This window comes from Micromonospora sp. PRAS1 (assembly GCF_059553435.1).
This window is the reverse complement of the sequence record NZ_JCANNB010000008.1, coordinates 173,015-214,605: the sequence shown is the minus strand read 5'-3', so window position 1 is coordinate 214,605 and position 41,591 is coordinate 173,015. Positions and strand designations below refer to the sequence as shown.

The following is a 41,591-nucleotide window of genomic DNA, read 5'->3' as shown; positions in this document are numbered from 1 at the left end:
GCGCAGCGCCCGCCCAAGCTGTCTCCTGGGGACTGTCGATCCCATGTCGTCGGCCATCCGCCACCCCTCTCCGTGTTGCGTTTTGTTACATCACGACGCCATTGCTGAAACGCGCGACCGCCCTCAGCCGCAATTGATCGGGGAAGAGGGATCGCGCATTGACGATTACGCGTCCGACCATACAAGACAGTTCCGACAGCCTCCACCGCCGCGCAATTCCCACGCTCGCAGCAGCGGCCAGGAACCGGACCTTGGAAACGTTCCGTTAAAGACGAACGCCAAATTTCCAAGATCTGACGTTGGCTCCGGTTATCCGGGCTGGCGACGGCTGAGGATCACCACGTAGCGGCAGGGGCGGTCGGTGACGTTGCGGTAGGAGCAGGGGGCCGGTTCGCCGAGTTCCAGGCAGTCACCGGCACTCAGCTCGTGCTCGACGTCGCCCTCCTGGAAGCGCAGGCGGCCCTGCAACACCCAGATCTGGTGGTCGGCCAGCGCGTACGAGTCGGCCGGGTAGGAAACCTCCGCGCCGGCCGGAAGTTCCACTTCGACCAGTTGGACCGAGCCGCCTGCGGGTGACACCGAGCGACGCCGGTAGCCCGTCTTCGGATCGACCCAGACGGGCTGATCGGCGCTGCGGGACAGCCGAGGGGCCTGCTCCTCGGCACGGGCGAACAACTCGGAGAGGGTGAGGCCGAGCGCCGCGCTGAGCCGGCCGAGGAGGACTGCGGTCGGTTGCGCCGTACCGCGTTCGACCTTGGCGATCATGGCCCGTGACACGCCGGAGCGCTCGGCCAGGGCGTTTACCGACAGTCCCCGGGCGGCGCGGGCGGCGCGGAGGGCGGCGGCGAGCTCGGCGGTCAGGCGGTCCGACATGGGTGACACTATAGTCAGCTATAGAGCTAACATAGTGACATGCCGCTGAGGATCCGCGATGCCGGGCCGGGTGACGCCGCCGCCTGCGCGGCCATCTACCGGCCGTACGTGCTGGACACCACAGTCACCTTCGAGACCGAGCCGCCGACAGTCGCCGAGATGGCCGGGCGGATCGAGGAGGCGAGCCGTACGCACGCCTGGCTGGTGGCCGAGCTGGACGGGTCCGTCATCGGCTACGCGTACGCCCGGCCCTTCGCCGCCCGGCCGGCGTACCGCTGGTCCTGCGAGGTGAGCGTCTACCTGGAGGCCGGGCGGCGCCGCACCGGCGCGGGCCGGGCGCTGTACCAGACACTGCTGCCCCGGCTGGTCGAGCGCGGCTACCGGGTGGCGGTGGCGAAGACGACCCTGCCCAACGACGCGAGCCTGGGGCTGCACGCGGCGCTCGGATTCCAACCGGTCGGGGTGCACCGGCGCATCGGCTGGAAGCACGGCGCCTGGCGCGACGTCGCCATCACACAGCTCGCCCTGGTCCCCGGCGACGGGCCACCAGAACCCATGGTCATCCGCGACGGGCCACCAGAACCCCTGGTCATCCACGACGGGCCGCCGGAGGCGAGCTGAATTGGCTACCCTCCCGGGTCAGGGAGGCGGGCCATGTCCAGCACACAGTTGTACGACACCATCGGAGCCAGCTACACCGTGACGCGGCGCACCGAGCCGCGGATCGCCGCGCAGCTCTGGGCCGCGCTCGGCGACGCGCGGACGGTGGTGAACGTCGGGGCAGGCACCGGTTCCTACGAGCCCACCGACCGGGCGGTCACGGCAGTGGAACCATCGGCGCTGATGCGGGCGCAGCGCCCCGCAGAGGCCGCGCCCTGCGTGGCCGCCGCCGCGGCGCACCTTCCCTTCGAGGACCAGTGTTTCGACGCGGCGATGGCCTTCGCCACCCTCCACCACTGGCCGGACCCGATCGCGGGCCTGCTCGAGCTGCGCCGGGTCGCCCGCCGGGTGGTGGTGTTCACCCACGACACAGGTGACAGCGCATGGCTTGACCGGTTCTGGCTCACCCGCGACTACCTGCCCGAAGTCGCAGACCTCCTGGTCGACCGGCCCTCGCTGGACGAGCTGGCCGACGCCATCGGCGCCCGCCAGGAGCCGGTGCCCGTCCCGTGGGACTGCGTCGACGGCTTCTTCGAGGCGTACTGGCGCCGGCCCGAGGCGTACCTGGACGAGGAGGTCCGGCGCGGGACGTCGGTCTGGGCCAGGGTCGGGCCCGACGTCGAGCAGCGGGCCGTGCAGAGCCTCCGCGCCGACCTCGCCTCGGGTCGGTGGGCGGCACGCAACGCTGAGCTCCTCGATCTCGACGCGGCCGAACTCGGTCTTCGCCTGCTAATCGCCTGACGCGGCGAAGCGTAGGGCGGCGGGCAGCGCGTCCTGGTGCAGCACGACAAGGGTGTCGACAGCCCGGGTCAGTACGACGTACAGCCGGTTCATCCCGCGCGGCTCGGCGGCCACGATCTCGGCCGGCTCCACCACTATGACGTGGTCGTACTCCAGGCCCTTGACCAGGCTGGCCGGCACGACCGCGACGTCCGGCAGGTCGATGAGCAAGGCGCGGTCGTCGGCGGCGATGACGGCGACGGTCGCGTCCCGTGGTGCCTGCCCGAGCGCGTCGCGGAGCGCGGCGGGCAGGTCGTCGACCTGCCGCACGGAGAGCGTGCCGCCGGGCCGATACGACCGGGTGGGTGCGATCCCGGGGGCGAGGGCCTGTGCCGCGTACTCGGCGATGACCTGCGGTACCCGGTATCCGGTGTGCAGCTCCAGGGTGCGGATCTCGCGCTTGCCGATCCGGGCGAGCAGTTGCGGCCAGGACTGCGCTGCCAGCGGATGGGTGGCCTGCCCGAGGTCACCGACGACGGTCATCGAGGCGTACTCGACGCGACGGGCGATCATCCGGCATTCCATCGGGGAGAGGTCCTGGGCTTCGTCGAGGATGACGTGCAGGTACGGCTCGTCGGTGACCGGGTCGTCGTCGGGTTCCTCGACGGGCAGCGGTTCGGCCAGCAGCGGCACGTAGCCCTCCTCGCCGTGCGGGTCGAAGCCGTCGGTCCAGCCGACGACGTGGTGTCCCTCCCGGAGGATGACCGCCTCGGCCCAGCGTTGCGCCGCACCTATCGCGTCGTTGTCGATACCCGGCCCGGCCAGCGCGAACGGGGTGGCGAGGTTGGGGGCGTACAGCTCCCAGCCCTGCTGTAGCCCGCAGCTGAGCACGAAGGTCGCCACCGTCCGGGTGCCGGTGGTCAGCTCGCGCAGCTGCCACTCCGGTTCCGGTGCGCGCGGCGCGGCGGGTGGCTCGCCGAGCAGCCCGGCCAGTTCGTCCAGGAGCGGCACGTCGTCGACGGACCACTCCGAGCGGCTCCGGTACGTCGCGGCCAGCGTCTCGGCGGCCTCGGAGTCCAGACCGACCACCCGGTCGTCGTCGCCGAGCCAGCCGAGCACCTCGGTCGGGGTCAGCGGGGGCCACCACGCCCGCCGGAAGGCGTGCAGCTCGTTGCGATCGCCGACCTCCTCGGCGAACAGCTCCCGATCGAGGTGCCTACCCGCCACCTGCTGCCACAGCGCCGCCACAAGTACCGCAGCGGCGGTCGGGCCGGCGGCGTTGGGCTTCGTGCCGTCCACCTCGCAGCGGGCGCGTACCCGGCGGCGGGCCGCCGCCAGCTCCTCCGCGTCGAGCGTGAGCACCTGGCCCGCGTACACAAGTCGCAGCCGGCGTGGTGCGGTCGGCGGCGTCTGCCAGCTCAGCTCGACCAGCACGTCCCGCATGCGGTCGTCGCCCTTGATCCGCGCCACCGGCGCGCGGTCGCGGCGGGTGGCGGTGACCCCCTCCACCAGCTCACCGAGGGCCCGCAGGTGCACGCTCTCCTCACCGAGCGAGGGCAGCACCCGGCTGATGTAGCGGGTGAAGACCGTCGAGGGGCCGACCACCAGGATCCGGCCGTCGGTGAACCGCCCCCGGTTGGTGTAGAGCAGGTACGCGGCCCGGTGCAGCGCGACCTGGGTCTTGCCGGTGCCCGGCCCGCCGCTGATCAGGGTGACGCCCCGGGCCGGCGCCCGGATGGCCTCGTCCTGTTCGCGCTGGATGGTGCTGACGATGTCGCGCATGTGCGGCCCACGGGAGCGACGTAGCGCGGACAGCAGGGCACCCTCGCCCAGCACGCGCAGGTCACCGGCCCGGTCCGGGGTGAGCACGTCGTCGTCGAGGTCGACGACCTGCTGACCACGGCAGATGATGACCCGGCGGCGGACCACACCGAGCGGCTCACCCGGCGTCGCCCGGTAGAACGCCGAAGCGGCCGGCGCCCGCCAGTCGACCAGCAGCGGTTCCAGACCGTCGCGTACGCCCAGCCGGCCGATGTGGAAGCTCTCGCCGTCGTCGAAGTCGAGTCGCCCGAAGACGATGCCCTCCGCCTCGACGTCCAGCGCCCGCAGCCGCACGGCGGCCCGGTGCACCATCGCGTCCCGCTCCACCAGACCGGTGGCCGGGCCGCCGGTCGCCCGCCGGTGGCCCTCACCGGCGAGGTCGTTGGCCCGGGCCCGCATCCCCTCCAGCAACTCGTAGACCCGGTCCACGACCCGCTGCTCGGCAGCGATCTCCCGGCCCCTGACGTCAGACACGATGGCCCCCCGCAACGCACGGCTTGACTGTCCGGCGAAGCGTATGACCAGTTCAAGGGCGGATAAATCAGTCTTCGCGACGATCCGAAGGCCGGTTTCGCCCCCTACAATGAAAGTGGCAGGGGGCGCGGATCACTTCTCGTCGGGGCGTTCCTCCGGTGCGACGCTCTGCGGTGGCACCGCGACCACCTGAGTCTGGCCCAGCCCGCTGCGGGTGCCGGGCAGCTCCGGGCCCGACCGGATGGTTCGGGGCCGACGATCGACGGTTTCGGTCGGAAAATGCAGCGGGCCGGTCATGAAATCGCTACCCCCATATCGATACGCGCGGTAATCACGCGGTTCCTCAATGCGAGAACCCTAGGGCAGCCACGATTGATGTGGCCAGATGCAAATGGATAACCGAAATGGACGACTGGCGGGATTGCCGACGCGGTTCCCGCCGGGCATGATCGGTTCCGTCTACCAATCTCGGTGCCGGCGCCGGATCGGCCCGCGGCGCGGCTGGTAGGCGGTGTGGCTGTTCGGCTCAGTCGCCGGGCAGCCAGGTCTGCCAGATCTCCGGGTTGGCGTCCAGCCACTTCTTGGCCGCCTCGTCATGGGACAACTTGTCGACCGTGAGATAACGGGCCACCTCGTTCTGGTCGGCGTTGGTCCACTGAAAGTTCTTGATGAGCTCGGCGGCCGGGCTGCCCGACTCGGCGAACTTCCGGTTGGCGATCTTGTCGAGGTCGTACGGCTGGTAGTCGCAGGCAACCTTCTCCGGCTTTGCGTCGCAGCCGGGGGTGTAGGGCGGCAGTTCGATGTGCACCAGGTCGACCTCGGCCAGGAACCACTGCGGCGCGTAGAAATAGCCGATCACGGGCTGCCGGTTCCGCTCCCCCTCCCGGAATGCCTCGATCAGTTTGTCCTCGCTGCCAGTGGTGTGAACCGTGTAGTTCAGCTTCAGATTGCGGATCAGCGCCCGGTCGTTTGTCTCGTAGGAGGGGTCCCCGTTGAGCAGCACACCCTTACCGCCGGAGGTCAGGGTACGGAACAGGTAGGCGTAGTCGTTCAGGTTCTTCCAGTTGGTGATGTCCGGGTACTGCTCGGCCAGCCACGGCGGGACGTACCAGCCGACGACCCCCTTGTTGCCGGTCATGCCGTGCTCGACGGCCGCCCGCTCCTCGTCGATGTAACGCTTCTTCAGCGCCTCGCGGCCCCAGTTCTCCAGGATGACGTCAGTTGTGCCGGCGGCGACCTCCGCCCAGGCGTCCTCCGCCGTGAGGTCCTTGACCACCACCGTGCAGCCGAGCCGGTTCTTGGCCAGGTGGCCCACCACCGCGACGTTCGCCTCGTAGCCGATCCATGGCAGGTTGGCGATGGTCAGGGTGCCGCACTCCGTGCGTTCGGGCGGGCCCGGTGCCGCGACCCGGGGCTGGATCTCGGCCGCGCAGCCGGCCAGCGCCAGGACGGCCGTGGTGGCGAGGGCGAGCGCCCTGGTCCAGCCTGTCGTCTGCATCGCTGCTGTCTCCTCTTTCTCGTTGCGCCCCGGCCGCCCGGCACCGGCGGAAACCGGCCTGCTTCCGGTCACCGGCCCACGCCGGCCCGGGCGAGGCGTTGCGCCAGGACCACCTCGGTCAGCGCGAGTAGCACCTGCTTGACCGACTCCCGCTGACGCGCATCGCACTCCACCAACACCACTTCGTCCGCGACGCCGAGGGCCTCGCGCACCTCGGCCAGCGCGAACCGGCGAGTCTCGTCGAAGTTGTTCACGGCCAGCAGAAACGGAATCTGGTGGTCCTCGAAGTAGTCGATGGCGGGAAAGCAGTCCTCGATCCGCCGGGTGTCGATCAGGACGACCGCACCCAGGGCACCCGCCACGAGGTCGTCCCAGAGGAAGGCGAACCGATCCTGGCCGGGCGTGCCGAAGAGGTACAGCAGCAGGGACTCGTCGAGACTGATCCGACCGAAGTCCAGGGCCACGGTGGTGGTCGTCTTCCCGGCGACCACCGAGGTGTCGTCGACCCCCACCGAGACCTCGGTCAGATCGGCCTCGGTGACCAACGGCTCGATCTCCGACACCGCACCGACGAAGGTGGTCTTGCCGACTCCGAAACCTCCGCTCACCACGATCTTCACCGCGGTGGGCAGGGGCGGCTGACTAGAGAGCGCGGACACGGTCCCTGATCCTCTCGATCATGGCGACGGAAAGCTCGCCCTGTTCCTCGCGGCGCAGATAGCCCTCGGTGAGCAGGTCTGCCACGAGTACCCGGGTGACGCCGAGCGGTACCCGCAGCGCCACCGCCAGGTCGGCCACGGTGCGGGGCCGCTGGCACAACTCGACGATCCGGCGGGCCTCGAATCGCAGCGGTGCGGAGAGCGCCGCCGGCCGGGCGGAGAGCAGGGTCTCCACCCGCAGCCCGTCCTGGACCGGTCGGGTGCGCCCGCCGGTGAGCAGGAAGGGACGTACCGCCGCCTCGTCCGAGGGCTCCGGCGCGGACCACGGCTGCGCCTCCGGAGCGGGGTCGGCCGGCGCCGGGACTGCGGTCCAGTACGGGATCATCCGCGGATCGGGCAGCCGCGGTCCGACGCTCACCGCGGCAGGACCCGTCTCGACTCGGAGATCAACGCCGGGGTCAGCATGGTGCCGAACCGGTCGGCGAGCAGCGAGATCTCGTACCCGACCAGGCCCAGGTCGCAGTCGCCGTCGGCGAGCACCCCCAGACAACTACCGTCGCTGATCGCCGACACCAGCAGGAAGCCCCGCCTCATCTCGATCATGATGAGCTTGAGCCCGTCGAAGTCGTACTTGCGGGAGGCGGTCCGAGCCAGGCTGGCCATGCTGGACACGATGGCGGCGAGCTGGTCCCCGGCGCCCCGGTTCAGACCGGCCGAGACGGCGATGAGCAACCCGTCGGAGGAGACGGCGACCGCGTCCCGGACTCCGTCCGTCTGCCGGACGAAGTTCGCCAGCAGCCAGTTGAGTTGGTGCGGATCGCTCTGGATGTCAACCTTCACGTGCCCCCCAAGGCTCGATCGTGGTGTCGTCGCCGGACCCGGTCACCGGTGCCGACCGCTCGACCTGGCCACGTAGCGTTCCGGCCCGCAGCGCGGTCAACCGGTTCCGGATCTCCATCGGTGAGTCGTCCATCGCCGCAGCGCGCTGGGCGGGTGCGGCCGGGCCGGCAGTGCGCGCGGGCGTACTCTCCCGACGGTCGCGGGGCAGGCGCTTGCGCAGCCCGTTGGTGGTCCGCTCCGCCACCGGCTCGGGCGAGGCCAACTCGCCGACGATGATGGGTGAGCCGCCGGTGGGCTGGGCCCGGGCGGTGGGCGCCGACGGCGCGCCGTGGTCGCCCTCCGGTGCGCCGACGCCGGTACGCGTGCCGACCTCGGCCATCCCGACCGCCGGCATCGGGCGGACCGCGGTCGCCGGGGCCAGGCCGGACGGCGTCGCCTGCGGCTCGGCGGCGACCCGGGAGGTGACGGAGCCGGCGGTGATGGCGACCGGCGCGGTCCCTGCCTCACCCGGTCCGTCGCCCGACTCGATCGCATCCGGACCGGTGAGCACTGTGGACGGCAGGAGCACCCGGGCGGTCACCCCGGTGACCGGGGAGGGTGCCAGCTGCACGTCGATGCCCAGATCCTGGGCGAGCTGACCGACCACGTGGTGTCCGAGGTAGCGGGTGGGGGCCGAGACGTAGTCGACCTCACCGCGCAGCCGGGCGTTGGCCTGGGCCAGATCCTCGGGAGACATCCCGATGCCGCCGTCGGTGACGGCGATGAGATAGCCGTCCCCGGTACGCCGGCCCTGAATCTCCACGTCGGCGTCGGGCGGGGAGAAGGTCAGTCCGTTCTCGACCAGTTCGGCGAGCATGTGGGCCACCGCGCTGACGTTGGCGCCAACCACCCAGGCGTCGTCGATGCGGCGGATCTGCACCCGCCGGTACTCCTCGACCTCGGAGATCGCTGCCCGGATCACATCGGCGATCGGCAGCGGCCGGGTCCACTGTCGAGGTCCGCCGGCACCCACCAGGACCAGCAGGCTCTCCGCGTTGCGGCGCATGCGGGTGGCGAGGTGGTCCAGTTCGAAGAGGTTTGCCAGCCCGGCCGGGTCGGTCTCCTCCCGTTCGAGCTTGGTGATGAAGCTGAGCTGGCGCCGCAGCAGGTTCTGGTTACGCCGGCCGAGGTTGGCCAGGGACTCACTGGTACTACGGCGCAGCACCGCCTGTTCGGTGGCGAGGCGGAAGGCCACCGCCTGTACCTGGTCGAGCGCGCCGGCCACCGAGCGAACCTCGGTGCTGGACCGCGCCGGCACCTGGACCGGGGCCGGTGCCTGCGGTTCGCTCTCGCCGGTGCCGTCCTGCAACTGACGCACGGCGACCGGAAGCCGGTTGGCCGCGAGGTCGTGCGCCTCGGCGGCGAGCATCGCCAGTGGCCGGGTGATCGACCGGGCCGCTACCACCAGCAGGGCGATCGCCCCGGCGAGGAAGAGCGTCACCATCGCGCCGAGCACGAGGAGACGCTGGGTGGACTCGGCCTGCCGTTCCGCGGCCCGCGCCTCGATCTCCGCGCCAAGGTACTCCTGCATCTGGCGCATGCCGTCCAGCACCGTGGTGAGGGCCGACCACCAGGCCTGCGGGTTCACCTGCATCCGGCGGCCGTCGAAGGCGTCCAGGGCGACCTGTTCGAAATAGCCGGCCACCCGGGCCGCACCGGTGTCCAGCACCCAGTCGTTTGCCGCCTTCTGGCTCGCCGTGGCGTACTCATCGAAGTCGGCGAGGGCGGCGTCCCGGGCCGCGCGGAACTCGGCGAACTGGAGGAACTCGCCCTCGGCGAAGCCGCCTGCGGAGAAGACTCCGTTGAGGAACGCCCGCTGCTGGGCGGTGCTCTCCTTGATCCGGCTCAACGCGGCGAGGGTGGCCACGTGTCGGTGCAGCTCGTGATCCTCCGATTGGTCAAGGTCGTAGTCGAGGCGGTTCAGCGCGGCGATCCGCTCGGTGAAGAACTCGAAGGTCGCGGCCCGTGCGGCGCTGCCGCTGTCGGTGGCGGCGCGGACCACGGCGAGGCCGTCGAGTTCCCGTAGGGCGGCGCCCACCCGGTCAGCCACCGGCCCGCCTGCGGCGATCGCCTGCTCGACCGCCTGGCGCCGCTGGTCCACCCGCTCGCGGGCGGGTGCGATCTCGTTGCGGAACCCTTCGTTGCCACCGAGCAGCGCGGCGCTGATGCCCCGCTCGACCTGCAACTCATCGGTCAGGTCCTGCACCACGAGGACGAGCGCCACCGCCTCGCTGGCCTTCCGGACGGCCTGGTACGACGACACCTCGACGACTGTCACGTAGCCGAGCAGCAGCAGTACGGCCGCCACCGGAAGGGCGATGATCGCGACAAGGCGACTGCGGATGCTTCCGCCGTCCCGTGTCACCACAGGCTCCTCGGTGCCCCGAACGGGCAGTGGTCAGCTGGCAGGCTGCATCCGCCGCGATCCTGTGTGGACACACGCTCTCCAATCACCACAGGAGCGCGTGCGCCGGTGTGGTGGCATCAGGGGAATTGATCACAGCAATATCGCGGCATACCTGACCTCTCACAACCCTCGGGCGGAATCCTGATGGGCTCGGGACTCGGGTTCTGCCCTTTCGGGCAGCGCCGTTAAGCCACATGGATGGTCAGCTCTGGGTCCATTGCGTAGCACCACTCACCCGGCCACCCGGGGGCTTGGAACCGCTCCCGGCCCCCGGCACCGCGCAGTGTCCGGGGTTAGCGGGTCGAGCCGGCACCGGCGGTGTCCGGGGGCGGCGGGTCAGGCCGGCACCGGGGTCTGGGCGTGGACGTGGAAGCGCAGCGAACGGGCATCGGTGAAGCACTCCCGCATGGGCCGGACGAGATCGCGGTGTTCGGGGCTGCGCTCCCACGCCTCGAAGTCGGCCAGGCTCGCCCACTCGCTGGTGATCAGCCACTGTTCCGGATCGGTCGACGAGCGGCACACCTGGTCGACCAGGTGACCCGGTACGCCGTCGGCGACCAGGTGCCGGACCGCCTCGTACGCCCGCAGGAAGTCGTCGGTGCGTTCCGCCGGCACCCGGACCAGGAAGACCACCCGTCCTCGCGTCATCGTCAGTCCTCTCCGGCCGGTGCCGCCCCACGCAGCACCAGCGCGCTGTTGAATCCGTCGAAGCCCCGCGCGCAGACCAGCGCCACCCGGGTACGCGGGCGTCGGCGTTCGCGGAGGAAATCCAGTTCACAACCGTCGGCGACCCGGTCCGGGCCGGCCGACGCGGGCAGCGTGTCGTGCCGGTAGGCGAGCAGGGCGGTGGCCACGTCCAGCGCCGACCCGCCCTGGTGTGCCCGCCCGGTCAACGCCTTGTGGGTGCTCACCGGCGCCGCGTCGCCGAATACCGCCCGCAGCGCGGTGGCCTCGGCACGGTCGTAGCGCAGCGCCCCGAGAGCGTCGGGCACCACCAGGTCCACCTCGGCCGGTTCGGCGTCGGCCCGGCCCAGCGCCAGCCGCATCGCCCGGGCGTACTGGTGGGGGTCGCCGGCCGAGGTGGACGAGGTGTGCGCCGCGTCGTGGGTGGCACCCCAGCCGGCCACCTCGCCGTAGCTGCGGGCGCCCCGGGCCGCCGCGTGGCCATACTCCTCGACCACGAAGACCGCACCACCCTCGGCCGGCAGGTAACCGCAGGCACCGACGTCGAACGGGCGGTAGGCCCGCTCCGGGTCGGTGGCCTCGCTGAGCAGCCCGGAGCGCGCCTGGCAGGCAAGCGCGTACGGGCTCAGCGGGCACTCGGTCGCCCCGGCCAGCACCACGGACGCGCCGCGCCGGATGGTGCGTACCGCGTGGGCGAGGCTGTCCAGGCCACCGGCCGACTCGGCCACCAGCACCCCGCACGGTCCCTTCGCCTGGTGCCGGATGGAGAGCTGACCGACGCTGGCCGCGTAGAACCAGGCGATCGACTGGTACGCCCCGACGGTACGCGCCGGAGACGACCAGAGCCGTTGCAGTTCCCGCTGGCCGAAGAGGTTGCCGCCGGAGGAACTGGCCAGTGTGACCGCCCAGCCGTACGGGTCGGTCGCCTGCTCGGGCAGGCCGGCGTCGGCCAGCGCCAACCGGGTGGCCGCGAAGCCGAGATGGGTCCAGCGGTCGGTCTGCACCAGGGCCCGGTTGTCGGTGTACCGGGCCGGGTCGAAGTCCGCCACCTCGCCGCCGAGCCGGGTCGGATAACCGCTGGCATCGAAGAGGGTGATCGGGCCGGTACGCCGCTGGCCGGAGAGCACGGTACGCCAGTGCCGCTCGGCACCCACCCCGCTGGGCGCGACCACGCCGATCCCGGTAACCACCGCCCGCCGCCGCTGCTCGGTCACGCCGACACCTCGCGGGCTAGCCGGCGGAACAGCATCGCCGACTGGAAGCCGCCGAAGCCGCTGCCGACCGAGAGCGCCACGTCGACCGGCACCTCCCGGGCGGTGTTCGGCACGTAGTCCAGGTCGCACTCCGGGTCCCGGGTGGCCCAGTTGGCCGTCGGCGGCACCACGCCGAACTCGATGGCCAGGGCGCAGGCGGCCATCTCGATCGAGCCGATGGCACCCAGCGAGTGTCCGACCATCGACTTGATCGAGCTGATCGGCACCCGGTACGCGGCCGGCCCGAGGGCCCGCTTGAACGCGGCCGTCTCGTGCCTGTCGTTCTGCCGGGTGCCGGAGCCGTGGGCGCTGATGTAGGAGACGTCCTCGGGCGCCAGCCGGGCCTGGCGCAGCGCGTCGCTGATGGCCAGGCCCATCTCCCGGCCGTCCGGGCGCAACCCGGTCATGTGGTAGCCGTTGCTGCGGCTGGCGTAGCCGGCGACCTCGCAGTAGACGTGCGCGCCGCGCCGCCGGGCGTGACCGGCCTCCTCAAGCACCAGCACCGCCGCCCCCTCGGCCAGCACGAAGCCGCGCCGGTCCGCGTCGAAGGGTCGGGAGGCGTGGGCCGGTTCGGCGTTGTCCGGGCTGGTGGCCTTGATGGCGTCGAAGGAGGCGACGGTGACCGGTGAGATGGGCGAGTCGGCGGCACCGGCGAGCACGATGTCCGCCTCACCGTCGGCGATGAGCTGGTGGGCGTACCCGATCGCGTCGATGCCGGAGGTGCAGCCGGTCGAGACGACCTGGGCCGGGCCGTGCAGCCCGTGCCGGCAGGCCACGTCGGCGGCGAGGCTGCTGGGCACCAGCGCCGGATAGAGGTACGGGCCGCCGAGCGCGGCGTCGACCAGCCAGTTGCGGCCGGAGTCGCTGACCGTGACGTACTCCTGTTCCAGGGCCATGGTGCCGCCGACTGCGGTACCGAGCACCACGCCGGTCCGGTCCCGCTCGGCGTCGGTCAGCTCCAGTCCGCTGTCGGCGACGGCCTCGGCGGCGCAGGCCAGCGCGAACTGCACGTACCGGTCGGCGCGTCGTTGCTGCTCGGTGGTGAGCCCGGCGGCATCCGGGTCGAAGTCGCACTCGGCGGCGATCTGGGAGCGGAACGGCGCCGGGTCGAAGAAGCTGATCCGTCGGGTCGCCGTACGCCCCTCGGTGATGTTTTTCCAGAACCGGTCCCGGGTGACGCCGCCGGGGGCGACCACCCCGATGCCGGTGACCACGGTGCGGCGGCCGGTCATGACCCGTCTCGCTGCTCAACCAGTTCGGTGTCGACGTGGCCGAGTTCCGGCCGGGGGGCCAGCGGTCCGAGGTGGAAGACCACCTCGGCGGGGCTGTCGCCGGTGTTGCGCAGCCGGTGCCGGACGTTGCGGGCCACGAAGAGCGCCTCGCCGGCGACCAGCGGCACCGGTTCGTCGTCCAGGTCGACGGTGATCGAGCCGTGGACGAGGTAGAGGAACTCCTCGCTGTAGGGGTGGTAGTGCTCGGCGATCCGCTCCCCCGGCGCCATGCTTGCCACCCCCATGAAGCCGGAGGTGCTGCCGACCGTACGCGGGCCGAGCAGCACGCGCAGTTCGCCGCCGCGGCGGCGGTCGGCCGGCACGTCCCGGGCGGCGACCAGGGCCAGCTCACTCATCGTCGTCCCCGTTCCGGTCGGTCCGTTCGCGCGCCAGCCGTTCGATCCGCTCCTTGATCACCGCCAGCTGCACGACGCTGTTGGTGTTGATCCGCTCGGTCATCCCGGCGTTGTCCACCGGCGCGGTCGGCTTCATCGCGAAGTCCTGGATCCAGGTCATCCGGACGCCCTCCGGTTCCTGCCGGTAGGTCCAGTGGATGTTCATGTACTCGAACGGTCCGGTCTCCACCCGGCGGGCCAGTACCTGCCAGTTGGTCGGGTCGGGGGTCCGCTCGCTGACCCAGCTCCAGGCCACCCCGTTCTCATCGGGATGCATGGTCAGCCGGAACCGGACGGTCTCGCCGTCGCGGCCGAGGATCTCCGCCCGCGCGTACTCGGTGAACAGCTCGGGCCAGCCGGCGACGTCGTTGGTGACCGACCAGACCAGCTCCAGCGGCGCGGCGATGAGGATGCTGTTCTCGGTGTGTCCGGGCGGGTCGGTGGCCGGCGGATCGGCGGGCTCGGACCGGGCCGCCGGATCGGCGCCCCGGGCGACCAGGTCGGCCACCGCGGGGATGCTCAGTTGGGTGGCCTGCTCGGGAATGGTCACCCGCCACCGGTCGGCGACGACCGCGGCGAGTTCGAGCAGGGCGAGGGAGTCCATCCCCAGCTCTTCGAGCGAGGCGGTCGGCGCCCGGGCGGCGACGTCCGGGTCCAGGCCGCAGTTGGTCACCAGGATGTCGGTTATCTCGCCGGTCAGCGAGCGGCCGTCGGTGACGGTCATCGTTCCTCCTCGGTTGTGGCGGTCACGACCGTCCGTCGAAGCGGTAGAAGCAGCGGGCCATGGCGTCCCGGGGGGAACGCCAGTCCGGCAGGTACGGCGTGATGAATGGGCGCAGTCGCGCGCTGACCCGCTCGAACTCGGGATGTTCCCGGGCCGCCGCCACCGCGCCGTCGCCCGGTGAATCGGTCTCCAGCAGGTGCACGTACAGGTCGTGCAGTCGGTAGAGCGACCGGTGCTGGACACCCACCAGGTGGGGCAGCTCGGTCGTGTCGGACTCGGCGAAGATCTCGGCCACCGCGTCCACGGCAGCCGGGTCGATCTTCGCGACGATCACCGTGCGATCCATGTTGCGCCTCCCCGTGGTTTGGCGGCGACGCCACCCGGCGTTCCTGACGACTCCCGAGACCATGCGGGGGCCGGCGTCATCCGTGCGTCACCGCCGCACAGCGGCACGATCGTCAATGGTGACGCTACGTTGACGTAAGCTGTGGATGGGCTGTGCAGCCAGCACTCGCATGATCGGCAAAATTGTCCAGTTCAGAGCCGCTTTCATGGATGGCTAAGAGGTCGCCTTGCCGACATGGATGTTGACTCAGAGTAATCGTTATTGATAATCTCCGCGACGGTCAGACCCCGGCTGGCGCGTCCACCGACGCGTGGCCCAGCAGTGTTCGACGGTGGCGTCACGGCGGCCAGCCGGGACCCGGCCGAGACCGCAGCCGACGCGTTTCGCAGGGGGTGCCGCCGTGGCCGCCGATCCGACCGCCCCGACCACGGGAGAGCACCGGGACGTCGAGGTAGCCCTGCATCTGCTCGGTGGCTTCCGCCTGACCCGCGGCGGCACACCGGTACTGGTGCCCCGGGGGCTGCAACGGGTCATCGCGCTTATCGGGCTGCGGTCCGGCTCGACCCGTACCTACCTCGCCGGACTGCTGTGGCCGGAGGCCACCGAGGAACGAGCCCTGTCGTCGCTGCGTACCGCGCTGTGGCGGCTGCGCCAGGACCCGTACTGCCCGATGATCATCACCGCCGACACCGTCCGGCTCGACCCGTCGGTACGGGTCGACGTCGACGAACTGGTCGAGACTGCGGCCCGGGTCCGCGACGGCCAGCCGCCGCAGGACGCCACACTGGCCCTCACCGCAGGCCGGCACGACCTGCTCCCCGGCTGGTACGACGACTGGGTGCTGACCAACCGCGAACGGTTGCGCCAGCTCCGCCTGCACATGCTCGAACAGCTCGCCGGTCAGCACCTGGCCGCCGGACGGCACGGAGAGGCCCTCGAGGCGGCACTGGAGGCGATGGCCGCCGAACCGTTGCGGGAGACACCGCACCGGCTGGTCGTCCGCATCCATCTCGCCGAGGGGAACGCCTTCGAGGCGGTGCACGCCTTCTATGTCTACCGGGATCTGCTGCTACGGGAGCTGCGGCTGGAGCCCTCCCCGGCGATGACCGCGCTGCTCGACGAGACGCTCGAACCGATCCGGCGGGCCAGCCGGCCGGCGCCCCGACCGCCCGGGCAACCGTCGAACCGACCCAGGTCGCAGGCCCGCTGAGCGCCGTCACCGGGGCGACCGGAGCCGTTGACGGGCAGGTGACTGCCGGCGATACAGGGTGAGCGGGCCGCTACCCGGCGACGAGTCCGGGTACGCCCACCGGTGAGAGGGGTCCGATGAGCCGTCTAGTGATCGTCAGCAGGATCATCCCGGGCGCGGAGGGGCGGGTGGGACAGATCTTCGCCGAATCCGACGCGACCGAACTGCCCGGCCTTACCGGGGTACGCCACCGGTCGCTGTACTGCCTGCACGATCTGTGCGTACACCTGATGGAGACCGACGAGGTCGGCTCGGACGCCCTCGCGGCGGCCCGCAACCACCCGCTCTACCTCCAGGTCAACGAACGGCTCTCCGCCCACACCTCGCCGTACCTGCCCACCTGGCGCTCACCGCGCGACGCCATAGCCAACTGCTTCTACCGCTGGGACGCCGTGGACGTTCCCGCGCCGCGCGCGGCCGGCTGAACGGGGCCCGCCATGGCCTCCCGGGCACCCCACGTCCTGATCGTCGGCGCCGGCACGGGTGGCCTCTGCCTCGCCCACGGGTTACGCCGGGCCGGCATCAGCGTCGCCGTCTACGAACGGCACCCCACCCGGGCGGACGGGTTGCTCGGCTACCGGGTGGGCATCGGCCCGACCGGCAGCCGGGCGTTGCGTGACTGCCTGCCGCCGGAGCTGTTCGAGATCTACCTGGCCACCTGTGCCCGCTCCCCGCGCTACTTCAACGTGCTCAACCAGAAGATGCGACACACCGCGTCGTTTCCGCTGCGGCCGGACAGCCACCCGGTCGACACGGAACGGTCGGTGGCCCGGATGACGCTGCGGCAGGTGCTGCTTACCGGCCTGACCGACGTGGTCCACTTCGACCGCACCTTCACCAGCTACGACCAGCACGACGACGGCACCGTCACGGCCCACTTCGCCGACGGCAGCACCGCCACCGGTGACCTGCTGGTGGCGGCGGACGGCACGCAGTCCGCGGTCCGCCGCCAGTACCTGCCGCACGCGGTGATCCGGGACGCCGGCACCATAAACATCGCCACCCGGATCCCGCTGACCCCGCACACCCGGTCGCTGCTGCCACCGACCGTGCAGCGCGGCATCTCGCTGATCTTCGGCACCGGCGGTGTGATGGGCGTACTGCACGTGATGGAGTTCAAGTGGGACGCCGACGGCCGGCTCAAGCCGGACGTCTCCCCCGCCGACGCGGCATTGCTCGCCGACTGGCCCGGGCTGCGCCACGACCCCACCAGGGACAACATCAACCTGGTGGTGTGGAGCACCGCCCGCCGCTTCCCCGCCGACGTGATGCACCGCCGCGGCCGGGAACTGATCCAGGTGGCCCTCAACCTGACCGCGAACTGGCACCCGCACCTGCGGGAGTTGCTGAGCCGGGCCGACCCGGCCAGTGCCCTGCCGATCCGGGTGTCCACCTCGGAGCCCGTCCCGCCCTGGAAGAGCAGCACCGTCACCCTGCTCGGCGACGCGATCCACACCATGACCCCGGGCCGGGGGGTGGGCGCCAACACCGCACTGCGGGACGCCAACCTGCTGCGCCGTCAGCTGGTTCTCGCCACCGCAGGCGAGAAGACCCTGGTGCAGGCGATCGCCGACTACGAGGCGGCGATGGTGCCGTACGGCTTCGCCCGGGTGGCCGACTCGCTGAACCGCAGCGGAACCAACGGCGACGACCGGATGTACCGACCGGTGTTCGGCCGGCTCGCGCTGCTCGGCGCCCGGGGCTACTTCCGGGTCACCAGCCGGGTGCCGCCACTGCGCCGCAAGTTCGTCGACGACTTCTACACCTATCGGGGCGAGCAGGACTGAGTCGTCGCCCCATCAACGGCCCCGGCACCCGAAGCGGTGCCGGGGCAAGCCCTGTCACGCCTCCGGGTCCACACCGTCCGTCCCGTACCGGGCACCTGTGGTCACCCTCCCGACCTGAATACGGACTGTTACCGAGCCTGCCTGTTGCCTCTGCGTCACGTGTGAAAAGCTGCGGCGAGCTTTTTTCGCGACGACGATCCGGACGTGACCTTCAGGGAGGTTTGCCGTGGGCGATTCCTTCGGAGACTGGCTGATACTGCTCGTGGTGCTGCTGGCCGGGCTGGCCGGAGGCTGGCTGTTGCTGCGCGGTCGGCGCAACGACGCGCCTGCGCCGACGAGTGACGCGACCACGCAGGCGACCGAGCCGGTGCCGGCCTCGACCACCGACACCGCGCCGAGCACCACCAGCGCAGCACCCGCGGCACCGGCTGCGAGCGCCCCGGCCAGCACCGCACCCGCCGCGACCATCCCGGCGGCCGACGAACCGGTTGCCGCCGATCCGGTCGACAGTGCAGCGGCCAACAGCGCGCCGTCCGGCGTCAAGCCGGCCGACACCGAGCCCGTCGGCGCCGACCCGACGCCGGCCGTGGTCGCCGAACCCGTCACCACGGACGCCACGACCACGGACGCCAGCGCGGCGGAGCCGACCGTGACCGAGTCGACGGTGACCGCACCGGTGACCGCACCGGCCGTGACCGAGCCGACCGCGGCGGAGCCGGCCGTGACCGCACCGGTGACCGAGCCGGCCGTGACCGAGCCCGCCGTGACCGCGCCGGCCGCCGACCCGGTCACCGCGCCCGTGGCGGCCACCGAGCCGCAGCCGACGAGCGGCCAGGACGTGCCGGTCGTACCGCCCGCCGAGGACGTGACCGCCCCGGTGACCGCCGGCGCTGCCCCGGCGCGCCGCAAGACGGCCACCAAGCGGACCCCGGCCGCCAAGAAGGCACCGGTCGCCGCCACGCCGGCCAGCAGTGCCGAGGATGCCGCCGCGTCCGCCACCATCGGCACGGATGCCGCCGACGACTTCCGCCGCATCCAGGGTGTCGGGCCGAAGATGGCCGCCGCGCTGCACGGCGCGGGCATCCGGACCTTCCGCCAGCTGGCGGACCTGGACGAGGCCGGGCTGCGGGAGACCATCCGGGGTGCCGGGTTGCGGGCCACGGCCAGCGTGGCCACCTGGCCCCAGCAGGCGAAGATCCTTGCCGCCCAGGCCGGCGACGACGCCTGACCACAGCCACTGAGCCGCCGGTACGGGGGCCGGGCCGCCCGCACCGGCGGCGCGGCCCCCGTTCCCCCCGGCTCGGATAACGGCACGGCACGGCGGCCGAGCGGCTAGCGTCCTCGGATAACGGCACGTCGCGAAGGCGGAGCGGTTAGCGTCAGGGAGCCGGCAGCGCCGGCCCGCCGAACCGTCTCCGGCTGCCAGGAGCCGTCCGTGCCGCTAGCCCAGCCGGAACCCGCGCCCCCGGAACGTTCGGTTGTGCGTACCACGGGCACCACCCGGCGGGTCACCCTCCTGGAACTCTTCTTCGACCTCGTCTACGTGGTCGCCCTGGCGCTCATCTCCCGCACGCTGGCCGCAGAGGTCAGCTGGTTGCGGGCAGGTGAGGCACTGGTCCTGCTGGCCGCCATCTGGTGGACCTGGGCGATCACCACGCTGGTGACCGACCTGTACAACCCCGAGCGGCCACAGATCAAGGCGCTGATCGTCGCGGTGATGTTCGGGGTGCTGCTGATGACCACCGCGATCCCCAAGGCGTTCGGCGACCGGGGGCTGGTCTTCGCCGCCGCCTACGTCGGCGTCCACACCGGACGCGCGCTTGTGCTCCTGTCGACGGTACGCCGCAACCGTGAGGTCCAGCGGCGGGCGATCCGGATCTTCTGCTGGTTCGCCGTCTCGGCGGTGCCCTGGATCGTCGGCGCGTTCGTCTCCGGTGACGCCCGGCTGGTGCTGTGGCTGCTCGCGCTCAGCATCGACTACCTGGGCTTACGGTTGGCCTACCCGGTGCCCGGGATGGGGCGGATACCGAACGCCCTGCGCAACGTGACCGCCGAGCATCTCCCCGAGCGGTACCAGCAGTTCTTCACCATCGCACTCGGCGACACGATCCTGGTCACCGGCCTGGCCTTCAGCACCTACCACTCCAGCCCCGAGACCAACGTCGGCTTCGTCGTGGCCTTCGCCACCACCCTGCTGCTCTGGCGGATCTACGTGCACAAGGCCGGAGAGCTGATGCCCGTCGCCATCCAGGCCGTCCGGAACCCGAGTCGCTTCCTCAACAGCGCCCCGTACACCCATCTGTTGATGGTCGCCGGGGTGGTCGTCACCGCCGCCGGCTTCGAACTGGTGCTGCACTCGCAGCCGACGCGTACCCCGCCGGCGTGGGCGGCGCTCATCCTGGGTGGACCGGCCCTCTTCCTGATCGGCCGGGCCTGTTTCGAACGCGAGGTGTTCAACCGGGTCTCGCCGTCCCGTCCGGCTGGCGTACTGGCGCTGCTCACCGCCGCGCCCGCGGTGCTGTTCCTGCCCACCCTGTCGGCCTCGGTCGCCGCCATGCTGGTCCTTGTCGGGGTGGCACTGGCCGATTACCGGCGCAGCCGGGGCCGGCCACCCGAGGCACCCGCGCCACCGCCGTAGCTCCGGCTGGCCGTCGTTAGCCGAACGGCCCGGTTGGGTAGAAGGCCCGTCACCTCGTACCCACCCTCGACTGGAGGAAGCCATGCGTGGCACGTCGATATTCGGAGTTCTCGTCGTGATCTGGCTGATCATCGGCGCTGTCGCCGCCGGCCAGCGCGGCTACTACAACGACGAGGAGACCAACTGCGCCGAACTCGGCACCATCCTGGTCACCATCGTCGCCGGACCACTCAACTACGTGGGCGCCAACCCGAAGGTCGACTGCGAGCTGCCCCAGCCCTCCCAGTGACGGTGGGCGGGCCTCGACCACGCACGGTTCCGCCCGCCGCCGGTCATCGCGACCGGCGGCGGGCGGAGGTACGCGCCCGGCAGACTCAGCGGAAGCAGTGCGTGACGGGCACCTTGCTGCCGAGGCAGTTGGTCGGGTCGTTCTCGATGACGACGCTCGCCGCGTCGATCTTGACCTGGGCCCGTTCGGCCTGGATACCGCCGGCCGGCACGGTGGCCCGGTTGCGGATCACCCGGCTGTCGTAAAGCGAGGTGGCCCCGGCGCTGACGAACAGCCCGGCGCCCTGGGAGCGCCCGCCCACCGCCGCGTTTCCGGCCACATCGCTGGTCCGCACCAGCAGGTTGGACTTCTCCGCGTAGATGCCGCCGCCGTTGCCCCGGGCGGTGTTGCCACTGATCACACTGTCGTCCATCGGCAGCAGACCCTTGACCGACGAGATGCCGCCGCCGGAGGTGGTGGCGACGTTGTCCCGGACCGTGAGCTGCCGCAGCACCAGCACCGCGTCGGAGTTGGCCAGACCACCGCCGACCTTCGCGCTGTTGTCCGCGACCAGGCTGTCGAAGACCTTGGTACGCGCGGAGAAGCTGGCCAGGCCGCCGCCGTGCCCGGCGGTGTTCCGGACGAAGGTGGAGGAGTAGACGTCCCCGGCCGCCCGGTAGTTGGCCAGGCCACCGCCGTAGCTGGCCGCGTTGTTCTCCCGGAACTCGGTCCCGCGCATGGTCATCACACCGCCGTTGAGCAGGCCCCCGCCCTTGCCCTCGGCACCGGCGGCGCGGTTGCCGACAAGCGTGCTGTCGGTGATCTCCAGGTTGCCGTCGTTGAAGATGCCGCCACCGCCGCCCGTCGCCGAGAGCGAGGTGCTGTCGACGACCGTGACCCGCTCGACGACCGCGGTCGCCCCGTGCACGACGTGCACGCTGCCGCCGTCCGCGGCCGACCGGCCGTTGCGCAGGGTCACCTCGCGCAGGGTCAGCTCACCGCCGTCGCGGACGGTGAAGAACCGGAAGTTCTCCGCGTCCACCGCCCGCAGGATGGTCGCGCCGGAGCCCTCGATGGTGATCCCGTGGTAGATCACCGGAAGGCCCGCCTTGTCGTCGGCCGGGTTGACCGGTGGCGCCTCGGCGTCGCCGGGTGTCTCGGCGGCGTCGGCGGCCTCGCGCGCGTCGCGGATGCCACCGTCGTACTCGTCGACCTGGTGGAAGGCGTGCGTCAGCCGGTAGGTGCACCCTTGCGCCAGGCGCAGCGTGCCACCGCCCTCCGCGTTCGCCCGGACCAGCGCGGCGATCAACTGGGCCGAATCGCAGGGCACCGACACCGGCTTGCGCTGCGGCGGGCGCCCGTTGCGCCCGGCCTCCGGACCGTCCGGCCGGCCCGCCGCATCGGCGCCGCCGTCCCGGTGCCACTCCGCTGGCTGCTCCCGCTTGCCCTCCGGCGCCCGGTCCGTGCCGGACACGTCGCCCTCGAACCGGGTCGGCGCCGGCGGTGGCGGCGCCGCCCGGTCCCGGTCGGCGGCCGAGGCGGCGACCGTGAGGCCCGCCGCCCCGGCCACCAGGCTGCCCGCCACCAGGCCGCCGGCCAGCACCAGACGGGCCCGCCGTCTGGACCGTGTCGGCCCGCGGCTTCCTCCGTACGTGGACATCAGCTTCATGCCTTTCGTGTGTGCGAAACACGGCCGCACCGATATCGGGCGCGGGGCGGCTGACGTCGCGGCAGCCACCAGAGGCCACCGTATGGCGAATCAGGGTTGATAACCGGCATACATGAACAATTACTCCACTCGCGTTCACATAGCCGCTTGGCGGGACGCGCTATCCGCCGACGTGGATGCCGGGGCGCCGGGCCGGGTCCGGCTCGGACTTGCGCAGGATCTCCCGGACCACCGGCGGGGTGTCGCCGCGGCCCAGGATCAGGTACCGCAGCAGGTGCGCGATCGGGTTCCCCTCCGACCACTCGAAGTGCGCGTGCGGGCGGACCCCGGTGGCATCGCGCAGCGCCAGCAGGATCGCCGCGATGGCGTTGGGCGCCGCCGGGCTGCTGGCCCGCAGCACCCGGTACCCGCCCACCTCGACGCCGCGTACCCGCAGCACGTGCCGGAACCCGGACGGGTCGAGCACATCGATCTCCAGGAAGAGCACGTCGGTGGCCCCCGGCACCGGATTGAGCCCGCGTTGCGCCCGCTCCTTGACGGTGTACTCCTTCACCGCGCCGCTACGCGGCTTGTGGGCGATCACGTGCAACCGGTCGTCGTGGGCCACCGAGTCGGCGATGAACCGCCGCGCCGGCTCGTCGAACTCCACCCGCTCCGCCCGCAGTTCGGTCGTCCGGGTGACCCGGGAGACCAGCGACACGGCGATGATGCCGAGGATGAACAGGCCGGAGATGGCGATCCCGTCCGGCTTGGCGATCACGTTCTCGACCAGCGCGTACAGCAGGACCAGGGTGAGCACGGTGAAGCCGGCGGCGACGCCGCGCTGGCGGTGCCCGGCGGCCGCGATCGCCACCGCCACCGCGGCGGAGACCATCATGGCCAGGATCCCGGTGGCGTACGCCCCGGCCTGGGCGTCGACGTCGGCCCGGAAGAGGACGGTCAACACGATGCAGACAAGCGTGTAGACGATGACCACCGGCCGTACCGCCCGCGCCCACTCGGGCGCCATCCCGTAGGCCGGCAGGTAGCGCGGCACGATGTTGATCAGCCCGGCCATCGCCGACGCACCGGCGAACCACAGGATGAGGATGCTGCTGACGTCGTACACGGTGCCGAAGACCTCGCCGACCTGCTGGTGGGCGAGGTAGGCCAGGGCGCGCCCGTTGGCGGCCCCGCCGGGGGCGAACTGTTCGGGCGGGATCAGCACGGTGGTGACGAACGTGGTGCAGACCAGGTAGATCGACATGATCAACGCGGCGGCGGTGAGCAGCCGCCGGGTGTTGCGGATCCGCGCGGCCAGCCGGGCCTGCGGGTCCGGTCCGGCCCCGCTGACCAGCGGCATCATGCTGACCCCGGTCTCGAAACCGGAGAGGCCCAACACCAGCAACGGGAACGCCAGCGCCGCGGTAAGCGCCACCTGGCCCGGTCCACCGCCCGCGGTCAGCGTCCCGGTCCAGCCGGCCAGCACCGCCGGGTTGGCGAAGACCTCGACCAGGGCCACCACCACGATCACCGCGTTCAGGGCCAGGAAGGCGACGACCAGCGGGACGGCCACCGCCACCGCCTCCCGGAAGCCGAGCAGGAAGACCCCGCCCAGCACCAGCAGGAGCAGCACCGTGACAGCGACCGCGACCGTGGTTCCGCCGAAGCCCGCCGGCAGGTACGGATTCTGCAACAGGTGCACGGTGGCGTCGGCCGAGGAGAGGGTGATTGTGACGATCCACGAGGTGGCGACGAAGCCGAGCAGGACCAGCACGAAGATCTTTCCCCGCCAGAACGGCAGCAGCCGCTCCAACATCGCCACCGAACCCTGACCGTGCGGGCTCTCCTGCGCCACCCGGCGGTACATCGGCAGCATGCCGAAGAGGGTCAACGCAACGATCAACAGGGTCGCCACCGGCGAGAGCGCCCCGGCGGCCAGGGCCGCGATACCGGGCAGGTAGGAGAGGGTGGAGAAGTAGTCCACACCGGTCAGGCACATCACCCGCCACCAGGAATGCGACCGCGCCTGCCCCTCGCCAGTCTCCGGGCCGACCGGCTGCACCTGGTGCACCAGCAGCCAGCGGCGCAGCCGGCTCGGCGCGGTGGCGGTGCCGCGCGGGCCCACCGCCACCCGGTCCGGCACGCTGACCCGCCGACCCGTCCGTTCGCCCGGCCGGGTGGGATCCCGCGCAGCGCGCAGCCCGGGATCCGGCGTACCGGAGGCCGGACGGCGTTCCCGGCCACGTCGCGTTCTGGTCCTGTCCCCCATGTCCCGCCCGCCCTCCGGCGTTCCTGACCCGACCGTAGGCGGTCGGAGAACGCGACTTCGCCCGAACGGTGAAAGCGGATCGCGCTCAGCCGCCGCCCGGATTCGTCAGGGCGCGGGCCAGCCCGGCCGGGTCGGCGACGGTGACCGTCAGCCCGGGATGACGCGGCCAGCCGCCGGGAATCAGGGCCGGTACCGGTCGCACGAACCGTACGCAGAGCCCGGCGGCGACACTGCTGCCGAAGGTGACCCCGAGGTCGGAAGCGGACAGCCGTGGCCCGATCGCCCGCCACCAGCGGTACGGGCCACCGAGTTCGACGCCGGCCACGTTGTCCCGGCCGGTACGCAGCCGCCACGGGCCGAACCGCACCGCCAGCGCGTCGGCGTCCACCCGTACCCAGGCGGTCGCGGGTCGGACCCCGAGCAGGACCAGTACCGGACGGAACGGCGGATCGAACCGGAACTCGAAGAGTTGTCCGGGCATGGCCCCGGGGTACCCCGCGAGGGCCGGCCGACACCCCCCGGGGCCGGCCGGCCCCCTGTCCCCCCGTGCTCTGTTCCGGGCGTCGCCGCCCGGTTCGGGTCGGACCGCCCCCGCGCTCCGCTGGGCGTGCCGCGGAGCGCGGGGACCCCCCGTCCCGGTTACTGCAGGAACGCCCCGAGGGGCGAGAGCAGCAACCGTCCGAGCGCCGCGGCAGCGTCGTCGAGCCGCTTGCGCTCGCGTTCATGTCGATGTGGATCGTGCCGGCACCGCCAGACCCGCTGCGCGTTTCGCCAGGCCACGTCGCGTGTGTACCCGATCAGCTCACCCTGGTACCAGTCGTCGATGTCGCCGTTGAGCATGTCGAAGAGCAGTTGCCACCGGTCCAGATAGCCCCGGCGCAGTTCGGGGATCTGGTCGGCGAAGATCTTGTTGATCTCCAGATAGTCGTGGTGCTGATCGCTGCCGTTTACCGGCTCCGACTCCAGGTGGTCGAAGGTGGTCACCAGCGCGAACGGCAGATCGAAGTTGATGTGCGCGTTCACACCGGCCGCCGCCGAGGGCAGCGGCCGGGCGTCCGGGCCGCACATCCGCTCGAACAGGCAGGCCCAGGCCTTCGGGATGCCGGGGCTGCGGTCGCTCCACAGCCGCAGCGCATCGAAGTAGCGCGCCGCGAACTCGACGTCCAGCCGGGACAGGAAGACCGGGTCGACGAACCGGTCGGCGTAGAGGCCGTCCAGCACGCTGCTGGTGATGACGAGATACAACCTGTTGAAGTCGGCCAGCGGGCAGCTCTCCAGCAGCGGCGGCAGCCGGACCAGCAGTTCCTGCAACCGGGCCAGGTGGTCGACCACGGCGGGCACGTCGGTCGGATGCTCGGCGAGCAGGTCGACGACGTCCTGGTGCACGGGCCCCCAGACCGGTCCGGTCGGGCCGGCCGGCCCCTCCGTGTCGCCCCGGGGCACCACCGCGCCGAGCCCGGTGACTCGCTCACTCATGCCTGCTCCGCCCTGTTCGCCGACGCCGTCGTCCCTTCGTCGGCGCCGGGCCCAGCCTCCCAGCCGGCCGGCACGGCGACATCAGTAGAACTACGTATCCGACACCTGCGGGCGGCTACGTAGGAAGATGGCGCTCGCCTGGACCCGGGTACGCACCTGGAGCTTGTCGAAGATGTGCGAGACGTGCACACCGATGGTCCGCTCGCTGATGAACAGCCGCTGGCCGATCTCCTTATTGGTCAGGCCCTCGGCAACCGCGGCCAGTACCTCGCGCTCGCGGGCGGTGAGCGCGGCGAGTTCGTCGCCGTTCGACCCGGCCGGACTCACCGTGGCGGTGGCCCGTTCCTCCAGCCGGATCCGGGCCCGGCCGGCGAGGGTACGGATCTCCTCGGACATCGGTACCGCGCCGAGTCCCTGCGCCGTCTGGTACGCCTGGCGCAGCAGCTTGCCGGCGGTCGCGGTCCGACGCCGCCGGGCCAGCAACGCCTCGGCCTGCCGCAGTCGGGAGTACGCCGCCGGATACGGGTGGTTGCGTTTGTCCCACTCGGCGGCGGCCCGCGCCCACAGGTCCGGATCCGCCCCGTCGAGGCGGCTCACCTCGGCCGCGCAGAGCGCCAGGTAGCCCTCGACGACGTCGCGTACCGGCCGGGCCGCATGCTCGCTCTTGCCGGCCACCCGGTCGGCGATCTCCCGCAGTCGGCGCACCGCCTCGTCGTCCACGGCGACGGTACGGCTGGCGTGCGCCTCGGCCTCGGCCCGCAGCCCGTGCCAGACCAGTACGGCGAGGATGACCAGGTCGTCGGAGCGGGTCTCGGTGAGGCCACGGCGCACCGCGTGCCGGGCCAGGTCGTGGCGCCCCTGCCACATGGCCAGCCCGGCGCGCAGAGTGAGCAGGGGGATGACGTGCCGGGCACCCGCGCCGGCGAGCATGGTGGCCACCGCGTCGAGATCCCGGTCGGCGGCCTCGACGTCACCGTAGCCGACCGAGAGCCGGCACCGGGCCAGCAGCAGTTCCACCGCGTCCGCGCCGGAGGGCCGGTGCCGCAGCGCCGCCGCGACGACCTTCTCCGCCTCGGCCCACTGCCCCACTCGGAACAGTCCGTTTGTCGCGATCGCCAGCAACCGGGTCCCGTAGCTGCGGCCCAGCCCCAGCTCGGTCACCCGTTCGGCACCCCGGCGGGCCACCACCACCCCCTCTTCGAGGGTGTTGAGCGGGCCGGTGAGCAGCTCGGCCAGGTGCAGGTAGGCCAGGGCGACGTCCTCCGGACGGCCGGCGCGTTCGGCGGTCGCCAACGCCCGGCGCAGTACGGTCAGCCCAGCCTCCGGATCCTGGCGGTACGCCTCGGAGAAGCCCAGCGCCATGCTGGCCAGCACCACCTCGGTGGTGGCCCCGTCGACCTGCTCGGCCAGGGCCAGTGCCTCCCGCGCCCGCTGGCCGGCGTCGGCGTACCGGCCCAGGTGCAGCAGCAGCTCCGCCAGGCGCGCGGCGGCGGTGGCCCGCTGCCGGGAGGTGCAGTCGGCGCTCTCCAGCGCCTGCTGGTACTCCGCCTCGGCCAGCGCCGACCGCCCGGCGGCGGCGAGGTAACGGGCCCGTCGGATGTGCAGCTCGCAAACGGGAAGTTCGGTGTCGGCCCCGGCCAGCTCCTCCAGCAGAGCCAGCGCCCGGGCGTACTCACCACAGTGGTGGGCGGCCTCGGCCGCGTGCCCGAGCAGGGCGGCGCGGTCCACACCGGGAAGCCCTTCGGCCAGCTCCACGGCGACCGACCAGTGCCGGTGCGCCTCGGCGTAGCCGTACAGCCGCTCGGCCTCCGCAGCGGCGGCCAGCGCCGCCGGTAGCGCCCGTTCCGGCTCCCCGGCCAGCCGCCAGTGATGCGCCAGCCGAGCCTGGTGCAGCTCACCCTGGGCCGAGGTCAACGCCTCGGCGTAGCGGCGGTGCAGCAGGGCGCGTTCGGCGGGCAGCAACTCGTCCGCCAGCACCTCCGCGACGAGCCGGTGACGCAGCCGGTAACCGTCGTCGGAGCCGACCAGCAGCCGGTGGGCGACCGCCGCGCGGACGGCGTCCAGCAGGTCGGGCTCGGGCAGGTCGACGACCTGGGCGAGCAGCCAGTGCTCGACCGGCTCCACCCCGGCGGCGACCGCGTGCACGACCCGGTGCGCTGGCCGGGGCAGGGCGTCCACCCGGGCCAGGAAGACCTCACGCAGGGTGTCGGAGAGACCGTCCCGCCCGTCGCGCAGGTCCCGGGAGAGCTCCTCTACGACGAAGGGGTTGCCGCCGCTGCGCCGCCACAGCTGCTCGGCCGCCTCGGGCGCCAGCGGACGGCGCATCACCGCCGCGGCGAACTGCTCGGTCGCGGCCCGGTCCAGCGGGGCCAGGTCGAGCACCCGTACCGACCGGAGCCGGCGCAGCTCGGTGAGCACCCGGCGCAGCGGATGCGCGCCCTGAAGGGACTCCGAACGCACCGCCGCGAGCACCGACAGTTGCAGGTCACCCAGACCGGCGAGCAGGTAGAGCAGCAGCTGGCGGGTGGTCCGGTCGACCCACTGGAGGTCGTCCAGCACGAGCACCAGGGGACGTCCCTCGGCGATCATGCTCAGCCCACGCGAGACCCGCTCCAGCAGGGCGCCCGCCCCGTCCGGACCGGCGGCCTCCTCGGCGAACACCGCCAACAGCGCCCGGACCGAGGCCGTGGCGGGCGGGGGCAGGTCGGCGTCGAGCCGGCGTAGCGCCTGGCGCAGCGGGTGCAGCGGCGAGGCGTCGCCGATGTCCAGGCAGGAGCCGGTGAGCACCAGGGCACCGCCGTCGCGCAGCCCGGCACCGACCTCGCGCAGCATCCGGGTCTTGCCCACCCCGCTTTCCCCGGTGAGGAAGACGGCTGCGGTATGGCCCGGGACCACCTCCTCGACCAGCGCGGCACGCACCGTCGCCACCAGGTCGGCCCGACCGACGAGCGGTGTGGTGTCCAGGTCGCTGGCCATGGCTCGCAGCCTAGCCACCGGCACCCTTTCCCCTCTAGCGCGCTCCTCCGGCTCGCGTCGACATTGCGACCAATGGTGGTGTTCGGCCGACATACGTCGTTCTGCCGATCCCCGGTCGGACCAGGGATGACAGGCTGCGGACAACGTCGACACGTACGGGGGGAGAGAGGCGGGTGCGTCTCCATGCCCATGTCAATCCTCGTCGCCGCGCCGGCGTCGGTCCAGTCGAACAGCTGGCCGGTCGCCGAGGAACGGCGGACCGTGACCGTCCTCTTCGTCGACATCGTCGGTTCCACCGGACTTGTGGACCGGCTGGATCCGGAGGACGTCCGCGCCCTGCAGCGGGTCTACTTCAGCACGGTCGCCCGGGTACTGCGACGGTGGCACGGCGCGGTGGAGAAGTACGTCGGCGATGCCGTGATGGCCCTTTTCGGCGCACGGGTCGGTGACGGGTGGGAAGCGTACCGGGCGGTACGGGCCGGCCTGGAGATCCAGCGGGCGCTCGACCGGCGGCCGGTCCCGACCGCGCCGGGGCTGCGGGTCCGGGTCGGCGTGGCCACCGGCGAGGCCATGGTCGACCTCGCGGTTAGCCACGACGGCGGACACGGCGTGGCCAGCGGTGCGGTCATCACGCTCGCCGCCCGGTTGCAGGAGTACGCCCCGCCCGGCGGCGTGGCGGTCTGCGCGGTCACCCACCGGGCCGTCGCCGGGCTGATCACGCAGCGGCGGATCCCGGCGGTCACGGTGACCGGCAAGGCGCTGCCGGTCGACGTGTGGCACGCCACGGGCACCCGAAGTGCCCGTCCGCCCCGACCGCACGGCCCGATGATCGGCCGACGCGGAGAGCTGGCCGCCCTCCGGGAGCGGCTTGCCGAGGCGGTCCGGGGATCCGGTCCACGGCGGGTGCTGCTTACCGGACCGGCCGGTAGCGGACGCAGCCGGTTGCTGCACGAGTTGGTGCGCGGCACGCCCACGCTGGACGGGGTTGCGGTCCGCTGGTGCCGGGCGGTCTGTCCGCCCTACCCGGACGGTCCGCTGACGCCCGTCGCGGAGCTGATCCGTACGCTGGCCGGCGCCCGCACGGCCGAGCCACCCGAGGCGGTGGCCCGGCGGCTGGCCGGCGCGTTGGACGGACTGGTTTCGCCGGAGTCCCTGGCGGCGGTGCCGGGCTGGCTGCGCGATCTGGCCGGCGCGGTCGGCACCGGGGCGGGCGCCCGGGCACTGGCCGGCTGGCGGGAGCTGCTGCTGACCCTGGCGCGGTGGCAACCGGTGGTGGTCGCCGTGGACGACCTCGACCGTGCCGCACCGGGGCTTCGCCGGCATCTGGACACGCTTGTCGACCGCGCCACCACCGACGGCCTGCCGCTGGTGGTGGTCGCAACCGGCAGCTCGGAGATCGACGGGTCCGCCCGACCGGCCGCCCGGCTCCGGTTGTCCCCGCTCGACCCGGTGACCACCGGGCGGCTGCTGCACCGGCTGCTGCACCGCACCGGCCGGTCGGGCGCTCTGGTGCGGCAGTTGGTCCCCCTGGTCGGCGGCAATCCCGGGCACGCCGTGGCGTACGTGCGGGCGCTCGACGTCGACCCGCCGGACCCGCCGCCCAGCGTCCACTCGCGGGCGCTCTCCGCTCCGGCGCGGCTGCCCGTGCCGGAGAGCGTCCGCCGGGTCGCCGAGGCCCGGCTGGATCGTCTCGACGGTCGGCTGCGGGCGACGCTGATGGTCGCCGCCGCCCTGTCGCCGGAGTGCACCGCGCCCGCGTTGGCCCGGGCCCTCGGTTGGTCGGTCGGCTGCGCGGAGGTGGCACTGGGCGACCTGACCGAGGCCGGCCTGCTCGTCGCCCGGCCCACCGGCGGGCACACCGTCGCCGACGAGGCGCTGTGTCAGGTCGCCGGGGCCCGGCTGCCCAGGGCGGTACGCGCCGGCTTCATCCGGCGGGCCGCCACCGCCCGCCGGACGCAGCCAGTCGCCGGGTCAGTGCCGAGCCAGGAAGGCCAGGGCGCGGTCCCAGGTGAGGTCGGCGGCGACCGGGTCGTGGTCGGCCACCGTCGGGTCGGTGAACAGGTGACCCGCACCGGGATAGCGGTGCACCACCAGGTCGGCTCCGACGGCGGTCATCTCCCGATGCCACTGGTCGACCTCCTCGGGCAGGTCGTAGGGGTCCGGGTCGGCCAGATGCAGCTCGACCCGCAGGCCGGGTCGGACCTCGCCGGGCGAGCCGCCGGTGCCGTGCAACAGCAGCAGACCGCCCGTGTCGGGGCGCTCGGCGAGCATCGCGCCGGCCACCCCGGCGCCCATCGAGAACCCGGCGAGCACGGTCTCGGGCGGCAGCCCGTCGAGCGCGGCCCGGGCCCGGTCCAGGACGGTCCGCTGACCGATCCGGTCGAGCAGGGCGAACCCCTCCTCGACGGTGTCGACCGGCGGCTGCCCGTACAGGTCGGGCGCATGCACCTGATGCCCGGCGGCGCGGAGCCGGTCGGCGGCGGTCAGCACGGCGGGCCGCAGCCCGTACACGGAGTGGAAGAGCACGACGTGTCCCATCGGGACATCGTGCCGGACGGCTACGACAGGGCGGTCCCGGCGCGCGGCGAACCGGGACGGCTCAAACCCGGTCGCGGTCGGTGGCGGCCCGTTCCCCCGGTGCCGAGCCGTCGCCGCGCCCGTCGGAGGTCGGCCGGAGGACCCGGCTGTGTCCACGGAACTCGGCGATCACCTCCGCGCCCTCGCGGGCCACTGTGACGTCGTAGATCCCGCTGCGTCCGTACCTGGTGCGTTCGGCGGCCCGGGCGACCAGCAGGTCACCCTGCCGGGCCGGCCGGACGAAGGTGATCTCGCCGCTGGCGGCGACGGTGACCGGCCCGTGGCTGTTGCAGGCCAGCGCGAAGGCGGTGTCGGCCAGCAGGAAGACGAACCCGCCGTGCGCGATCCGGTGACCGTTGACCATGTCCGCGGTGACCCGCATCCGGGCGACCGCCGCGCCGCCGCCAGCGCTGACCAGCTCGATGCCGAGCCGGTTGGACGCGACATCGGCGTCGAACATCTCGTGCGCGGCGGTGCGGTGCGGGTCCACGTTGGCTCCCGGGTCCGGTCGGCCGGGCAGCTGCCCCGCCCTCGGTCGGACATCATGCCATCGCCGGTCACGGTCGCGCCCTCGGAGTGTGCGGGGCCGCCGAGCAGTGCTCGGCGGCCCCGCGATCATCGCATCGCCAGTCTCTCGCAATTGCAAAGCTTTTGCAACAGGGCTGGACAGCCGCTCCGTCAAGTAACTAGCGTGCTCGCCATGACTCCTTACATCAGCGACATCGAGGCATGGCAGGAGAGCTGGGACCGGCAGCAGGAGGCGTTCATGCCGGACCGGGAGCACCGGTTCACCGCCATGCTCGACGCGGTCGACGCGATCCGCGACACCGCACCGGTGCGGCTGCTCGATCTGGCCGGCGGCACCGGCACCATCTCCCTACGGGCCCTGCGCCGCTTCCCCGACGCCGAACTGACCCTGGTCGACCTCGACCCCGCCCTGCTCGCCCTGGCCACCGCCGCACTGCGCGAACGGGTCACCATCGTCACCGCCGACCTGGGCCGCCCCGACTGGCACACCGCGCTCCCCCACCGGCGCTACGACGCCGTGCTCACCGCCACCGCGCTGCACTGGCTGCCCGCCGACCGGCTGGCCACCCTCTACGGCGAACTCCATGACCTGCTGCGACCGGGCGGCCTGCTGGTCAACGCCGACCACATGCCCGACGACTCCCTGCCGGAGCTGACCAGACGTCTACTGGCCCGGGCCCGGGAGGGCCGGGAGGCCCGGTACGCAGCGGGTGCCGCCCTCTCCTGGTCGCAGTGGTGGGAGCAGGCGGAGCGGGACGAGGCGCTGCGCCCGCTGGTGCGCCAGCGGCACGCCATCTATCCCGCCGGCCACAGCCCGGAGTGGAACCCGCCCGTCTCCTGGCATCTCGAAGCCCTCGCCAAGGCCGGCTTCGCCGAGGTGGGCACCCTCTGGCGCGGCGGCCCGGACGCCGCCGTCGTCGGCCTCCGCTGACCCACGGAGTGCGGCATCCTGGGGCCGACCCGCTACGCCTCCGGCTTCGATGGTGAGCCCGCCCGCGCCGGCACCCCCGTGCTGCCGGCGACGGGCGGACGGAGCGCCGGGATAAGCAACAGCGTCGGCAACAGCAGCAGCGGCACGACCACAAGCGCCCGCAGCGTGCCTACCTGGTCGCCGAGCAGGCCGAGTAGCGGCGGCCCGGCGAGGAAGGCGGTGTAGCCGATCACCGCGACCACGCTGACCCGGACATGAGCGTGCTCCTCCTCGTCGGCCGCGGCGCTCATCCCGACCGGGAAGCCGAGCGAGGCACCGATGCCCCACAGCGCCACGCCCACCACCGCGACCGGCCCGGAGCCGGCGAGCACCGCCAGGCCGGCGCCGACGATGGCGAGCACGATGGTCGCGGCGAGCACCGGACCCCGTCCCCACCGGTCCAGCGCCACCGTGCCGAGGGTGCGGCCCAGCGTCATGCCGACGACGAAGAGACCGAAGACCGCCGCGCCGGCCGCCTCGCTGAAGCCGTACCCGTCGATGAAGGCCACCGCGAGCCAGTCGTTGGCGCTGCCCTCGGCGAACGCCGCGGCCAGCACCAGCAGGCCGATGAGCAGGGTGCGGGGCTCACGCCAGGCGGCGAGCAGTCGCCTGCGCCGGCCGGCCGGGGTGCCGGCCTCGGCGCCGGGCTCGGCCCGCAGGAACGCCCGCGCCCCGAGCAGGGTGCCGGCGAGCACCAGCGCGGCGAGAACACTGAGGTGCACGCCGACCGGTACGGCCAGCCGGGCCGCGCCCGCGCCGAGACCGGCCCCGGCCACCGAGCCGAGGCTCCACGCGGCGTGGAACCGGGGCATCACGGTCCAACCGAGCCGACGCTCGACGGCGGCCCCCTCGATGTTCATCGCCACGTCACAGCTGCCGGAGCCGTAGCCGACGGCGAACAGTCCCAGCGCCACCCCGGCCAGCGAGCTGAAGACGCTTGCCGAGACGCCGGCGACGGTCAGCCCGAGCGACAGGATCAGGGTGGCCAGCGCCACCGCGCGGGCCGCACCGAGGCGCTGGGTGACCAGGCCGGCGGTGGGCATGGCGATGATCGCGCCGGCGGACATGGCGAGCAGCAGCAGGCCGAGCCGGCCGGGGCTGAGGCCCAACGCGTCGCGGATCGCCGGCACGCGGGAGAACCAGGTCGCCACGGCCAACCCGTTCAGCGCGAACACCACCGCGACGCCGTTTCGGGCGGACAGTACGGCGCGGGACGGTCCCGGGCTGGGCGGGGGTGTCGCGGGGGCGGTGACGGCGGGATCCACGAACGGTCCTCTCCTGATCAGGTGCTGGTAACGATCAGACACCTGGGAGCGCTACCAGCACAATCCGTTTCAGGTGCTTACCGCGACGACGGCGGGCGCGGCATGATGCGGGTGAGCGTCCGCGCCCACCGAGGCGGAGGACCAGGAACAGGGAGAACATCATGACAACGGCACGCCGGCCGGCCACCCTCGACGACGTCGCCCGGGTGGCCGGGGTGTCCCGGTCGACGGCGTCGCGGGTCCTCGCGGGCAACGGCTTCGCGTCGCCGCTCGCGCGCGAGCGGGTGCGTACCGCCGCCGACCGGCTCGGCTACGTACCCAACCCGGCGGCCAGGGCACTTGTGCACGGCAGTGGCGTACGCCTGCTGGTGGCGGTGGCCGGCACCAGCCCGGCGGTGCTCGACGACAGCTACGTCGACCAGGTGGTGAGCGCCGCGGCCCGGGTCTGCGCGCCGCACGGCCTGGGCGTGACCCTCCAGTGGGTGCCGCTGGACGCACCGGGACTGCTCACCCGGCTCACCGACGACCGGGCGGTGGCCGGCCTGCTGCTGGTCAACACCACAAGCGCGCTGCTCGACCTGGTGCCGCGTCGGCTACGGGGGCGGACGGCGTCGATCGGGATCGGCTCGACCACCGTGCCGTCGGTGGACATCGACAACGCCAGCGGCACCGCCGCACTCGTCCGTCACCTGTACGCCGGGGGTCGCCGCCGGATCGCGATGGTCACCGGGCCCCGCTGGCTGGCCTGCGCCGACCGCTCGGTGCAGGCGTACCGCCGGCTGCTGCGCGACGCCGGCCTGCCGGCCCGGGAGGTGGTCGGTGACTTCACCGCGGCCCGGGGCCGGCAGGCCGCCCGGGAGGTGCTGCACCGCTGGCCGGACACCGACGCGATCGTCGGGATCAGCGACGCGACCGCGCTGGGGGTGATCGGCCAGCTGCGCGCCGACCGGGTGCAGGTGCCCGGCGACGTCGCGGTGACCGGTTTCGACGACATCCCGCTGGCCTCGGCCACCGACCTGACCACGGCGAGTCATCCGGTCCGACAGATCGCCACGGCGGCGGCGACCATGGTGCTCCAGCGGCGCCCGGAGCCGGGCAGCACCATGTTCCCGTCCGCACCGGTGCTCCGCGAGAGCGCCTGACCGACGCCGGTTGCCCGGACTCGTTCCGCCACCGGCGCCGCGCGGCGGGCTGACCGCTCCGGCCGGACGGGCGACCGCCGCGCTCAGGTGGTGAGCGCGCGCAGCAGGTCGCGGACGGCGGCGGTCAGGTCGGCACGGCTGGCCGGGGTGCCGGGCGTCGGCGCGCTCAGCACGCCGGCGCCGACCAGCCGGTCGAAGAGCAGCCCGTCGACGAAGGCGACGAACTGGTGCCCCTGGCGGCGGGGATCCGGGGCGCCCGCCCGGGCGAGCAGGTCCTCCGCCTGGGCCCGGAGCACCGTGCCGTGCTCCAGGATCGTCCGTAGCTGGGGCCGGTGCACCGCCTCCAGCAGGCATGCGTACCGGGCCAGGGTCCGGTCCCGGCCGACGGAGAGCCAGTGGTCGAGGATCCCGGCGATGCCGGCGGCGAGCTGATCCAGGTCGGCCGGCGTGAGCGCCGGGCCGGGCGCGGCGGGCGGCGTTGCGGTGGGCAGGTCACGGTCGCCGAGATCGGCCCGGTCCAGGTCGGCCAGCCGCTGGACGACCGCCTCGATGAGCGCCTGCCGACTGCGCAGGTACGCGGAGGTGGTGCCCGCCGGCATCCCGGCCCGGACGTCCACCGCCCGATGGGTCAATCCCCTCATGCCGCTCTCGGCCAGCAGCGCGATGGCTGCGTCGGCCAGCACTGCCACCCGCTTCGTCCGTCCGGTCAAGCTGTCCATCCTCCGTCCGCTTCTACGGATGTAGTATGAACTTCTACAGATGTAGAAAGGTGGCGGTCATGGCGGAAGGGCATGCGGTGGTGGCCGGTGCCGGCATCGGTGGACTGGCCGCCGCCCTCGCGCTGTATCGGCGGGGCTGGCGGGTCACCGTGCTGGAGCGGGCTCCCGAGCCGCGTGAGGTCGGTGCCGGAATCACGCTGATGGCGAACGGCGTCCGCGGCTTGGAGGCGCTCGGGCTCGGCGCGGCGGTGCGCCGGATCGGGCGGGCCGAGGGCCCCGGCGGGCTGCGCGACCGGACCGGTCGCTGGCTGTCCCGGGTGGACGCCGAGGAGATGGACCGCCTGCTCGGCACCACCGCGCTCGGCGTACATCGGGCCGCCCTGCACCGGATGCTGCGCGAGGCGTTGCCACCGCAGGCGCTCTGGACCGGCTGCGCGGTGCGGGACGCGGACCCGGACACCGGCGTGGTGCGCTACCACCGCGACGGCGCACCGGCCGAGCTGCGCGCCGATCTGGTGGTCGGCGCCGACGGATTGCGCAGCGCGCTGCGCGGTGCGCTCTGGCCGCAGCTGCCACCCCCGGCCTATGGCGGCTCGACCGCCTGGCGGGCCGCCATCGCCTACGACGGGCCGCTGGTCACGGCGGTCAGTTGGGGACCCGCCGCCGAGTTCGGCATGGTGCCGCTCGGCGAGGGCCAGGTCTACTGGTACGCGGCGGTCAGCTCGCCGCCCGGCCGGACCGCCCCGGACGAACTGACGGCGGTACGCGAGCGTTTCGGCCACTGGCACGATCCGATTCCCGCACTGCTCGCCGCGACACCGCCGGAAGCCGTGCTGCGCAACGATCTCTACCAACTGGCCGCCCCGCTGCCCAGCTTCGTGCGGGGCCGGGTGGCCCTGCTCGGCGACGCCGCCCACGCCATGCTGCCCCACCTCGGGCAGGGCGGCTGCCAGGCGATCGAGGACGCGGTGACGCTGGGCGTGCTCGCCGACCCGGCCGCCGACGTTCCGGCGGCGCTGCGCGCGTACGACCGGGCACGTCGACCCCGCAGCCAGGCCGTCGCCCGCGCGGCGGCCCGGACGGCGCGCTTCGGCCAGCAGCTGCGTCATCCGGCGGCGATCGCGGTACGCGACACGGTCATGCGGTTGACGCCGGGCCGGGCGGCGCTGCGCGGGATGGCCCGCCACGCCGACTGGCACCCGCCCCGGGTCGACTGAAGCGCCTGGTGAAGGTCAGTCGGCGGCGGCCAGCGAGGTGAGTTCGGCGTACTCCGGCGAGGCCAGGAAGCGGGTAAGCACCTGGGTGGTGCCCGGGGTGTACGGTCGCCCGTCCAGCAGCTCGTCGGTGGAGAGGAAGACCAGGGCGGCGCCCTCGCCGAGCACGATGTCCTGCTGGCGGGCCCGGGTGGGGGCGCAGAAGTAGTGCTTCACCCGGTCCTGGTCGGGCAGCTCCTGGCGGGCGTACAACCGCAGGCCGTCCGTCACCCGCAGCCCGGTCTCCTCCTGCAACTCCCGGCTGGCGGTCTTCTCGGGGGTCTCCCCCGGCTCGCCGTGCCCACCCGGCAGGCCCCACACGTTCGGGTGGTACGGGGCGTACGCGTCGCGCAGCTGCATCAGCAGCCGCCCGTGCCGGTCCACCAACAGGACGCAGGAGATCGGAATCATGGCTACAAACTAAGTCCCGGCACACCTTGGACTCCACTGCCGGCTATGGTTGTCGGGTGATCGGTTTCGGTGTGCTCTGGTACCTCGTCGGCGTGCTGGCCGACGTCGGTGCGTCGAGCATGCTCACCGGCACGGCCGCGGCGACCGGCGTCCTGCTGAGCGTCGTGCTCGCCGCCTCGAACCTGCTGCACCGGGTGGTCACCGACCCCGAGCTGCGGATCACCCGTCGGGTCCTGCGCGAACGCTCCGGACGCACGGGCATCCCCCGGCATCGCGATCCCGATGCCGCCGGCCGGGCCCGCCCCAGGGCCCCGACGGCGACCCTCGCGGTCGCCTGAGCCTTCGTTTCTCCCGCTCGCCAGCACGCCGCTCGTCGGCGACCGCAACCGACCGTTCCACCCTTTTTCGGTCACAGGTCGCCTTTCGAGGGGTGCATTATGCCTAATTCATTGATTTTCGTCGGTTGTTCGAGCGCCACCGGGGTCGCCCGGTGAGCACGATCTTCAGCCCGCTGATGGCAGTGATCTACGGAGCCATCTCGGCAATCCTGCTCTTCTGGCACGCCGCCTGGCAGCTGCTCTTCGGCGACGCGACGGTGCTGGGCACCAACTGGTCGTGGGTGCTCGGCATCGTCTTCCTGGTGCTCACCGTCCGGACCGTCCTGTTCCCGGTCTTCGTCAAGCAGATCAAGTCGCAACGGGCGACGCAGGCCCTCCAGCCCCGGATCAGGGAGATCCAGGAGAAACACAAGGGCGACCGGGAAACCATGCAGAAGGAGCTCTTGGAGCTCTACCGCACGGAGAAGGCCAACCCGCTGATGGGCTGCCTGCCGATGCTTGTGCAGATCCCGGTCTTCCTCGGCCTGTTCCACGTGCTGCGGCACCTCAAGCCGACCATGCCGGAGCACATGAAGACGCTGTACGGCTGGACGGTCACCCAGTTCGACAGCGCCTCGTCGGCGAAGCTGTTCGGTGCGCCCATCGCGGGCAGCTTCCAGTCCACGTCGGAGCAGCTCGCCGTGCTCGGTGCCGACGGGGTCACGGTCAAGGTGGTCGCCGCGATCCTGATCGTCACGATGATCGTGACGACCTACCTGAGCAGCCGCCAGCTGATCCTGCGCACCGGCTGGTCCGAGGACCCGCAGCAGAAGATGGTGCAGCGGCTGATGCTCTACGGCATCCCGCTCTCGCTGCTCGTCTCGGGTCTGATCTTCCCGATCGGCGTGATCATCTACTGGGTGACCACGAACCTCTTCTCCCTCGCCCAGCAGACCTGGGTGCTGCGCAAATATCCGCCACCGGCCACGAACGGCACGCCCGCGCCGAAGGCGGCACCCGCACCGGATGCCCCGAGATCGGTCGCGCCACGGGTCGGCGCGAAGCCGACACGCCCCAGGAAGTGACAGGCGATCCTGGTACGTCACCGCCCGCGAGTGGGCCGTGACGTACCAGGATCCGCCCTCAGTGGATCAGGGTCGTGGTCCAGCGTGGGGAGGCGTGGGTGATGGGAGCGGCGTCGCCGGTCAGCGTGGTCGACGCCGCGGTGTCGCGCTGGGTGCTGGTGCCCACCCAGAGGTCCACGTCGCCGGGCTCGACGATCCGGGTGAGGCTGCGGTCGGAGAAGGCCAGCCGGGTGGTCGGCACCGCCAGCTCGACCGTGACCGACTGACCCGGAGCCAGGTGGACCCGCCGGTATCCGAGCAGCTGCGCCACCGGTCGGGTCACCGAGGCCACCCGGTCGTGACCGTAGAGCTGGACCACGTCGTCACCGGCGACCGGACCGGTGTTCGTGACGCGTACGGTCGCCCGGATCGTCCCGTCGGTGGGCACCGTGGCGGGCACCGACAGCTCCGCGTGCTCGAAGGTGGTGTAGGAGAGGCCGTGGCCGAACGACGCCGGGGGTGTCGTCGCCAGGTTGGTCACCTCGTTGCCCTCGCCGAGCGCCGGATGCAGGTACGAGTACGGCTGCGCCCCGGCCGAGGTGGGCAGGCTGACCGGCAGCTTGCCGGAGGGGTTGACCCGCCCGGAGAGCACCCCGGCGATCGCGCCGGCGCCCTCCTCGCCGGGGAAGAACGCCTGCACCACCGCCGCACACCGCTCCAGCGCCCAGCCGACCGCGTACGGCCGGCCGGTGAGCAGCACCAGGACCACGGGTCGACCGGTGGCCAGCACCCGCTCGACCAGTTCCCGCTGGACCCCGGGCAGTTCCAGGTCGTCCCGGTCACAGCCCTCGCCGACCGTGCCGCGCCCGAACAGGCCGGCGTGGTCGCCGACGACCAGTACGGCGACATCCGCGGCGGCGGCCGCCTCGACGGCCGCACCGAACCCGGACCGGTCGTCGCTGTCCACCTCGCAGCCCTGCGCCGAGCTGACCAGACCGGCACCGAACTCGGCCCGGACCGCGTCGAGCACCGTCGGCACCTGGATGCCGGTCTCCACGTCCGGGTGCTGGGCGAGCACGTGGTTGAGGAAGGAGTAGCAGCCGAAGAGCGCGGCCTGCCGATCGGCGTTCGGGCCGATGACCGCCACCCGCCGGCCCGCCGGCAGCGGCAGGGTCTCCCGGTTGCTGACCAGGATGACCGACTCCTCGGCGAGGCGGCGGGCGATCGCCCGGTGCTCGGGCGAGTCGAGATCGATCGACTTGACCGGCTCGTCGGTGAAGGTGGCGTCGAGCAGCCCGAGTTCGAGCTTCTGGCGCAGCACCCGCAGCACCGACCGGTCGACGAGCGCCTCGTCGAGCCGACCGGAACGCACCGCCTCGACCAGGGTCAGGTAGGCGTCGCCGGTCGGAAGTTCGATGTCGATCCCGGCGGTCAGCGCCTGCACCGCCGCCTCCGCGTGGTCCACCGCGACGTGGTGCAGCAGGTTCAGGAACGCCACCCCGAAGTAGTCGGCCACCACCGTGCCATCGAAGCCCCACCGCTCCCGCAGCAGGTCGGTGAGGATCGTCGGGTCGGCGGCGACGGGCACGCCGTCGATCTCGGCGTAGGAGTGCATGACGGAGCGCGCGTCGCCGTCGAGGATCGCCATCTCGAACGGCAGCAGCAGCACGTCGGCCAGTTCCCGCGGGCCAGCGTGCACCGGGGCGAAGTTGCGCCCCGCCCGCGAGGCGGAATAGCCGACGAAGTGCTTGAGCGTCGCGTGCACCCCCTGGGACTGGAGACCACGCACGTACGACGTGCCGACGGTGCCGACCAGGTACGGGTCCTCGGCGATGCACTCGTCGACCCGGCCCCAGCGCGGATCCCGGATCACGTCGAGCACCGGGGAGAGGCCCTGGTGCACGCCGAGGGCCCGCATGGACGCGCCGATCGCGGCGGCCATCTCGGTGACCAGCTCCGGATCGAAGGCCGCGCCCCAGGCCAACGGGGTGGGGAAGGTGGCCGCCTTCCACGCCGAGAGCCCGGTCAGGCACTCCTCGTGAACGATCGCCGGGATGCCGAGCCGGGTGCCGGTCACCAGATCCGCCTGGAACTTCCACAGCCAGGCGGCGCGGGCGACGGCGTCGACGGGGCGGGTGCCGTAGGCCCGGGTCAGGTGGCCCAGCCCGTGCCGGGAGAAGGTCTCCAGCTTGCCGACGTCGCCGAACTCGCCCTGCAACGGCGCGACCGCCTCGCCGTCCTCCTTCTCCCAGAAGCCGACGAGCTGCGCGATCTTCTCCTCGATCGTCATCCGGCCGAGCAGCTCGCGTACCCGTGCCTCCCCCGCCGACCGGTCGGACCGGTCGTGGCTCGGGTCCGGCTGGGCCG

The 41,591-nt window shown here is 72.5% G+C and carries 36 protein-coding genes and 3 pseudogenes (1 of these 39 cut by a window edge); 14 read left to right on the top strand and 25 right to left on the bottom strand.

The features are described from left to right. Nucleotides 1-309 precede the first annotated feature (309 nt). A complete protein-coding gene (locus AC507J_RS10680) occupies nucleotides 310-873 on the bottom strand; it encodes a helix-turn-helix domain-containing protein (protein ID WP_496288942.1) in 564 nt (187 codons plus the stop codon). A gap of 39 nt (nucleotides 874-912) precedes the next feature. On the opposite strand from AC507J_RS10680, the gene AC507J_RS10675 reads away from it, so the two are divergent. Both AC507J_RS10675 and AC507J_RS10670 read left to right on the top strand, forming a co-directional pair. Next, the gene (locus tag AC507J_RS10675; protein WP_496288941.1) at nucleotides 913-1,494 is read left to right on the top strand and encodes a GNAT family N-acetyltransferase; all 582 of its coding nucleotides are present in this window, start codon (nucleotides 913-915) and stop codon (nucleotides 1,492-1,494) included. Between the two features lie 45 nt (nucleotides 1,495-1,539). Next, nucleotides 1,540-2,274: pseudogene (locus AC507J_RS10670) on the top strand (class I SAM-dependent methyltransferase); the annotation flags it as partial. Here AC507J_RS10670 and AC507J_RS10665 read toward each other — a convergent pair. The 13 genes from AC507J_RS10665 to AC507J_RS10605 all read right to left on the bottom strand — a co-directional run bounded on the left by AC507J_RS10665 (nucleotide 2,263) and on the right by AC507J_RS10605 (nucleotide 14,664). Next, nucleotides 2,263-4,548 (bottom strand): HelD family protein, encoded by a 2,286-nt coding sequence (locus tag AC507J_RS10665; RefSeq protein ID WP_496288940.1) that lies wholly within the window; start codon nucleotides 4,546-4,548, stop codon nucleotides 2,263-2,265. The pseudogene AC507J_RS10670 and the gene AC507J_RS10665 overlap by 12 nt on opposite strands. A gap of 132 nt (nucleotides 4,549-4,680) precedes the next feature. Further along, the gene (locus tag AC507J_RS10660) at nucleotides 4,681-4,845 is read right to left on the bottom strand and encodes a hypothetical protein (protein WP_496288939.1); all 165 of its coding nucleotides are present in this window, start codon (nucleotides 4,843-4,845) and stop codon (nucleotides 4,681-4,683) included. A gap of 229 nt (nucleotides 4,846-5,074) precedes the next feature. Further along, entirely contained in the window at nucleotides 5,075-6,046 is a 972-nt protein-coding gene (locus AC507J_RS10655) for an ABC transporter substrate-binding protein (protein WP_496288938.1), read from the bottom strand. Between the two features lie 68 nt (nucleotides 6,047-6,114). Then, complete coding sequence (locus tag AC507J_RS10650) at nucleotides 6,115-6,705, bottom strand: GTP-binding protein (RefSeq protein WP_496288937.1); 591 nt, start codon at nucleotides 6,703-6,705, stop codon at nucleotides 6,115-6,117. Next, entirely contained in the window at nucleotides 6,689-7,090 is a 402-nt protein-coding gene (locus tag AC507J_RS10645) for a DUF742 domain-containing protein (RefSeq protein ID WP_496288947.1), read from the bottom strand. Before AC507J_RS10645 ends, AC507J_RS10650 begins: the two co-directional genes overlap by 17 nt. 29 nt (nucleotides 7,091-7,119) lie before the next feature. Continuing rightward, complete coding sequence (locus AC507J_RS10640; protein ID WP_496288936.1) at nucleotides 7,120-7,545, bottom strand: roadblock/LC7 domain-containing protein; 426 nt, start codon at nucleotides 7,543-7,545, stop codon at nucleotides 7,120-7,122. Continuing rightward, on the bottom strand, nucleotides 7,535-9,952 hold the full coding sequence (locus AC507J_RS10635; protein WP_496288935.1) for a sensor histidine kinase: 2,418 nt from the start codon (nucleotides 9,950-9,952) through the stop codon (nucleotides 7,535-7,537). The genes AC507J_RS10640 and AC507J_RS10635 overlap by 11 nt, the downstream gene beginning before the upstream one ends. 375 nt (nucleotides 9,953-10,327) lie before the next feature. Continuing rightward, on the bottom strand, nucleotides 10,328-10,639 hold the full coding sequence (locus AC507J_RS10630; protein ID WP_496288934.1) for an antibiotic biosynthesis monooxygenase family protein: 312 nt from the start codon (nucleotides 10,637-10,639) through the stop codon (nucleotides 10,328-10,330). A gap of 2 nt (nucleotides 10,640-10,641) precedes the next feature. Beyond that, nucleotides 10,642-11,889 (bottom strand): beta-ketoacyl synthase N-terminal-like domain-containing protein, encoded by a 1,248-nt coding sequence (locus tag AC507J_RS10625; RefSeq protein WP_496288933.1) that lies wholly within the window; start codon nucleotides 11,887-11,889, stop codon nucleotides 10,642-10,644. Next, nucleotides 11,886-13,160 carry a beta-ketoacyl-[acyl-carrier-protein] synthase family protein gene (locus AC507J_RS10620; protein ID WP_496288932.1) on the bottom strand — a complete coding sequence of 425 codons (1,275 nt, stop codon included), beginning with the start codon at nucleotides 13,158-13,160 and terminating at the stop codon, nucleotides 11,886-11,888. Before AC507J_RS10620 ends, AC507J_RS10625 begins: the two co-directional genes overlap by 4 nt. Further along, nucleotides 13,157-13,555 carry a cupin domain-containing protein gene (locus AC507J_RS10615; RefSeq protein ID WP_496288931.1) on the bottom strand — a complete coding sequence of 133 codons (399 nt, stop codon included), beginning with the start codon at nucleotides 13,553-13,555 and terminating at the stop codon, nucleotides 13,157-13,159. The genes AC507J_RS10620 and AC507J_RS10615 overlap by 4 nt, the downstream gene beginning before the upstream one ends. Continuing rightward, nucleotides 13,548-14,318 carry an SRPBCC family protein gene (locus tag AC507J_RS10610; protein WP_496288930.1) on the bottom strand — a complete coding sequence of 257 codons (771 nt, stop codon included), beginning with the start codon at nucleotides 14,316-14,318 and terminating at the stop codon, nucleotides 13,548-13,550. Before AC507J_RS10610 ends, AC507J_RS10615 begins: the two co-directional genes overlap by 8 nt. Nucleotides 14,319-14,340: 22 nt before the next feature. Further along, a complete protein-coding gene (locus AC507J_RS10605) occupies nucleotides 14,341-14,664 on the bottom strand; it encodes a TcmI family type II polyketide cyclase (RefSeq protein WP_496288929.1) in 324 nt (107 codons plus the stop codon). Between the two features lie 400 nt (nucleotides 14,665-15,064). On the opposite strand from AC507J_RS10605, the gene AC507J_RS10600 reads away from it, so the two are divergent. The 6 genes from AC507J_RS10600 (at nucleotide 15,065) to AC507J_RS10575 (ending at nucleotide 20,627) form a co-directional block, all read left to right on the top strand. After that, complete coding sequence (locus AC507J_RS10600; protein WP_496288928.1) at nucleotides 15,065-15,874, top strand: AfsR/SARP family transcriptional regulator; 810 nt, start codon at nucleotides 15,065-15,067, stop codon at nucleotides 15,872-15,874. A gap of 116 nt (nucleotides 15,875-15,990) precedes the next feature. Next, nucleotides 15,991-16,338, top strand: a complete 348-nt coding sequence (locus tag AC507J_RS10595; RefSeq protein WP_496288927.1) for a TcmI family type II polyketide cyclase — start codon at nucleotides 15,991-15,993, stop codon at nucleotides 16,336-16,338. A gap of 12 nt (nucleotides 16,339-16,350) precedes the next feature. Further along, nucleotides 16,351-17,700 carry an FAD-dependent oxidoreductase gene (locus AC507J_RS10590; RefSeq protein ID WP_496288926.1) on the top strand — a complete coding sequence of 450 codons (1,350 nt, stop codon included), beginning with the start codon at nucleotides 16,351-16,353 and terminating at the stop codon, nucleotides 17,698-17,700. Nucleotides 17,701-17,926: 226 nt separating this feature from the next. Further along, the gene (locus tag AC507J_RS10585) at nucleotides 17,927-18,928 is read left to right on the top strand and encodes a helix-hairpin-helix domain-containing protein (RefSeq protein WP_496288925.1); all 1,002 of its coding nucleotides are present in this window, start codon (nucleotides 17,927-17,929) and stop codon (nucleotides 18,926-18,928) included. Between the two features lie 252 nt (nucleotides 18,929-19,180). Continuing rightward, complete coding sequence (locus AC507J_RS10580) at nucleotides 19,181-20,338, top strand: low temperature requirement protein A (protein ID WP_496288924.1); 1,158 nt, start codon at nucleotides 19,181-19,183, stop codon at nucleotides 20,336-20,338. 82 nt (nucleotides 20,339-20,420) lie between these two features. Next, nucleotides 20,421-20,627 (top strand): hypothetical protein, encoded by a 207-nt coding sequence (locus AC507J_RS10575; RefSeq protein WP_496288923.1) that lies wholly within the window; start codon nucleotides 20,421-20,423, stop codon nucleotides 20,625-20,627. Nucleotides 20,628-20,712: 85 nt separating this feature from the next. Here AC507J_RS10575 and AC507J_RS10570 read toward each other — a convergent pair whose 3' ends face one another. The 5 genes from AC507J_RS10570 to AC507J_RS10550 all read right to left on the bottom strand — a co-directional run bounded on the left by AC507J_RS10570 (nucleotide 20,713) and on the right by AC507J_RS10550 (nucleotide 28,978). Then, nucleotides 20,713-22,266 carry a right-handed parallel beta-helix repeat-containing protein gene (locus AC507J_RS10570; RefSeq protein ID WP_496288946.1) on the bottom strand — a complete coding sequence of 518 codons (1,554 nt, stop codon included), beginning with the start codon at nucleotides 22,264-22,266 and terminating at the stop codon, nucleotides 20,713-20,715. 169 nt (nucleotides 22,267-22,435) lie between these two features. Then, entirely contained in the window at nucleotides 22,436-24,526 is a 2,091-nt protein-coding gene (locus AC507J_RS10565; protein WP_496288922.1) for an APC family permease, read from the bottom strand. A gap of 85 nt (nucleotides 24,527-24,611) precedes the next feature. Next, nucleotides 24,612-25,007: a hypothetical protein gene (locus AC507J_RS10560; RefSeq protein ID WP_496288921.1), complete on the bottom strand. Its 396-nt coding sequence runs from the start codon at nucleotides 25,005-25,007 to the stop codon at nucleotides 24,612-24,614. Between the two features lie 158 nt (nucleotides 25,008-25,165). Next, nucleotides 25,166-26,002, bottom strand: a complete 837-nt coding sequence (locus tag AC507J_RS10555) for a DUF5995 family protein (protein WP_496288920.1) — start codon at nucleotides 26,000-26,002, stop codon at nucleotides 25,166-25,168. 90 nt (nucleotides 26,003-26,092) lie between these two features. Continuing rightward, complete coding sequence (locus AC507J_RS10550) at nucleotides 26,093-28,978, bottom strand: helix-turn-helix transcriptional regulator (RefSeq protein WP_496288919.1); 2,886 nt, start codon at nucleotides 28,976-28,978, stop codon at nucleotides 26,093-26,095. Here AC507J_RS10550 and AC507J_RS10545 point away from each other — a divergent pair. Then, nucleotides 28,883-30,343, top strand: a pseudogene (locus tag AC507J_RS10545) (adenylate/guanylate cyclase domain-containing protein); the annotation flags it as partial. The gene AC507J_RS10550 and the pseudogene AC507J_RS10545 overlap by 96 nt on opposite strands. 606 nt (nucleotides 30,344-30,949) lie before the next feature. Here the strand turns inward: AC507J_RS10545 and AC507J_RS10540 are convergent. Both AC507J_RS10540 and paaI read right to left on the bottom strand, forming a co-directional pair. Continuing rightward, nucleotides 30,950-31,516, bottom strand: a complete 567-nt coding sequence (locus AC507J_RS10540) for a dienelactone hydrolase family protein (protein WP_496288945.1) — start codon at nucleotides 31,514-31,516, stop codon at nucleotides 30,950-30,952. A 136-nt stretch (nucleotides 31,517-31,652) separates the two neighbouring features. Further along, a pseudogene (gene paaI / locus AC507J_RS10535) lies at nucleotides 31,653-32,015 on the bottom strand (hydroxyphenylacetyl-CoA thioesterase PaaI); the annotation flags it as partial. A gap of 240 nt (nucleotides 32,016-32,255) precedes the next feature. On the opposite strand from paaI, the gene AC507J_RS10530 reads away from it, so the two are divergent. Further along, nucleotides 32,256-33,014, top strand: a complete 759-nt coding sequence (locus tag AC507J_RS10530; protein ID WP_496288918.1) for a methyltransferase domain-containing protein — start codon at nucleotides 32,256-32,258, stop codon at nucleotides 33,012-33,014. A 32-nt stretch (nucleotides 33,015-33,046) separates the two neighbouring features. Here AC507J_RS10530 and AC507J_RS10525 read toward each other — a convergent pair whose 3' ends face one another. Next, nucleotides 33,047-34,318: an MFS transporter gene (locus AC507J_RS10525; RefSeq protein WP_496288917.1), complete on the bottom strand. Its 1,272-nt coding sequence runs from the start codon at nucleotides 34,316-34,318 to the stop codon at nucleotides 33,047-33,049. 161 nt (nucleotides 34,319-34,479) lie between these two features. Here AC507J_RS10525 and AC507J_RS10520 point away from each other — a divergent pair, with 161 nt between their 5' ends. After that, on the top strand, nucleotides 34,480-35,460 hold the full coding sequence (locus AC507J_RS10520) for a LacI family DNA-binding transcriptional regulator (protein WP_496288916.1): 981 nt from the start codon (nucleotides 34,480-34,482) through the stop codon (nucleotides 35,458-35,460). Nucleotides 35,461-35,543: 83 nt separating this feature from the next. On the opposite strand, the gene AC507J_RS10515 is transcribed toward AC507J_RS10520, so the two are convergent. After that, on the bottom strand, nucleotides 35,544-36,170 hold the full coding sequence (locus AC507J_RS10515) for a TetR/AcrR family transcriptional regulator (RefSeq protein WP_496288915.1): 627 nt from the start codon (nucleotides 36,168-36,170) through the stop codon (nucleotides 35,544-35,546). A gap of 68 nt (nucleotides 36,171-36,238) precedes the next feature. Here AC507J_RS10515 and AC507J_RS10510 point away from each other — a divergent pair, with 68 nt between their 5' ends. After that, a complete protein-coding gene (locus AC507J_RS10510; protein WP_496288914.1) occupies nucleotides 36,239-37,396 on the top strand; it encodes an FAD-dependent monooxygenase in 1,158 nt (385 codons plus the stop codon). A 15-nt stretch (nucleotides 37,397-37,411) separates the two neighbouring features. Here AC507J_RS10510 and AC507J_RS10505 read toward each other — a convergent pair whose 3' ends face one another. Beyond that, nucleotides 37,412-37,843, bottom strand: a complete 432-nt coding sequence (locus AC507J_RS10505; RefSeq protein ID WP_496288913.1) for an NUDIX hydrolase — start codon at nucleotides 37,841-37,843, stop codon at nucleotides 37,412-37,414. Nucleotides 37,844-37,899: 56 nt separating this feature from the next. Here AC507J_RS10505 and AC507J_RS10500 point away from each other — a divergent pair, with 56 nt between their 5' ends. Both AC507J_RS10500 and yidC read left to right on the top strand, forming a co-directional pair. Further along, complete coding sequence (locus AC507J_RS10500; protein WP_496288912.1) at nucleotides 37,900-38,181, top strand: DUF6412 domain-containing protein; 282 nt, start codon at nucleotides 37,900-37,902, stop codon at nucleotides 38,179-38,181. A gap of 176 nt (nucleotides 38,182-38,357) precedes the next feature. Next, the gene (gene yidC, locus AC507J_RS10495; RefSeq protein ID WP_496288944.1) at nucleotides 38,358-39,245 is read left to right on the top strand and encodes a membrane protein insertase YidC; all 888 of its coding nucleotides are present in this window, start codon (nucleotides 38,358-38,360) and stop codon (nucleotides 39,243-39,245) included. Nucleotides 39,246-39,303: 58 nt separating this feature from the next. Here yidC and AC507J_RS10490 read toward each other — a convergent pair whose 3' ends face one another. Then, nucleotides 39,304-41,591: the 3' portion of a beta-xylosidase/alpha-l-arabinosidase gene (locus AC507J_RS10490; RefSeq protein ID WP_496288911.1), read on the bottom strand. It continues 43 nt past the right edge of the window; 2,288 of the gene's 2,331 nt are visible here — the last part of the coding sequence; its start codon lies beyond the right edge, outside the window — the gene reads right to left on this strand; the stop codon is at nucleotides 39,304-39,306.

Excerpts from the sequence above, each read along its gene's own strand:
- AC507J_RS10575 (WP_496288923.1), top strand. The coding sequence starts at position 20,421 with ATGCGTGGCACGTCGATATTCGGAGTTCTCGTCGTGATCTGGCTGATC.
- AC507J_RS10560 (WP_496288921.1), bottom strand. The coding sequence starts at position 25,007 with ATGCCCGGACAACTCTTCGAGTTCCGGTTCGATCCGCCGTTCCGTCCG.
- AC507J_RS10550 (WP_496288919.1), bottom strand. The coding sequence starts at position 28,978 with ATGGCCAGCGACCTGGACACCACACCGCTCGTCGGTCGGGCCGACCTG.
- AC507J_RS10510 (WP_496288914.1), top strand. The coding sequence starts at position 36,239 with ATGGCGGAAGGGCATGCGGTGGTGGCCGGTGCCGGCATCGGTGGACTG.
- AC507J_RS10570 (WP_496288946.1), bottom strand. The coding sequence starts at position 22,266 with ATGTCCACGTACGGAGGAAGCCGCGGGCCGACACGGTCCAGACGGCGG.
- AC507J_RS10555 (WP_496288920.1), bottom strand. The coding sequence starts at position 26,002 with ATGAGTGAGCGAGTCACCGGGCTCGGCGCGGTGGTGCCCCGGGGCGAC.
- AC507J_RS10655 (WP_496288938.1), bottom strand. The coding sequence starts at position 6,046 with ATGCAGACGACAGGCTGGACCAGGGCGCTCGCCCTCGCCACCACGGCC.
- AC507J_RS10680 (WP_496288942.1), bottom strand. The coding sequence starts at position 873 with ATGTCGGACCGCCTGACCGCCGAGCTCGCCGCCGCCCTCCGCGCCGCC.
- yidC (WP_496288944.1), top strand. The coding sequence starts at position 38,358 with ATGGCAGTGATCTACGGAGCCATCTCGGCAATCCTGCTCTTCTGGCAC.
- AC507J_RS10590 (WP_496288926.1), top strand. The coding sequence starts at position 16,351 with ATGGCCTCCCGGGCACCCCACGTCCTGATCGTCGGCGCCGGCACGGGT.
- AC507J_RS10520 (WP_496288916.1), top strand. The coding sequence starts at position 34,480 with ATGACAACGGCACGCCGGCCGGCCACCCTCGACGACGTCGCCCGGGTG.
- AC507J_RS10565 (WP_496288922.1), bottom strand. The coding sequence starts at position 24,526 with ATGGGGGACAGGACCAGAACGCGACGTGGCCGGGAACGCCGTCCGGCC.
- AC507J_RS10505 (WP_496288913.1), bottom strand. The coding sequence starts at position 37,843 with ATGATTCCGATCTCCTGCGTCCTGTTGGTGGACCGGCACGGGCGGCTG.
- AC507J_RS10605 (WP_496288929.1), bottom strand. The coding sequence starts at position 14,664 with ATGGATCGCACGGTGATCGTCGCGAAGATCGACCCGGCTGCCGTGGAC.
- AC507J_RS10660 (WP_496288939.1), bottom strand. The coding sequence starts at position 4,845 with ATGACCGGCCCGCTGCATTTTCCGACCGAAACCGTCGATCGTCGGCCC.
- AC507J_RS10595 (WP_496288927.1), top strand. The coding sequence starts at position 15,991 with ATGAGCCGTCTAGTGATCGTCAGCAGGATCATCCCGGGCGCGGAGGGG.
- AC507J_RS10610 (WP_496288930.1), bottom strand. The coding sequence starts at position 14,318 with ATGACCGTCACCGACGGCCGCTCGCTGACCGGCGAGATAACCGACATC.
- AC507J_RS10615 (WP_496288931.1), bottom strand. The coding sequence starts at position 13,555 with ATGAGTGAGCTGGCCCTGGTCGCCGCCCGGGACGTGCCGGCCGACCGC.
- AC507J_RS10645 (WP_496288947.1), bottom strand. The coding sequence starts at position 7,090 with ATGATCCCGTACTGGACCGCAGTCCCGGCGCCGGCCGACCCCGCTCCG.
- AC507J_RS10530 (WP_496288918.1), top strand. The coding sequence starts at position 32,256 with ATGACTCCTTACATCAGCGACATCGAGGCATGGCAGGAGAGCTGGGAC.
- AC507J_RS10630 (WP_496288934.1), bottom strand. The coding sequence starts at position 10,639 with ATGACGCGAGGACGGGTGGTCTTCCTGGTCCGGGTGCCGGCGGAACGC.
- AC507J_RS10675 (WP_496288941.1), top strand. The coding sequence starts at position 913 with ATGCCGCTGAGGATCCGCGATGCCGGGCCGGGTGACGCCGCCGCCTGC.
- AC507J_RS10620 (WP_496288932.1), bottom strand. The coding sequence starts at position 13,160 with ATGACCGGCCGCCGCACCGTGGTCACCGGCATCGGGGTGGTCGCCCCC.
- AC507J_RS10540 (WP_496288945.1), bottom strand. The coding sequence starts at position 31,516 with ATGGGACACGTCGTGCTCTTCCACTCCGTGTACGGGCTGCGGCCCGCC.